Consider the following 55305-nt stretch of genomic DNA (forward strand, 5'->3'; position numbering starts at 1 on the left):
ACCAAGCGGATGGCTTCCGCTTTTTCCTCAGATGTAACAACCCGATATCCCATGATGCGTCCTTAAGTCGATGCTCCTACATCATGGTCCAAAAATGTTCGACCACTACACGGCAGCTCCTACAGGTGCACGAATTCCTCTGTAGGAGCTGCCGCAGGCTGCGATCTTTTAGGGGCAACCTAAAAGATAGCCAGACAACAATGCGTTCGATTATCGAACAGTTAGTCGATTATCGGATTGTTTGGTGTTTTGCACAGGCTTAACCTTCAGTCATTCCGGCGCTGCGCATCGGCGCCTTCTTCCACTGTCGGTTAACAACAAACGGGAGCCTGCCCCAATGGCTGAAATTCTTTCGCTGCACGACGCGGTGAAGCAATTCGTGAACGACGGCGATACGGTCGCGCTCGAAGGCTTCACCCACCTGATCCCGACTGCCGCCGGTCACGAAATCATTCGCCAGGGCAAGAAAGACCTGACCCTGGTGCGGATGACCCCTGACCTGATCTACGACCAGTTGATCGGTGCCGGTTGTGCCCGCAAGCTGATTTTCTCCTGGGGCGGCAACCCGGGTGTCGGCTCCCTGCATCGCCTGCGTGACGCCGTCGAGAAACAGTGGCCGCACCCGCTGGAAATCGAAGAGCACAGCCACGCCGACCTGGCCAATGCCTACGTCGCCGGCGCTTCCGGCCTGCCGTTCGCTGTGCTGCGAGCCTACGCCGGTTCCGACCTGCCGAAGGTCAACCCGCTGATCAAGTCCGTTACCTGCCCGTTCACCGGCGAAGTGCTGGCCGCCGTGCCTTCGGTGCGCCCGGACATCACCGTGATCCATGCGCAGAAAGCCGACCGCAAAGGCAACGTGCTGCTCTGGGGCATTCTCGGTGTGCAGAAGGAAGCCGCATTGGCCGCCAAGCGTTGCATCGTCACCGTTGAAGAGATTGTCGATGACCTGAATGCACCGATGAACGCCTGCGTGCTGCCAACCTGGGCCTTGAGCGCGGTCTGTCACGTGCCTGGCGGTGCGCATCCGTCCTACGCCCACGGTTACACCGAACGCGACAACCGCTTCTACCAGGCCTGGGACCCGATTGCCCGCGACCGTGAAACCTTCACCGCGTGGATCAACGAATACATCCACGGCAGCGCTGACTTCAGCGAGTTCCAGGCCAAACTGGCCGCCGCTTCGGAGGCGAAGTAATGACTTACACCACCAATGAAATGATGACCGTCGCCGCCGCTCGCCGCCTGAAGAACGGTTCTGTGTGCTTCGTTGGCATCGGCCTGCCGTCGAAAGCGGCCAACCTGGCGCGCCTGACGTCTTCGCCTGATGTGGTATTGATCTACGAGTCGGGTCCGATCGGTGCCAAGCCGAGCGTATTGCCGCTGTCGATCGGTGACGGTGAATTGGCGGAAACCGCCGACACCGTGGTCCCGACCGGCGAGATTTTCCGCTACTGGCTGCAGGGCGGGCGCATCGACGTCGGTTTCCTCGGCGCGGCGCAGGTCGATCGTTTCGGCAACATCAACACCACCGTGGTCGGCGATTACCACGCGCCGAAAGTGCGTCTACCAGGCGCCGGAGGCGCGCCGGAGATTGCCGGTTCCGCCAAGAGCGTGTTGATTATCCTCAAGCAGTCGGCGCGCTCCTTTGTCGACAAACTCGACTTCATTACCTCGGTCGGCCACGGCGAGGGCGGCGATTCGCGCAAGCGTCTCGGCCTGCCAGGCGCCGGTCCGGTCGGCATCATTACTGACCTGTGCATCATGGAGCCGGAAGACGGTACCCATGAGTTCGTGGTCACTGCGCTGCACCCGGGCGTGACCCGCGAGCAAGTGGTCGCCGCCACCGGTTGGGCAATCCGTTTTGCCGATAACGTTGAGCAAACCGCCGAGCCGACCGACGTCGAACTGACCGCGCTGCGCGATCTCGAAGCCCGTACCGCAGCGGCCCACGGCCAAGCCCCCGGAGAAGCGTGATGCGTGACGTTTATATCTGCGACGCGATTCGTACCCCCATCGGCCGTTTCGGCGGCGGTCTGTCGACGGTGCGTGCCGACGACCTGGCCGCCGTGCCGATCAAGGCCTTGATGGAGCGCAACCCGTCGGTGGACTGGAACGCGGTGGACGAGGTCTTCCTCGGCTGCGCCAACCAGGCCGGCGAAGACAACCGCAACGTCGCGCGCATGGCGCTGCTGTTGGCGGGGCTGCCGGAAACCATTCCCGGCGTGACCCTCAACCGCCTCTGCGCTTCGGGCATGGATGCCATCGGCACGGCGTTCCGCGCCATCGCCAGCGGTGAGATGGAGCTGGCGATTGCCGGCGGCGTCGAGTCGATGTCCCGTGCGCCGTTCGTGATGGGCAAGGCCGACGCGGCGTTCTCGCGCAACATGAAACTCGAAGACACCACCATCGGCTGGCGCTTCATCAACCCGCTGATGAAAGCCCAGTACGGCGTGGATGCGATGCCGCAGACCGCTGACAACGTCGCTGACGACTACAAAGTGTCCCGCGAAGATCAGGACGCCTTTGCCCTGCGCAGCCAGCAGCGCACTGCTGTCGCGCAAGCCGCCGGGTTCTTCGCCGAAGAAATCGTCGAAGTGCGGATTGCCCACAAGAAGGGTGAAACCGTGGTCAGCCAGGACGAGCATCCTCGCGCCGACACCACCCTGGAAGCCCTGACCAAACTGAAGCCGGTCAACGGCCCGGACAAAACCGTCACCGCCGGCAATGCCTCGGGTGTGAACGACGGTGCCGCCGCATTGATCCTGGCCTCGGCCGAAGCCGTGAAGAAACACGGCCTGATCGCCCGCGCCAAAGTGCTGGGCATGGCCAGCGCGGGTGTTGCACCGCGGGTGATGGGCATCGGCCCGGTGCCGGCGGTGCGCAAACTGACCGAGCGCCTCGGAGTGGCGGTCAGCGATTTCGATGTGATCGAACTCAACGAAGCCTTCGCCAGCCAGGGCTTGGCGGTGCTGCGTGAACTGGGGATTGCCGACGATGCCGCCCAGGTCAACCCGAACGGTGGCGCGATTGCCCTGGGCCATCCGTTGGGCATGAGCGGTGCGCGTCTGGTGCTGACGGCGTTGCATCAGCTGGAAAAAACCGGTGGCAAGAAAGGTCTGGCGACCATGTGCGTCGGTGTCGGCCAGGGTCTGGCTTTGGCAATCGAACGGGTCTGACACACCCTGTCGGCTAACAAGAACTGAGGAAAGAGTAATGACTGACAAGCCTGGTTACCGTCGCCCGCAGGAGGGTACTCAGCCGGAGTACCTGCATCCGACCTATCAATCCACCAACCTGCGCTCGCCGTCCAAGCCGTTGGTGTTTCTGCCCCATTCGTTGTCGGAAATCACCGGGCCAACCGTCGGCGCCGAGCGCATCAACGAGAAGGACAATGACCTCACCGCTCAGCACGAAGGTCAGCCACAGGGTGAGCGCATCATCATCCACGGCCGTGTGCTGGACGAAAACGGTCTGCCGGTTCCGGGGATTCTGGTGGAGATCTGGCAGGCCAACGCCGCCGGTCGCTACGCCCATGCCCGTGACCTGCACGACGCGCCGCTGGACCCGAACTTCACCGGCACCGGCCGTACCGTGACCGACGCCGATGGCTGGTACCAGTTCCAGACCATCAAGCCCGGCGCCTATCCGTGGGGCAACCACCACAACGCCTGGCGCCCGGCGCACATCCACTTCTCGCTGTTCGGGCCGAGCATCCTGACGCGCCTGGTGACGCAAATGTATTTCCCGGGCGACCCGCTGCTGGCGTACGACCCGATCTACAACTGCGTGCCCGATACCCGCGCCAAAGAGCGCTTGATCGCCTCGTTCGACCTGGAAAAAACCATCCCGTCCTATGCCCTCGGTTATCGCTGGGACATCGTTTTGCGCGGCCGCGACGCCACGCCGATGGAGAAATAAGATGACGCTGACTGCGACCACGTCCCACACCGTCGGGCCGTACTACCACATCGGCCTGACCTGGCTGAACCGCGAAGACCTGACCGTTGAACAAACCCTGGGCGAGCGCGTGGCGATCTCCGGGCAAGTGCTCGACGGCAATGGCGACATCGTCAACGACGCGATGCTGGAAGTCTGGCAGGCCAACGCCGCCGGTAAGTATGACCACCCGGAGGACGACCAGGAAAAACCCCTGGACCCGAATTTCGAAGGCTTTGGCCGGGTGCCGGTGGATGCCGAAGGGCGTTTTCGTTTCACGACCATCAAGCCGGGAACGGTCGAGGGACTCAAAGGCACGACTCAGGCACCGCACCTGGTGGTACTGGTGTTTGCCCGTGGTCTGGTGAAGCACCTGCTGACACGGATCTACTTTGAGGGTGATGCGGCCAACGTGAATGATCCGTTGCTGGAATGCGTGCCGGCCGAGCGTCGCGGTACCTTGCTGGCCCGGAAGGATGCGTCGGGTGTTTATCAGTGGAATGTGATTCTGCAAGGCACTGATGCGGAGACGGTGTTCTTCGATTATTAAGATCCAGATCAAAAGATCGCAGCCTGCATGCCATGCCTTTGTAGGCGCTGCCGCAGGCTGCGATCTTTTGTGTGGAACGGGACTGTTACAAAGTATGTCTAGACTCTCACAGTCCCCATTGAGTGAAAAACAATGACAACGACCACCGCTACACAACCGCTATACACCGGTGAGGAGCGCAGCAAGCGGATCTTCGCCATCGTCGGCGCCTCGTCCGGCAATCTGGTCGAATGGTTCGACTTCTACGTCTACGCCTTCTGTGCGATCTATTTCGCCCCGGCGTTTTTCCCGTCCGATAACCCCACCGTGCAGTTGGTCAATACCGCAGGCGTGTTCGCCGCCGGGTTCCTGATGCGCCCGATTGGCGGCTGGATTTTCGGTCGGTTGGCGGACAAGCACGGGCGCAAGAATTCGATGCTGATCTCGATTCTGATGATGTGCTTCGGCTCCTTGCTTATCGCCTGCCTGCCGACCTACAACAGCATCGGGGTCTGGGCACCGATCCTGTTGCTGTTCGCCCGTTTGCTGCAAGGCTTGTCGGTGGGTGGTGAGTACGGCACCACGGCGACCTACATGAGCGAAGTGGCGCTCAAGGGCCAGCGCGGCTTCTTCGCTTCATTCCAGTACGTGACCCTGATTGGCGGGCAACTGTTGGCAGTGTCGCTGGTGGTGATCCTGCAACAGTTCCTCAATGAAGACGAATTGCGTGCCTACGGCTGGCGGATTCCCTTTGTGGTCGGTGCCATGGCGGCGCTGGTTTCGCTGTATCTGCGTCGTTCGCTGAAAGAAACCACCAGCAAGGAAATGCGCGAAAACAAGGACGCCGGCAGCATCAGCGCGTTGTTTCGCGACCATAAGGCCGCGTTCATCACCGTACTCGGCTACACCGCCGGTGGCTCGCTGATTTTCTACACCTTCACCACGTACATGCAGAAGTACCTGGTGAACACCGCCGGCATGCCGGCCAAGACCGCCAGCTATATCATGACCGGCGCGCTGTTCCTCTACATGTGCATGCAACCGGTTTTCGGCATGCTCGCCGACAAGATCGGCCGGCGTAACTCGATGCTCTGGTTCGGTGCCCTCGGCACCCTGTTCACTGTGCCGATCCTGTTGAGCCTGAAAAGTGTCAGCAGTCCGTTCCTGGCCTTCGTGCTGATCACCCTGGCGCTGGCAATCGTCAGTTTCTACACCTCCATCAGCGGCCTGGTGAAAGCCGAGATGTTTCCGCCGGAGGTGCGTGCATTGGGTGTCGGCCTGGCGTATGCGGTGGCGAATGCGATCTTCGGTGGTTCGGCGGAGTATGTGGCCTTGAGCCTCAAGGCCGTGGGCATGGAAAACTCCTTCTACTGGTACGTGACGGTGATGATGGCGATAGCCTTCCTGTTCAGCCTGCGTCTGCCGAAACAGGCGAAGTATCTGCATCACGATCTTTGATCTTCACGCGTGGGCCGCAAAGGCCCGCGCCTTCAGGAACTGTTTATGAACCAGCGACCGGGCAATCAATTGTTCGATGCCTATTTCACCGCCCGCGATATGCGTGACGTGTTCTGCGATCAGGGCCGGGTCCAGGCCATGCTCGATTTCGAAGCGGCACTGGCCCGGGCGCAAGCGCGAGTCGGCTTGATACCATCGAGTGCAGTCGCGCCGATTGAGGCGGCCTGCAGCGCCGGGCTCTACGACTTTGCGGCGTTGGGTGAGGCGATTGCCACGGCGGGTAACTCGGCGATTCCGTTGGTCAAGGCGCTGGGCAAGCAGATCGCTGCGCAGAATGCCGAGGCCGAGCGTTACGTGCATCTGGGCGCGACCAGCCAGGATGTGATGGACAGCGGCCTGGTGCTGCAATTGCGTCGAGCGCTGGAGCTGATCGAAAGCGATCTGGCGCAACTGGGGCAAACCCTTGCGACGCAGGCCGAACGATATGTGGCCACGCCATTGGCCGGGCGCACCTGGTTGCAGCATGCAACGCCGGTGACCCTGGGCATGAAAATCGCCGGTTGGCTGGGCGCCGTGACCCGCAGTCGCCAACGCCTGGCCGAATTGAAGCCGCGTTTGCTGGTGCTGCAATTCGGCGGTGCGTCCGGCACCCTTGCGGCACTTGGCGAGCAGGCCATGCCGATTGCCCAGGCGCTGGCCGAAGAACTGCAACTGACCTTGCCCGAGCAACCGTGGCACACCCAGCGCGATCGTGTGGTGGAGTTCGGCGCGGTGCTCGGGTTGATTGCCGGCAGTCTCGGCAAACTCGGTCGCGACGTCAGCCTGCTGATGCAAACCGAAGCCGCCGAAGTGTTCGAACCTTCGGCGCCGGGCAAGGGCGGTTCCTCGACCATGCCGCACAAGCGCAATCCGGTGGGCGCGGCAGTGTTGATCGGCGCGGCGACGCGTGTACCCGGTTTGCTCTCGACACTGTTCAGCGCCATGCCCCAGGAACACGAGCGCAGTCTTGGCCTGTGGCATGCCGAGTGGGAAACCCTGCCGGAGATTTGCTGCCTGGTGTCGGGCAGCCTGCAGCAAGCTTTGCTGATCGCCCAAGGACTGGAAGTGGATGCCGGGCGCATGGCGCACAACCTCGATCTGACCCAGGGCCTGGTGCTCGCCGAAGCGGTGAGCATCGTCCTCGCTCAACGGGTCGGCCGCGATACCGCACACCATCTGCTCGAACGCTGCTGCAAACGTGCGGTGGCCGAACAACGTCACCTGCGAACTGTCCTCGGCGACGAACCGCAAGTGACCGCCGAGCTGTCGGCGGCTGAACTCGATCATCTGCTGGACCCTGCTCATTACCTCGGCCAGGCCAAAACCTGGGTCGAGCGGGCGGTGGCCGAACATTCTGCATTGACTGCCTGAAGGAGAATCGCTGTGGCTTTTGTACAACTCGCCGAGGGCGAACTGCATTATCAACTGGATGGACCGGTCGATGCGCCGGTGCTGGTGCTGTCCAACTCTTTGGGCACCGACCTGCACATGTGGGACGCGCAAATCCCGGCGTTCTCCGAGCATTTTCGCGTGTTGCGTTTTGACACCCGCGGCCATGGCCAGTCATTGGTGACACCGGGGCCTTACAGCATCGAGCAACTGGGCCACGACGTGCTCGCCTTGCTCGATGCCTTGCACATCGAGCGCGCACATTTTTGTGGTTTGTCCATGGGCGGGCTGATTGGCCAGTGGCTGGGGATCAATGCCGGCGAGCGCCTGAACAAGCTGATCGTGTGCAACACCGCGGCGAAAATCGGCGATCCGTCAGTGTGGAACCCGCGTATCGAAATGGTCCTGCGTGATGGTCAGGTGGCCATGGTTGCCTTGCGCGATGCCTCGATTGCCCGCTGGTTCACCCCGGACTTCTCCGCCGCCAACCCGGCGGCGGCCAAGCAGATTACCGACATGCTCGCGGCCACTTCGCCCGAAGGCTATGCGGCCAATTGCGCGGCGGTGCGAGATGCCGATTTCCGCGATCGGTTGTCCTCGATCAAGGCGCCGTTGCTGGTGATTGCCGGGACCGAAGATGCGGTGACGCCGCCATCCGGCGGGCATTTCATTCAGGAACATGTGCGCGGGGCCGAGTACGCCGAGTTCTACGCCGCGCATTTGTCCAACGTCCAGGCAGGCGATGCGTTCAGCGAGCGTGTGCTGGCGTTTCTGTCGGCTGATTGAGGAGATTTTCGTGGACGAAAAACAACGTTATGACGAGGGTATGAAGGTCCGTCGCGCGGTCCTTGGAGACGCGCATGTCGACCGCAGCCTGACGACCCTGACCGAGTTCAACTCGGAGTTTCAGGAGATGATCACCCGCCACGCCTGGGGCGACATCTGGACCCGCCCGGGCCTGCCGCGCCATACCCGCAGCCTGATCACCATCGCCATGCTGATCGGCATGAACCGCGAGGGCGAACTCAAACTGCACCTGCGCGCCGCCGCCAACAATGGCGTGAGCCGTGGCGAGATCAAGGAAGTGATCATGCAGAGCGCCATCTACTGCGGCATTCCGGCGGCCAATGCGACCTTCCACCTGGCCGAGTCGGTGTGGGATGAGTTGGGGGTCGAGTCGCGGGAGTAAGCGGTAAAACGGTGAACAACCTGTGGGAGCGAGCTTGCTCGCGATGGCGTCGGCACATTCACTATTGATGTCACCTGATACACCGCCATCGCGAGCAAGCTCGCTCCCACATTTGTTTTGTGTTTACAGCAGGCTGATCGGATAGCTGATGATCAACCGGTTCTCATCGAACTCGTTATTGCTGTAATCCCGGCGCATGGTCGAGTTGCGCCATTTCAGATTCAAGTCTTTCAGCACGCCGCTCTGCACGGTGTAGCCCAGTTCCGATTCACGTCCCCACTCCTTGCCGTCGGTGATGTTGCCGGTGTGCACATTATCGCCGCTGATGTAGCGGTTCATCAGGGTCAGGCCCGGTACGCCAAGGGCGACGAAGTTGTAGTCGTGGCGCACCTGCCAGGATTTCTCCCGGGCATTGTCGTAGCTGGAGTTGTAGCTGTCGTTGGCCAGGGTGCCGCCGCTGGTGCCGTTGACCCGCATCCAGGCGCTGTCGCCGGTGAGTTTCTGCAGGCCGACGTAGAAGGTGTGGCCGCCGTATTTGGCCGAGAACAACCCGTACAGGGTTTTGTTGTCCAGCTCGCCGGCCCGGGCGCTGCCGTCATCCTTGCCGTAGAAGAAACCCAGGTTGGCGCCCAGGGTCCAGTCGCCAAGCGGCTGGCTGTGGATCAGGTTGACGAATTGCTGGCTGTAGATGTCCTTGAGCTCGGCGTTCCACAGGCCAATCTGGGTGCGCTTGTCATTGAACACGTACTCGCCGCCCTCGAAGTTGAAACGATCGGAGGTGAACGCGGCTTTGCCGGTCATCGACATGTCGCTCATGCTGCTGTCGTCGCGCGGGCTGTTCTGGCGGAACTGGCCGCCGTAGAGCGTCAAGCCATCGATTTCCTTCGAGGTGATCTGGCCGCCACGGAAGGTTTGCGGCAGCGAACGACCGTCGTCGGAGCGCAGGATCGGCAGCACCGGCATCCATTCCCCAACCTTGACTTCGGTCTGCGACAGCTTCGCCTTTAGCGCCACGTTGGTGCGGCCGAAGTTGTCTGCAGGGCGGCCGTCATGGTCCAGCGGCAGCAGTTGCGTCCCGCCAGTGCCTTTGCCGCCATCGAGTTTTACCGAGTACAAACCCAGCACATCCATGCCGAACCCGACGGTGCCCTGGGTGAACCCGGACTTGGCGTCGAGGATGAAACTCTGCGTCCACTCCTCAGCCTTGCCCTGGGCCTTGGTCGGGTTGGTGAAGTTGCGATTGATGTAGAAGTTGCGCAGGTTCAGGTTGACCTTGGCGCCCTCGACAAAGCCCGACTCCTCGGCGCTGGCGGGCAGGGCCGCGCAGGTCAGGGCAATGGCGATCAGGCTGGGAACGAAGTACGGCGCGGGAGAAGGCGTCATGGGCTCGGGTCTCACTAATTCTTGGGGATGAAACGGGGTAATGCCGCAACCCGGAGGTTGCAGACGAACAGTCGAAATCATGAAAAGCGAAGCGGATCAGCCAGGGAGGGCAGGGCGCGGGGGCATGGTGTCGAACCTGTTGTTATTGGTTTTGTGGTTCGGATGGTGCGTGGAATGTACTGGATGGTTCAATCGTAAAAAGCGGGTTCTGGGCGATTATCGAACATTAGATTGACTGTGATTTTTGTGCTGTTCTTGCGCGCCTCATCGCTGGCAAGCCAGCTCCCACAGTGTCCGTGTCGTACACAAAATTTGTGGATCACAGTGACCCTGTGGGAGCGGGCTTGCTCGCGAAGAGGCCATACCTGACGACACACCTTTTCCCGCTGCCAACAAAAAGCCCACCAATCGGTGGGCTTTGTGTTTTCACAGCGCTATCAGAAATACTTCATCTTCGGCGCTTGTTCCTTCAACGGCTCGTTGTTCGCCGTCTGTTCGTTCCAGCCACCACCCAGTGCCTTGTACAGGTTGACCTGACTGATCAGCTGCGCCAGGCGATCGGTAATCAGATTCTGTTCGGAGTTGAACAGCTGACGCTGGGCATCGAGGAACGTCAGGTTGCTGTCGACACCGATGCGATAACGACGCTCGGCCAGGCGGTAGTAGTCCTGGTTGGCGCTGACCAGATTACGCTGTGCCTGTACCTGGTCGGTGTAGGTCCCGCGTGCGGCCAGGCCGTCGGCGACTTCCTGGAAGGCCGTTTGAATGGACTTCTCGTAGTTCGCCACACCAATGTCTTTCTGGATCTTCGAGTAATCCAGGCTGGCGCGCAGGCTGCCGGCGTTGAAGATCGGCAGGTTGATCTGCGGCTGGAACAGCCAGGTACCCGAGCCGCCCTTGAACAGGCCGGACAGGTCCGGGCTCAGGGTCCCGGCGTTGGCGGTCAGGCTGATGCTCGGGAAGAACGCTGCCCGTGCCGCGCCGATGTTGGCGTTGGCCGCCTTGAGGTTGTGCTCGGCCTGGAGGATGTCCGGACGACGTTGCAGCAGGTCCGACGGCAGGCCGGCCGGTACTTCGGCCAACAGATCGTCGTTCAACGGTTTGGCCGCTGGCAGGTTGGCCGGGACGCCGGTACCCAACAGCAGTACCAGGCTGTTTTCATCCTGGGCGACCTGACGGGTGTAACGGGCCAGTTGCGCACGGGCGTTTTCCACCGAGGTCCGCGACTGCGCCAGGTCCAGGGCCGAGGCGACCCCCACTTCGTTGCTGCGCGCGGTGAGCTTGTAGCTCTCTTCGAACGCGGCGAGGGTGTCCTGGGTGACTTTCAGCAGTTCCTTGTCGGCCTGCCAGGTCAGGTAAGCGTTGGCGACGCTGGCCACCAGGCTGAGCTGCGTGCTGCGCCGGCCTTCTTCGGTGGCGAAGTACTTCTGCAACGCTTCCTCGTTCAGGCTGCGAACCCGACCGAACAGGTCGAGTTCGTAGGCGTTGACGCCAACCGTTGCCGAGTAGGAACTGGTGATGCCGGCTTCGCCGGTCTGCGAAGCGTTAGCCGGAAGGCGCTGGCGGCTGCCGGTGCCATTGGCCGAAACGGCCGGGAACAAATCGGCGCGGGAGATGCGGTACTGAGCCGCAAAGGCGTCGATGTTCAGGGCCGCGACACGCAGGTCACGGTTGTTTTCCAGGGCGACCTGGATCAGCTGTTGCAGCGCCGGGTCGTGGAAAAACTGATTCCAGCCCTGCTCGGCAGCCGCTTGCGCCGGTGCCTGGGCCGGCGAATAAGCCGGGCCCTGCGGGTATTGCCCCGCCACCGGTGCTTCGGGCTGCTGATAATCAGGTATCAGCGAGCAGCCACCGAGCACGAAGGCGGCGACTGCCAGGGAGAGTAGCGACTTGCTCATTAGCCAGCCTCTTTAGGAGTTTCAGTAGCATCATCCGGGTTGGCAATCTTACGCTGGCCAATGGACGACACGGTGACGAAGAACAGCGGGACCCAGAAGATCGCCAGCACAGTGGCCGTGATCATACCGCCGATCACGCCGGTACCGATTGCATGCTGGCTGCCCGAACCTGCGCCCGTGGATATCGCCAGTGGTACCACACCCAGAACGAAGGCGAGGGAGGTCATGATGATCGGTCGCAGACGCATGCGGCAGGCTTCGATTGCCGCGTCGCGCAAGCTACGCCCCTGTTCGTGCAGTTCCTTGGCAAATTCGACAATCAGAATGGCGTTTTTCGCCGCCAGACCGATAGTCGTCAACAGGCCTACCTGGAAGTACACGTCGTTTGACAAACCGCGCAGGCTGGTGGCCATCAGTGCACCGATGATCCCCAGCGGTACCACCAACATCACCGCGATCGGAATCGACCAGCTTTCATACAACGCCGCCAGGCACAGGAACACCATCAGCAGCGACAAGGCGTACAGCGCCGGCGCTTGCGAACCGGACAGACGTTCCTCGTACGACAGGCCGGTCCAGGAAATACCGACACCGGCCGGCAGTTTCTTGGCAATGGCTTCGACTTCGAGCATGGCTTCACCGGTGGAGTAACCCGGTGCCGGGGCGCCGAGGATTTCCATCGCTTCCACGCCGTTGTAACGGGCCAGTTTCGGCGACCCGTAGATCCACTCGCCCTTGGCGAATGCCGAGAACGGCACCATGGTTCCCTGGGCGTTGCGCACGTACCACTTCTGCAAGTCTTCGGGGCCCATTCGAGAGCCTGGCTGGCCTTGCACGTAAACCTTCTTCACCCGACCACGGTCGATGAAGTCGTTGACGTAGCTACTGCCCAGGGCAATCGACAGGGTGTTGTTGATGTCGGCGATGGTAATGCCCAGGGCACTGGCCTTCTCGTCATCGATTTCCAGTTGGTATTGCGGTTCGTCGTTCAGGCCGTTCGGACGCACCTGAGACAGGATCTTGCTTTGTGCGGCCATGCCAAGGAACTGGTTGCGCGCCTCCATCAGTTTTTCGTGGCCGATACCGGCGCGGTCCTGCAGGAACACGTCGAAACCGGTGGCGTTACCCAACTCCAGTACCGCCGGTGGTGCAAAGGCGAACACCATGGCATCGCGGAAGGTGAAGAAGTGCTGCTGGGCACGGGCCGCCACCTTGAACACGTTGTTGTCGGCGTTACGTTCGTCCCACGGACGCAGCATGATGAACGCCATACCCGAACTCTGGCCTCGGCCGGCGAAGTTGAAACCGGTCACGGTAAACACCGAGTTCACCGCATCGCCTTCGCCGCCATCCTTGCCTGGGCGCAGCAGGAATTCACGCATTTCATCCACGACCACCTGGGTACGCTGGGCTGTGGAGCCGGCCGGGGTTTGCACCTGGGCGAACAGTACACCCTGGTCTTCTTCCGGCAGGAACGCCGTTGGAATGCGGGTGAACAGCCAGATCATGCCCACCACGATCAGCAGGTACGCCAGCAGATACGGGATCTTGCGCTGCAGGATATTGCCCACGCCACGTTCGTAGCCGCGAACGCCGCGGTCGAAATTGCGGTTGAACCAGCCAAAGAAACCGCGCTTGGGTACGCCGTGCTCGCCTTTCGGAATCGGCTTGAGCATGGTGGCGCAAAGCGCCGGGGTGAAGATCAGCGCAACCAGTACCGACAGGGCCATGGCCGAAACGATGGTGATCGAGAACTGCTTGTAGATCACACCGGTGGAACCGCTGAAGAACGCCATTGGCAGCAGAACCGCCGACAACACCAGGGCGATACCGACCAGTGCGCCCTGGATCTGGCCCATGGACTTCTTGGTGGCTTCCTTCGGTGACAGGCCTTCTTCGCTCATCACCCGTTCGACGTTTTCCACCACGACGATGGCGTCGTCCACCAGCAAGCCGATGGCCAGCACCATACCGAACATGGTCAGGGTGTTGATGCTGAAACCGGCGGCCGCGAGGATCCCGAATGTACCGAGCAATACCACCGGCACGGTCATCGTGGTGATCACGGTGGCGCGGAAGTTTTGCAGGAACAGGAACATCACCAGGAACACCAGCGCGATCGCTTCGACCAGGGTGTGAACCACACCTTTGATCGACTCGGTCACCACCGGCGTGGTGTCGTACGGGAACACCACTTCCATCCCTTGCGGGAAGAACGGCTTGAGGCTGTCGATGGTCGTGCGCAGGGCCTTGGCGGTATCGAGCGCGTTGGCACCGGTGGCCAGTTTCACCGCCAGGCCGGAAGCCGGGGCGCCGTTGAACTGGGCGTTGATGCTGTAGTTCTCACCCCCCAGGCCGACTTCGGCAACATCCTTGAGGCGAACCTGGGAGCCGTCCTTGTTGACCTTGAGCAGGATCTTGTCGAATTGCTCCGCGGTCTGCAGGCGGGTCTTGCCGATGATCGTCGCGTTCAACTGGGTGCCGGGCAGGGCAGGCAGGCCGCCGAGCTGACCGGACGACACCTGGACGTTTTGCGCCGCGATGGCGGTCTTGACGTCGATCGGGGTCAGGTTGTAGTTGTTCAACTTGGCCGGGTCGAGCCAGATACGCATGGCGTACTGCGAACCGAACACCTGGAAGTCACCGACACCGGCGGTCCGCGAGATCGGGTCTTGCATGTTCGACACGATGTAGTTGGACAAGTCGTCCTTGGTCATGCTGCCGTCACGCGACACCACGCCGATCACCAGCAGGAAGTTCTTCACCGCCTTGGTGACGCGGATACCTTGCTGTTGCACTTCCTGTGGCAGCAGCGGGGTGGCCAGGTTCAGCTTGTTCTGCACCTGAACCTGCGCGGTGTCGGAGTTGGTGCCTTGCTCGAAGGTCGCGGTGATGGTCATGGTGCCGTCGGAGTTACTTTCCGACGAGACATAACGCAGGTTGTCGATACCGTTGAGCTGTTGCTCGATCACCTGAACCACGGTGTCCTGTACCGTTTGTGCCGAAGCACCCGGGTAGGTCACGGAAATGGCGATCGCCGGAGGCGCAATGCTCGGGTACTGGTTGATCGGCAACCGCAGGATCGATAGTGCCCCGACCAACATGATCACCAGGGCAATTACCCAGGCGAAAATCGGACGGTCGATAAAAAATCTCGACATGGTTTACTCCCCTTTTCCGCCAGAGGCTTTATCAGCTGTCTGAGCGGGGGCCGGGTTCTTTACGGCTACGTTGGTCGCTTCACTGGCCTTGACTTCGATGCCGGGTTTGACGAATTGCAGACCTTCGGTGATCAGGCGATCGCCGGCCTTCAGACCGTCTTCGATCAGCCACTGGTTGCCGACGGTGCGGTTGGCCTTGAGTTGACGCAGTTCGACCTTGTTGTCCGGGCCGACAACCAGAGCGGTCGGGGTACCCTTGAGGTCGCGGGTCACGCCTTGCTGCGGGGCCAGGATCGCCGCGCTGTTCACACCGGCCAGCAACTTGGCGTGCACGAACATGCCAGGCAGAAGGGTGTGGTCAGGGTTCGGGAAAATGGCGCGCAGGGTGACGGAACCGGTGGTCTGGTCAACCGAGATTTCGGAGAATTCCAGTTTGCCGTCCAGCTTGTAATCGCTGCCGTCTTCCAGGGTCAGCTTGACCGAGGCCGCGTTGTCGCCGGCTTTTTGCAGGCGACCGCTTTCCAGCTCGCGGCGCAGTTGCAGCAGCTCGACCGAGGATTGCGTCACGTCGACGTAGATCGGGTCGATTTGCTGAATCACCGCCATCGCATCGACCTGGGCATTGCTGACCAGCGCGCCTTCGGTCACCGAGGAGCGGCCGATGCGGCCGGTCAGCGGGGCATAGACCTTGGTGTAGCGCACGTTGATCTGTGCGGTTTGCAGTGCGGCTTCCGATTGCAGGCGGTTGGCCACGGCGGTGTCGTATTCCTGCCGGCTTACAGCCTGCTCGTCGACCAGTTGCTTGTAGCGGTCGGAAATCGACTTGGTCGAGCGCAGGTTGGCTTCGGCGCTTTTCAATGTCGCTTCATAGACCGACGGATCGATCTGATAGAGCTGCTGGCCGGCCTTGACGTCGCTGCCTTCCTTGAACAGGCGCTTGAGAATGATGCCGTTGACCTGAGGACGGACTTCGGCAATGCGGAACGCACTGGTACGGCCGGGCAGATCGGAGGTCAGGGTGAACGCTTGCGGTTGCAGAGTCACGACGCCGACCTGAGGCGGTGGGGCGGCCGGTGCTGCCTCTTCCTTTTTGCATCCGCTGAGCAGCGATGCCAGGGCGACGGCGGCGACCAGAGCGGTAACAGCTGGCTTGAATTGCATGAAAATCCTCGGGTCAGGCGCGCAACGTGCGCACTAGAAAGGTGGAAGGTTGAAATATGGTTGCCGAGTGGATAAGTAGCTTGCTAAGTAATATACTTACGTACATGGCTGTTTGTAAATACCCAGGCTGCGTATCAGCGCCGTTACAAAAGCCATTACACAAGCCGTTGAAAGGCTGGAATTGTAGGCCGGGGACGACCCCCCAGAACGTTCGCCCCACTTTTATTCAGCTGATATTCAGACATCGCTGAAGCACCCTGATTGAGGTTGTACTGCCATGGTCCGTCGTACCAAAGAGGAAGCTCAGGAAACCCGCGCGCAAATTCTCGTGGCGGCCGAAAAGGCCTTTTACGAGCGAGGCGTGGCGCGTACGACCCTGGCGGATATCGCCACCCTGGCCGGCGTCACTCGTGGGGCCATTTACTGGCATTTCAGCAACAAGGCGGATCTGGTGCAGGCCATGCTCGACACCTTGCATGAGCCACTGGAAGAAATGGCCAAGGCCAGCGAGAGTGAAGACGAACTCGATCCCCTGGGCTGCATGCGCAAGTTGTTGATTCATTTGTTTCATCAAATTGCGCTGGACCCGAAAACCCGACGCATCAATGAGATTCTTTTTCATAAGTGCGAATTCACCGATGAAATGTGCGACCTGCGCCAACAGCGTGTGTCAGCCAGCCTCGAATGCAACGTGCGAATCGGTCTGGCCCTGAGCAATGCCGTGAATCGAGGGCAGTTGCCGGAAAACCTCGACACCGCTCGCGCCGCGATCAGCTTGCATGCCTACATTGACGGCATCCTGTACCAGTGGTTGCTGGCCCCCGACAGTTTTGAATTGCACACCGAAGCCGAACGATGGGTCGATACCGGGCTGGACATGCTGCGCTTGAGCCCCAGCCTGCGCAAATGAAAGAAAATGCACCTTTACGATCAGTTCCTGGTTCACCACGCTGATTGGCGTGTGATTGAGTCAGGGCGCATTTATATACGGTCACTTTCCACGTGGACAGCTCGATAGCTGCCTATTTTGTAGGAAAATTGTTTTGCGTCTGAAAAGCGCCTCGTTGCAAGGCGCTCGTTGAATGATGCTGTCAACTCACCCCAGAGTGATGGCGACAGCGTAGCTGTAAGGGCGCTCCGCCAGTTTCCGAGAAATCTGCGAGCTGCATTCCAGCGACTCGGCTCCGACAGAACGGATCGTATGTTCTCTGTAAGGTATGGTCGGCGGCGAGAAGGAGAAAAACTCGTATTGCTTCTTTAATCTGATAGAAGTCGAAAACTCAAAAGCGTGTGAAGCGCTTTTGAAAGAGAAGTTTTGATTGATGCTAGTGGGGTATTTGCTCGGTCTGTCCCTTTTTACTACTGGCGTTTGATGGCGCAATATAAAACACAGGTGTTGGAGAGGTTCGATATCGAAGTCGGAAACAGGGTGTTCGCTGTAATCCCAGCTGGCGTTATGTAGCGAAAAAACTTCATTCGTACTATTGAAGATAGTAATCAAAATACTGGTCGGTGAAGCGGCACGTGCAATGCTGTTCCATTCCTGTTGCTCCTCTTCCTTCGCCTCCCTCAGATAATTGAGATAAGTGGCTTCTATCTGCGATTGCTCTGCCAACTTCATGATTTCTTCGGCAGAAAGGCCCGCCATTGTTGCTTTTAGCGTAGCAGCAAGTATCGGGTTGAGATGGGCCAATAACCAGAATGAAGTCGAATTCAGCGAAACGAAGTCAGCCTCCGTAATGGTGTCGTACTCTTCAAAATCTTCATAATTTTCAATATCGATTTCAGTGTTCATGTTTTCTTCCATGAGATAACTTCCTGGGTTGGTTGAGGGCTACGACAGCGGTTTAACACGTTTTAATTTGATTGGTGGGCAAGTGTGTGTGGCTTTATTGCGTATCGCCTTCTTGACTAAATAAATGGCTGAGCTGTTAAACGTCCGGAAATAAAAAAGCCCCGGCTCTTTCGAGTCGGGGCTTTTGCGTTTCAATGGCTGCCACTTACAGCGTCGGGTAGTCGATGTAGCCGACCGGGCCCTTGGCGTAGAACAGTTCCGGGCGCGCTTCGTTCAGCGGCGCATCGGCCTTCAAACGTGCCGGCAGGTCAGGGTTGGCGATGAAGGGGACGCCGAAGGCGACCGCATCGGCCTTGCCGCTGGTGAGCAACGCGTTGGCGCTGTCCTTGGTGAAACGCTCGTTGGCAATGTAGGGGCCGCCGAAGGCTTCCTTGAGCTGTGGGCCGAGGCTGTCGGCACCTTCTTTCTCGCGTGAGCAGATGAAAGCGATGCCACGCTTGCCCAGTTCGCGAGCGACGTAGGTGAAGGTTTCGGCCAGGTTGTCGTCGCCCATGTCATGCAGGTCGGCGCGTGGCGACAGGTGCACACCTACACGGCCGGCGCCCCAGACTTCGATGGCGGCGTCAGTCACTTCCAGCAGCAGGCGGGCACGGTTTTCCAGGGAACCACCATAGTTGTCGGTGCGCTGGTTGGTGCTGCTTTGCAGGAACTGGTCGAGCAGGTAACCGTTGGCGGCGTGGATTTCCACACCGTCGAAGCCGGCGGCCTTGGCGTTCTCGGCACCGACGCGGTAAGCGTCGACGATGTCGGCGATTTCAGCGGTTTCCAGGGCGCGCGGAACAGGGAAGTCGGCCAGCGGACGAACCAGGCTGACGTGGCCCTTGGGCTGGATGGCACTCGGAGCGACCGGGGCTTCATCGTTCAGGTACAAGCCGTGGGAAATGCGACCCACGTGCCACAACTGCAGGAAGATCTTGCCGCCCGCGCCATGGATGGCCTTGGTCACGTTGGACCAGCCACGTACCTGATCGTTGGACCAGATGCCCGGGGTGTCGGGGTAGCCGACGCCCATGGGTGTCACCGAAGTGGCCTCGCTGAGGATCAGCCCGGCGGACGCACGCTGCACGTAGTACTCGGCCATCAGCGCGTTGGGTACGCGGCCTTCGTCGGCGCGGCAGCGGGTCAGGGGCGCCATGATGATGCGGTTGGCCAACTCGAGGTCGCCCAGTTTGATTGGATCGAAAATAGTCGTCATGAAATACAACCCTCGTGAGGTTTCAGGTGATTAGTGGGTAGCAGGAGCCAGATCGGGGTTGCCGCTCTGACGGAAAGTAATCAGGGTCACCAGCAGGGCGAGTACCGCCAGTACGGCTGCGGCGAGCGGCACGCTGGTCAGGCCGAAGCCGTGGGCGATCACACTGCCGCCGACCCAGGCACCGAGGGCGTTGCCGATGTTGAAAGCGCCGATGTTCAGGGTCGACACCAGGTTCGGTGCGGCTTTGCCGAACGTCACCACATTCACTTGCAGCGCCGGTACGGCGGCGAAGCACGCAGTGGCCCAGAGGAACAGGGTGATTTCGGTCGGGATCAAGGCGACGCTGGTCCAGGTCAGCACGGTGGACACCACGGCCATGGTCACGAACACACCGATCAGGGTCGCGGCCATGCCTTTATCGGCCAGCTTGCCGCCGATGATGTTGCCCACCGTCAGGCCCAGGCCGATGAGCATCAGGGTCCAGGTCACGCCACGGGGCGAGACGCCAGTGACTTCGCCCAGCAGCGGCGCGACGTAGGTGAACAGGGTGAACACCGAGGCGGCGAACAGTGCCGTCATGCTCAGGGACAGCCAGATGCCAGCGCCCTTGAGTGCGGCCAGTTCGGCGCGCATGTCGAGTTTTTCTTCATCGCGCTTGGCCGGCAGGAAGCGGATCAGACCGATCAGCGCAATCACACCGATCACGGTCACGGCCCAGAAGGTCGAACGCCAGCCGGCTTCCTGACCGAGGGCGGTGCCCAGCGGTACGCCCAGGACGTTGGCCAGGGTCAGGCCGGTGAACATCAGGGCGACGGCCGAGGCACGTTTGTTCGCAGGCACCAGGCCGGCAGCCACCACCGAACCGATGCCGAAGAAGGCACCGTGGCACAGCGCGGTGACCACCCGGGCAAACATCAGCACGTTGTAGTCGCCGGCCACTGCACAGAGCAGGTTGCCGATAATGAAGATGCCCATCAACGCCACCAGGGCGGCCTTGCGCGGCAGCCTGGCGGTGGCCAGCGCCATGAACGGCGCGCCGATGGCCACGCCCAGGGCGTAACCGGTCACCAGCCAGCCGGCACCGGGAATCGATACACCGAGGTCGGCCGCCACGTTGGGCAGCAGGCCCATGATGACGAACTCGGTGGTGCCGATGGCGAAGGCACTCAAGGCCAGGATGAGTAGCGAGAGGGGCATGTCTGATTCCTTTTCGGCTGACTGACTTTAAGGGTCAGAGCTCTTTACTGAAGGTTTTGAGGAACTCCTGAATGGTTTCCTCATTGCGTTTGAAAAAATGCCACTGGCCGACTTTGCGGCTGCTGATCAGGCCGGCGCGTTGCAGGGTCGCCAGGTGTGCCGACACCGTGGACTGCGACAGGCCGCAACGTTGATCGATCTGCCCGGCGCAAACGCCGTGCTCGTTGCTGTGGGACTGGTCGGGAAATTCGACGGTCGGGTCCTTGAGCCAGTGCAGGATTTCTCGCCGTACTGGGTGTGCCAGGGCTTTTATTATTTCGTCGAGGTTGATGGTCATGATGTGGGCTCGTGATGTTTAAAACGCTATATCGCGATGAGGCGAACTTTAAATCGGTATTTCGCGATATACAAATATGATTTGGCTCTGATCAGCTCACATTTCGGTATATCGAGTTATAACGATATGTTGAGTGTAACAAGACAAGGGGGCAGTGCTAAGCTGCGCCCATGAACTATCTCGCACATCTTCACCTCGGTGGCCAGCGCCCCGGCCAATTGCTCGGCAGCCTGTATGGCGATTTCGTCAAGGGACGCCTGCAAGGGCAGTTCGCTCCGGACATCGAAGGGGCTATCCAGTTGCACCGCAGCATCGACGTGTTCACCGATCGCCATCCTCTTGTGGATGTCGCGTTGTCGCGTTTCTCCCTGACCCGTCGTCGCTATGCGGGGATCGTGCTCGACGTGTTTTTCGACCATTGCCTGGCCCGGGACTGGAGGCTGTATGCCGACCGGCCGCTGGAGCTGTTCACTTCGGACGTGTACCGCGTGCTGTCCAGCGAGCGGCAACTGCCGGAGCGGCTGGCGAAGATTGCGCCGCACATGGTGGCCAATGACTGGTTGGGCTCGTATCAGGAATTCGAAGTGCTGGAGCAGGTGTTGCGCGGGATCTCGCGGCGCCTGACCCGGCCGGAGGAACTGGCGGCGGCGATGCAGGAGTTGCGACGGTTGTATGAACCGTTGAGCGAGGACTTTCGATTGTTCTATCCGCAGTTGCAGGATTTTGCGCGGAACTATCCAACAACATAAAACCAGTGTGGGAGCGAGCTTGCTCGCGATTGCGGTGGGTCAGTCAACATCATCGTTGAATGATTATCCGCTATCGCGAGCAAGCTCGCTCCCACAAGGGGTATGTGTTTACGCCGCAATGGCAGGGCGCATCGGTGCTCGCTGAGGTTCAACGACAGTCCCGAACAACGCCTTCTGCACCGCCTGCTGTGCCTCGAACGCCAGCGCTGCACGTTCCCGACCTTCGCAAGCAATTGGCTTGAGCAGATGAATCTCTACACCACCGCGGTCATTGGCGAACAGACGCATCAGGTGCGACAGCAGATCATCGTCGCCAATGAACGGCGCCAGCGCGCAAGGCTCGCCGTCACGCACATAACGGATCGCCACCGGCTGCAGCGCCACTTCGGAGTCGATGGCGGCGGACAGCAGGCGACCATGGAAGGTGCGCAGCGAACGGCCATCGGTGGTGGTGCCTTCCGGGAACATCAGCAGTGGGTAGGCCTGTTCCAGATGGCGGGTCATCTGCTTGCGGATCAACTGGCTGTCACCCGAGCCACGGCGGATGAACAGGCTGCCGGCCTTGGCCGCCAACCAGCCGGCCACCGGCCAGGTGCGCACTTCGGCCTTGGACAGGAACGACAGCGGCGTGAGCATGCCCAGCAGCGGAATGTCGGTCCAGGACACATGGTTGCTGACCCAGAGCATCGGTGTCTTCGGCAGCTCGCCGTGGACGGTCACGTCAAAGGGCAGGGCGTTGCCCAGGCGGGCCATGAAAAAGCGCGACCAGCGCTGACGACGCGCCATCGAATGGGCCAGGCCCAGGCGTTCGAACACGCCGAACACACTGGCCATGCCCAGGCCCAGCGTCACCACCATCAGCACTCGCGCGATTCGCGCGTACACCCGCAACCGGCTCATTACACAGCCGCCTTGAAGTGTTTGGCGTAGCGCGGGCAGAGTTCGTCGCGCTTGAGCAGGATGAACACGTCGGCGACCTGGAAATCTTCGTCCCAGCACGGCTCGCCGCAGATCTTCGCGCCCAGGCGCATGTAGGCCTTGAGCAGCGGTGGCATTTCGGCAATCACGTTGGACGGGATGTCCAGGCTTGGCAGCGGGTTTTTCGGCTCGGCGCGCAGGTGTTCGGTGCACAGGTAGCGTTCGCGCAGACGCTGCATGATCGCGTGGGCCTGCACGCCGCCATCCTGCATCGGAATGCTCGCGCAACCCATCAGGTAGCTGTAGCCGCCCTGGTTCAGGACTTCGGCCAGTTCGCCCCAGAGCACGGCGATGGTGCCGCCGTTGCGGTAGGCCGGGTCGACGCAGGTGCGACCGATTTCCAGGATCGGGCCTTGCAGGTGCACCAGGCCGTGGAGGCTGAATTCTTCTTCGCTGTAGAACTTGCCCAGGCTGCTGGCAGCCGTGTGGTCGAGCAAACGGGTGGTCGCCACCAGGCGCCCGGTGTTCAAGTCACGCACGCCGATGTGGGCGCAGTGAACGTCGTAGTCATCCATGTCCAGACCCAGTTCAGCGCCCTTGAGCTTGGCGTTGAATTCGCCGCTGAACACGTTGAAACGCAAGGCCTGGGCTTCCTGCAGCGCCTCGGCGCCTACCAGGCGTTCGGCTTGCAGGCGGCGTTCGTTGGCGGTGTCGCTGATGCGGGCGATCTGAGTCATGGCGAATCTCCGTGCGGGCTGCTCACCCGTCTTTGGGCTACAGCGAATCGACTTTCTTTGTCTAGCCGTGTTGTGCAAAGTCAGGCTATGTAGCCCCGGTGTCATCGCCATTAAGCTTTGGTGATGCTTATATGACAGCCCACGAGGAGCCTCTTATGCCCTGGCAAACCCTGTTGAACCGCCGTGATCGCTTGCCCGCCAACCCGGACCTGGCCGAAGGTTTCGCGACTTTGTTGCAGCAGTTGGGCACGGTCACGCCGTTTGAATTGGCCGTGCTGGGCGGGCGGCGGATGGCGACGCCGGGGCTGGCGTTTCTGGTGGGGTATCAAGCGGCATTGCGCATGCTCTGGCCGAGCGCGCCACTGAGCCTCGGCGCGCTGTGCGCCACCGAACAGCGCAGCTTGCGCCCGGCCGACATGCAAACCCGCCTGAGCGGTTTGCGTCTGAGCGGACGCAAGGATTTCGTCACCGCCGGCAATGCCGCCGACTGGCTGCTGGTGGCGGCACGCAGCGAGGAGCCCGGCACTGACCCGCGCTTGAGCCTGGCGGTTATCTATCGCGATGAGCCGGGCGTGCGGGTGGAAAAACTGGCGCCGATCCCGTTGATGCCGGACATCAGCCACGGCCGGTTGTTTCTGGATAATGCCTTGTGCGAATTGCTCGCCGGGGACGGCTGGGATGCGTACGTCAAACCGTTCCGCACGCTGGAAGACATCTATGTACTGAGTGCCATGACGGCGTGGCTGCATGGGGTCGGTCAGGACTGTGCCTGGCCGCAATCCTTGCAGTTGCGTCTGCTGGGGCTGTTGGCAGGGTGCGCGGAAACCAGCCGCCAGCCACCGACCAGTCTGGCCGGGCATGTGGTGCTTGGCGGGTTGTTCGCGCAGTTTGACGCGCTCAAGACTGAGGTGAACGAGGCATTGGCCGGTGGGCCGCCGGAGTGGGCGGCGATGTGGCAGCGCGATCAAGCGGTGATGGATCTGGCGGCGGGGGCCCGGGGGAAGAGGTTGGCCAAGGCACTTTCCGGATATTCACTGGATTGACCGGCCCCTTCGCGAGCAGGCTCGCTCCCACATTGGAAATGCATTCCCCTGTGGGAGCGAGCCTGCTCGCGAAGACAGCCTCAACAGCAACACAAATCCAGGAACTGTCATCAACCTCGACTAGGCTCGGCAAGTTCAATCTCCGAGCCCCCGCCATGCCCAAAGGTTTGTCCCTGATTGTCCTGCTGTTGCTCAGTTTCACGGCCCAGGCCGAGTACTGGCCCGCCGAGCAATGGCCGACCGCCCCGACGCCGGCCGGCCCGGCGCTTCAAGCGTTGGAGGCCTACACCTTTCCGTCCCGCGATGACAGCACTCGCCAGGGCATTCGCACCGATGCCTTGCTGGTGATCCGCGACGGCCAGTTGCTCTACGAACGCTATGCCGGCCCGACGACGGCCGAGACGCCGCACCTGACCTGGTCGATCAGCAAGAGCCTGATGGCCGCCGTCCTCGGCGTGGCCTATGGCGAAGGCTTGTTCAAACTCGGTGACCCGGTGGCGAAGTTTTATCCGCCCCTGCAAAAGCATCCCGACATGACCATGGCCGACCTGCTGCACTGGGCCTCAGGCCTGGACTGGCAAGAAGATTACGAGTACGCCCCGCTGAAATCTTCGGTGGTGGCCATGCTCTACACCCGCGGGCACCACGACATGGCCGCGTTCACTGCGGCCCATGCTGCGTACGCCGCGCCGGGGCAGGCGTTTCGCTACTCCAGCGGCGACAGCAACCTGTTGTCCGCCGCGCTGAAAACCATCGTCGGCCCCGACCGCTATCCCGACTATCCATGGACTGCTGTGTTCGAACCGCTGGGCATTCGCCACGCCGTGTGGGAAACCGATGCCGCCGGCACGTTCGTCGCGTCGTCCTATGCCTACCTGACGGCACGGGATCTGGCCCGGGTCGGACTGTTGATGGCCCGCGAGGGGCGCTGGGGAGACAGGCAGCTGCTGCCCAAGGACTGGGTGGCGTTCAACCGCGAGCCGTTCGCTCACTATCACGCCCGGCAAGACGATGCCGTCCCCGGCGGCCAGTGGTGGCTCAATCGAGCGGTTGAGGACGCGGCACAACCCTGGCCCGATGCCCCCGCCGATACTTTTGCTGCACTGGGGCATTGGGGGCAGGGGATGTATGTGATCCCCAGTGAACAGCTGGTGATCGTCCGCTACGGCGATGACCGCGACGGCAGTTACCGCCACAACGAATTGCTCAGGCTCGCGCTCAAGGCCTTTGCCGGGAGGGTGCAGCCATGAGCGGTTTCATTCGCCGTCGACCGGTCAGTTCGCTATTGCTGATTGCGCTGATCGCCCTGCTCGGCTGGATCTGGCACGAGCGTGAGGCGCTGTGGGCGTTCCCCGACATCATCAGCGCCTACACCGCCAAGGAATACTGTTCGTGCCGCTACGTGATGGGTAACGATACCCAGTACTGCCACGGCTATGTAAAGCAATGGCTGCCCACCAGTGGCTTTGTCGATGACCCGAGCGCCAAGCGCGTAACGGTCAGCGGCATGGGCCGCAGTAACAGCGCCGTGTGGATCGGCGAGCGCCAGGGCTGTCGCTTGCAGCCCTGATATCCCTTCAGGTTCCACTCTGTGGAACCACATTCGATTGTCCTGGCGCGCGACTCGCGGTTATCTGGCGGTGAGCGCGACCTGCCTTTGACGTGTCGCGAAATCACTGCGAACAACAAGAACGGGACTACACCCGGCCCGAGGACAATCGTCATGACCCGATATCAGCACATCCTTGCCTGGCTCAACGACGTGGCCAGCGATCTGCACGCCACCCGCCAGGACATCCACGCCCACCCGGAACTCGGCTTCGAGGAAAACCGCACCTCGGCGCTGGTGGCCAAATCCCTGGCGGATTGGGGCTACGAGGTGCACACCGGCATCGGCAAGACCGGTGTAGTCGGCGTGCTGCGTAATGGCAGTAGCCCGCGCAGCCTCGGTTTGCGGGCGGACATGGATGCGCTGCCGATCATCGAGAACACCGGCGTAACCTACAGCAGCCAGCATCAGGGTTGCATGCACGCCTGTGGGCATGACGGCCACACCACGATGTTGCTGGGCGCGGCGCGCTACCTGGCGGCGACACGCCAGTTCGACGGCACCCTGACGTTGATTTTCCAGCCTGCCGAAGAGGGCCAGGGCGGTGCCGAAGCGATGCTTGCCGATGGCCTGCTCGAACGTTTCCCCTGCGATGCGCTGTTCGGCATGCACAACATGCCGGGGCTACCCGCCGGCCATTTGGGTTTTCGTGAGGGGCCGATGATGGCCTCGCAGGATTTGCTTAACGTGACCATCGAAGGTGTCGGCGGCCACGGTTCGATGCCGCATCTGGCGGTCGATCCGCTGGTGGCGGCGGCCAGCGTGGTCATGGCCCTGCAGACCGTGGTCGCGCGCAACATCGATGCGCAACAGGCGGCGGTGGTCACGGTGGGCGCGTTGCAGGCGGGGGAGGCGGCCAACGTCATTCCACAACAGGCGATCCTGCGCCTGAGCTTGCGGGCACTGAATGCCCAAGTGCGCGAGCAGACCCTCGAACGCGTGCGCGCAATCATCGAATCCCAGGCCCGGAGTTTCGGTTGCAGTTCGCGCATCGAACATCGTCCGGCCTACCCGGTGCTGGTCAACCATGCAGCCGAAACCGAATTCGCCAGGCAAGTCGGCGTTGATCTGGTCGGTGCCAATGCGGTCGATGGCAATACCCCCAAACTCATGGGCAGCGAAGACTTCGCCTGGATGCTGCAACGTTGCCCCGGCGCCTACCTGTTCATCGGCAATGGCGTGTCGCGGCCGATGGTCCACAACCCCGCGTATGACTTCAACGACGACATCCTGCTGACCGGTGCCGCGTACTGGGGCGCACTGACCGAGAGCTGGCTCAAACCGGCCTGATTTCCTCACTTTCTACTGCCGCCGGACCGGGTGCGCGCTGGCGTGCCCGCCGTTACCCAACAGGTTTTTGGAGAGTTCCCCCATGCAGACTTCGAGCACCGGCGTTTCGCGCACCCGGCAGGTGGTCGCCGCGGTTATCGGCAACGCGCTGGAATGGTATGACTTCATCGTTTACGGCTTTCTGGCCAGCATCATCGCCCGGCAGTTTTTCCCCTCTGACGACGAATACGCCTCCTTGCTGATGGCCCTGGCGACTTTCGGCGTCGGCTTCTTCATGCGTCCGGTGGGCGGCATCCTGCTGGGGATGTATTCGGACCGCAAAGGGCGCAAGGCGGCGATGCAGATGATCATTCGCCTGATGACTGTCTCCATCGCACTGATTGCGTTTGCACCGAACTACGCCGCTATCGGCATGGGTGCGCCACTGTTGATCGTGGTTGCGCGGATGCTGCAAGGCTTCGCCACAGGCGGCGAATACGCCAGCGCCACGGCGTTCCTGGTGGAAAGCGCACCGGCGCACCGCAAGGGCTTGTACGGCTCGTGGCAATTGGTCGGGCAATGCCTGGCGGTGTTCTCCGGGGCGGCGATGGTCGCATTGTTCACCCACCTGCTGTCCCCTGAGGCACTGGAGAGCTGGGGCTGGCGGATTCCGTTTGTGCTGGGTTTGCTGATCGGCCCGGTCGGGCTGTGGATTCGCAAGCACATGGAGGAACCGGAGGAGTTTCTCGAAGCACGCAAACAGGCCAAAGGCGCGAGCCCAAGCCTGATGCAAGTGCTCCGCGAACACAGGCGCAGCATTCTGGTGTCCATGGGCCTGGCCTGTGGCGCGACCGTGTCGTTCTACGTGGTGCTGGTGAACATGCCAACCTTTGCCCACAAGAATCTCGGCCTGCCGCTGGATCAGGTGTTGCTGGTGCAAATGCTCGCGGTGGCGCTGATGACCGTGATCATTCCGTTGTCTGGCGCACTGTCGGACCGACTCGGCCGGCGCCCGGTGTTGATGGCCTTCACCCTGGCGTTTTTCCTGATGGTTTATCCCTTGTACGTGTGGGTGGCGGCGGCGCCATCGGTGGAGCGTTTGCTGGTGATGCAACTGTTGCTGTGCAGTGCGATCGGCGGTTTCTTCGGCCCGGCTCCGACCGCGCTGGCCGAGCAGTTCCCCATCGAAGTGCGTTCCACCGGTGTGTCGGTGGCTTACAACGTCGCCGTCATGGTCTTCGGCGGGTTCGCGCCGCTGATCGTCACTTGGCTGAGCAAGGTCCTGGCGACTCCGGTGGCGCCATCGTTCTACGTGTTGTTCGCCTGCTTGCTGACGTTGCTCGGCACCTACTGCATGCAAGAAGCACCACGGGCAAAAAGATCCGTTGAACTCAATCTTGGGGTGAAACCTTGAGCAGCAATCCGATTGTTGAAATGGACGCCGATGCGCTGTCCCGGGCCATTCATGGGCGGCAGGTGTCCTGTCGCGAGGTGATGCAGGCGTATCTGGCGCAGATCGAACGCTTCAATCCACAGGTCAATGCGCTGGTGTCCCTGCGCCCGGCCGAGGCATTACTGGCAGAGGCCGACGAGTGTGATCGCCAACTCGACCGGGGCCAGTCCCGAGGCTGGATGCACGGCATGCCGCAGGCGGTCAAAGACCTGGCGGCCACCGCCGGTTTGCGCACCACGATGGGCTCACCGCTGTTCGCCGAGCAGGTTCCGCAATACGACGCCATCAGCGTGGCGCGGGTGCGCGACTGCGGGGCGATCATCATCGGCAAGAGCAACGTCCCGGAATTCGGCCTCGGCTCGCAAACCTACAACAGCGTGTTCGGCACCACCACCAACGCCTACGATCCGACCTTGATTGCCGGTGGCAGCAGTGGCGGGGCGGCGGTGGCGCTGGCGTTGCGCATGCTGCCGGTGGCCGACGGCAGCGACATGATGGGGTCGCTGCGCAATCCGGCGGCGTTCAACAACGTCTATGGATTGCGTCCGTCCCAGGGGCGTGTGCCGTTCGGGCCCGGACCTGAGATGTTCGTCCAGCAACTGGCCACCGAAGGACCGATGGGCCGCACGGTCACCGATGTTGCCCGTTTGCTTAGCACCCAGGCCGGGTACGATCCGCGCGTGCCGTTGTCGCTGACTGAAGGTCCGGGGATATTTCACCAGTCGTTGCAGCAGGATTTCAGGGACGTGCGGCTCGGCTGGCTGGGGGACTACAACGGCTACCTGCCGATGGAGCCCGGCGTCATGAGCCTGTGTGAATCGGCGTTGCAGGACTTCGCCGCACTGGGTTGCAAGGTCGAGGCCTGCCAGCCGGATTTCTCAATGGAGCGCCTGTGGCAAACCTGGCTGGTGCATCGCCACTGGCTGGTGCAAGGCAGCCTCGGCGGGTTGTATGCCGATGCGCAAAAACGCGAACACCTCAAACCCGAAGCCCGATGGGAAGTCGAGGGCGGGTTGCGTCTGACGGCGGCGGATGTCTATCAGGCCTCGGTCAGTCGCAGCGAGTGGTATCGAGCGCTGAACGAATTGTTCGATCGTTACGACTTCCTGTTGTTGCCCACCGCCCAAGTGTTTCCTTTTGATGCACAAACCCCTTGGCCGCGCGTTGTTGGCGGGCACGCCATGGACACCTACCACCGCTGGATGGAAGTGGTGATCGGGCCGACCCTGGCCGGGTTGCCGAGCATGAGTGTGCCGGTGGGATTCAACCCCGCCGGACTGCCGATGGGCCTGCAAATCATGGGGCGGGCCCAGGCTGACCTTGCGGTTTTACAACTGGCGTATGCCCATGAGCAGTTGACTCAATGGGTCAAGCGCTGCCCGCCCGGTTGTCTGCAAAATGCATGAGCCCAGCGGACAGGCCCGCATTTTGCTGCGCAAAGTGATCATCCATCTGCGCTTAGGGAGATCGAACCTATGGAGAGCAAGGCAGAAACCGGTAGCGTGCGTTCCGTCGAGCGCGCCCTGGCGATTGTCGAGTTGCTGGGTGAGCATCAGGCTTTGGGGCTGGAGGAGTTGCACTACCTGACGAGCCTGCCCAAGGCCACGGTGTCGCGCATGTTGCTGACCTTGCAGGAGCAGGGCTGGATCTATCGCGGCCTGAGCGACCGGCGTTATCGCTTGTGCGCCAAGCGCCTGTTTGGTGACAGTCAGCAGCGCTTCAAGCGGCGTCTGGTGGAAAACGCCGCGCCGCTGTTGCTGGCGTTGAGTGAGCGCACCGGGTTGGTGGCGGACCTGTCGTGCTTTGACGGCGAGCGAATCGAAGTCATGGAAAGCGCGATCCCCACGGTGCTGCGCAAGCGATACCCGAACAACTGCCAGATCGTCGGCCAGCACGCCAGCCTGTTCCATTCGGCCATGGGGCGGGCCTGCCTTGGCGAGCTGGACAGCCATGAAGTGGAGCGTCTGGCCAGCCGTGAGCGAATGACGGACGAGTCCCTGTTCAGCACCACTGAGCAGGCATTGCATCAAGGCTTCGGCCAGCGCACCGAGGGTTACTGGGAGTATCCGGTGCGCCTGCCGTTCCTGATTCGCGCGGTGGCCCTGCCGATCCGCACCGATGGCCGCCTGGTCGGCAGCATGGCGCTGCACTGGCCGATGGATCAGGCGCCGGTGGAGCGAGTACTCAACCTGCACCTCAACAGCCTGGCCACGACCATTGGCGATGTGCAGCAGGCGATGGCCTGATTTGGAACTTGTGGTGGTTTAGAGACTCAAGGCAACACATTTCTTGCAACCTGTGGCAGGCCGGTTAAGGTTCAGCACAGGTTTCTCTGCCTTACGAGTCTCTATGTTCAAGCGCTCCGCCCTCCGATCCCTCGTTTTTCTGCTGCTGACCGGTGCTGCATTGTCGGCCCGCGCCGACTGGTACCTCGATGGCGAATCTTCACGCCTGTCATTTGTCAGCACCAAAAACGCCAATGTTTCCGAAGTGCAGCGCTTTCTGGTGTTGCACGGCAAGGTCGATCCCCAGGGGCTGGCGCAGGTGGAAGTCGAACTGGAGTCGATCAACAGCGGCGTCCCGTTGCGCGATGAGCGCATGCGCAAGGAGCTGTTCCAGGTCGAGCGGTTCCCCGACGCCTTGATCACCACGAAAATCGATCTGCGCCCGATCAACGACCTCGCCCCCGGCGCACAGCTGGAATTGCGCCTGCCACTGACCGTCGACCTGCATGGCAAGCAACACGAATACAACGCACAGTTGCTGGCGACCCGTCTCGATGACCGGCGCTTCCAGGTGGTGACCCTCGAACCGCTGGTGATCAACGCCGAGGATTTCGATCTGGCACCTGGCCTGGAAACGTTGCGCAAAATGGCCGGCCTCTCGGCCATCAGTCTTTCGGTGCCGGTGGGTGCGGTGCTGATTTTCACGGCGCGTTGACATGGCCGGAGCGATTTTTCCCTGGCGTGAAGGCAACCACTTCGAACTGCTGATCGATGGCCCGCAGTTTTTTCCGCGCATGCTGGTGGCGATTGCCCGGGCGGAAGAACAGGTGGAGCTGGAGCTGTATCTGGTGGAGGCGGGTGCTTGCGCCGAAGCCATGGTCCAGGCCTTGGTGCAGGCCGCCGAGCGCGGTGTGCGGGTGCGCTGCCTGTTCGATGATTACGGCAGCCTCGCCTTCACCCTGGCCTTGCGCCAGCGACTGATGGCCGCCGGGGTGGAGCTGCGTTTCTACAATCGCCTGAGCTGGCGGCGCTGGGTCGGCAACTTCTACCGCGACCACCGTAAATTGTTGCTGGTGGACCAGAGCCTGGCCGTGGTCGGCGGCACAGGCGTCACCGATGAGTTCTGGACGCCGGGCGAAGACGTCAGCGAATGGCACGAAGTGATGGTGGAAATCACCGGCCCGCTGGTGCTCGATTGGCAGCTGCTGTTCGATCGTCAGTGGATCGCCAACCGCCATCGTCGCGCCTGGCGGCCGGCCTCGCATTTCGGCTTGCCGCGGTTACCCCGTGTACCGTCCAGTGGCGAGGGCATGGGCCGGGTGGCCTATGCCGACGCCCGTCAACACCGGGACATTCTGCAATCGCTGGTGCGCGCCCTGAACAGCGGTCAACGACGGATCTGGCTGGCCACGCCGTACTTTCTGCCGACCTGGAAAGTCCGTCGTTCCCTGCGCCGGGCGGCTGCCCGCGGCGTGGATGTGCGCTTGCTGCTCACCGGCCCGCGTACCGATCACCCCTCCGTGCGCTATGCCGGGCATCGCTACTACCCGCGACTGCTCAAGGCCGGGGTGAAAATCTACGAATACCAGCCGTGTTTCCTGCACCTGAAAATGGTCCTGATCGATGATTGGGTGAGCATCGGTTCGTGCAACTTCGATCACTGGAACCTGCGCTTCAACCTGGAAGCCAACCTGGAAGCACTGGACCCCGGATTGACCCGAGCGGTAGCGGCGAGTTTCGAACGGGACTTCGGGTTGAGCGAGCAAGTCAGCCTGGAAGAATGGAAGCGCCGACCACTGTGGAAACGGGTCAAGCAGCGGGTGTGGGGATGGGTGGATCGGGTGGTGGTGAATCTGCTGGATCGGCGCGGTTGATCCCAAACTTTCAAACACCCTGAAACCACTGTGGGAGCGAGCTTGCTCGCGATGGCGGCCTGACAGTCAACAATGATGTTGAATGTTATGGCCTCATCGCGAGCAAGCTCGCTCCCACAGGGTTATGCGGTGTTTGATTAATTACAACAACTCAAAACTCTGCTGCGTCACGTCCTCTGAATCCAGGCCGATCTGCACGTTGAACTTGCCCGGCTCCGCCGCGTACTTGAGTTGGGTGTTGTAGAACTTCAGGTCATCCTCGGTGATGGTGAAGTGCACGACCTTCTGCTCGCCGGCCTTGATCATCACCTTCTGGAAGTTCTTCAGTTCCTTGATCGGGCGGATCATCGAGCCTGCCACGTCCTGGATGTACAACTGCACCACGGTTTCGCCGTCGCGCTTGCCGGTGTTTTTCACCGTGACACTGGCGTCGAGCTTGCCGGTCTTGTTCAGCGTGGTCGACGACAGCGCCATGTCGCTCAGGCTGAACTCGGTGTAGCTCAGGCCATAGCCGAACGGGTACAGGGGACCTGTGGTGTCATCGAAGTACTGCGAGGTGTAGTTGCCCGGCTTGCCCGGGGTGAACGGCCGGCCAATGGTCAGGTGGTTGTAGTAGGTCGGAATCTGGCCGACCGAACGCGGGATGCTGATCGGCAGTTTGCCCGACGGGTTGTAGTCGCCGAACAGCACGTCGGCGATGGCGTTGCCGCCTTCGGTGCCGGTGAACCAGGTTTCGAGGATCGCGTCAGCCTGTTCTTTCTCCTCGAGGATCGTCAGCGGGCGGCCGTTCATCAACACCAGCACCAGCGGTTTACCGGTAGCTTTCAGGGCACGGATCAGCTCGCGCTGGTTTTCCGGGATGTTCAGGTCGGTGCGGCTCGACGATTCGTGGGACATGCCACGGGATTCGCCAACGGCGGCAACGACGACATCCGCATCCTTGGCCGCTTTCACCGCTTCGTCGATCAGCACATTCGCCGGGCGCGGGTCATCCACCACTTCCGGGGCGTCGAAGTTGAGGAAGTTCAGGTAGCCGAGGATTTTCGGGTCGCTGGTGATGTTGGCGCCACGGGCGTAGATCAGCGTCGATTTATCGCCCAGGGCGTTGGTCATGCCGTCGAACAGGGTGACGGACTGCGCAGGCCTGCCCGCGGCGGCCCAGCTGCCCATCATGTCGATGGGCGCCTTGGCCAGCGGACCGACCAGCGCGATTTTCGCGGTCTTCTTCAGTGGCAAGGTGTCATTCTGGTTTTTCAGCAGTACCTGGCTGCGGCGTGCCACGTCACGGGCCTCGGCGCGGTGCAGGCGGCTGTCGGCGTAGGTGTCGGCCGGATCGTCCTCGGCCTTGCCGATGCGCAGGTACGGGTCCTTGAACAGGCCCATGTCGTACTTGGCGTCGAGCACCGCACGCACGGCGTTGTCGATGTCGCTCTGCTGGATCTCGCCGGACTTCAGCAGCCCTGGCAGCTCTTTGCCGTACAGGGTGTCGTTCATGCTCATGTGGATGCCGGCCTTGATCGCCAGCTTCGCCGCTTCGCGACCGTCGGCGGCAACGCCGTGCTTGATCAGCTCGAAAATCGCCCCGTGGTCGCTCACGGCCAGGCCCTTGAAGCCCCACTCCTTGCGCAGCAGGTCGTTCATCAGCCAGGTGTTGGCGGTGGCCGGCACGCCGTTGACTGAGTTCAGCGCGACCATGACCCCGCCAGCGCCGGCATCGATGGCGGCGCGGTACGGTGGCAGGTAGTCCTGGTACATCTTGACCGGGCTCATGTCGACGATGTTGTAGTCGCGGCCACCCTCGACCGCGCCGTACAGGGCGAAGTGCTTGACGCTGGCCATGATGCTATCGGCCGCGTTCGCGCCAGTACCCTGGAACGCCTTGACCATCACGCCGGCAATGCGCGACACCAGGTAGGTGTCTTCGCCGAAGCCTTCGGAGGTGCGGCCCCAGCGCGGGTCGCGGGAGATGTCGACCATCGGCGCGAAGGTGATGTCGAGGCTGTCAGCCGCGGCTTCCTTGGCGGCGATGCGCCCGGACAGGCCGATGGCATCCATGTCCCAGCTCGAAGCCAGGGCCAGCGGGATCGGGAAAATGGTGCGGTGGCCGTGGATCACGTCGTAGGCGAAGAACATCGGGATCTTCAGGCGGCTGCGCATGGCGGCGTCCTGCATCGGCCGGTTTTCCGGACGGGTGATCGAGTTGAACGTACCGCCGATGTTGCCTGCCGCGATTTCCTTGCGGATCATTTCGCGAGGCATTTCCGGACCGATGCTGATCAGGCGCAACTGGCCGATTTTTTCATCGAGGGTCATTTGCTTCATCAGGTTGCTGACGAAGGCTTCCTTGTTCTCCAGGGGTGCGGGCGTCGTGGCGGCCAATACGTTATGACTGGCCAGGCTGACGAACAGGCCCAGCAAACACAGCTTCTTCATGAATAGTTTTCTCAAGGGCCCAAACGGCGATATGCACGCCGGCCAGCCAAAATTTAGGGAGCGTCTATTGTTGTTCGGGTGCCGGCTCAAAAAACCAGAGCCAAAAAACGACAGCCAGGTGGCGGATGCGTTTTTGCGCAGGGCCTCTTTTTAGCCCATCGGCCCGTTGCAATCCAGAGGCGCGGGCGATTATGCCCCAAGAGCCGGCCCAGAAGGTTTCACGGTCGGTTTTTTCATGAATGTACAAGGGAGCGACATCCTGATGAATGCAAGTCCAACCTACCGCTCGCGTTTGCAGGTCGTCACGCTGCTCATGCTGGCCACGTTGCTGACCGCCTGCGGCATCAACAACATCCCGACCCTCGACGAACAGGCCAAGGCCGCCTGGGGCCAGGTGCAGAACCAGTATCAGCGGCGCGCCGACCTGATTCCCAACCTGGTGGAAACGGTCAAGGGCTACGCGAAACATGAAGAAGAGACACTGACCGCGGTCATTGAGGCCCGGGCCAAGGCCACGTCGATCCAGGTGGATGCCTCGACCCTCGACAACCCGGAAAAACTCAAGCAGTACCAACAGGCCCAGGATCAGCTCAGCGGCGCCTTGAGCCGTTTGATGGTGGTCTCCGAGCGTTATCCGGACCTCAAGGCCAACCAGAATTTCCTCGCCCTGCAATCGCAGCTCGAAGGCACCGAGAACCGCATCAGCGTGGCCCGGCGCGATTTCATCCTCGCGGTGCAGAAATACAACACCGAGATCCGCACCTTCCCCGGTCGCCTGTGGCACACGGTGATGTACAGCGACCTGCCGGTGCGTGAGACCTTCGAAGCCACGCCGGGCTCGGAAAAGGCCCCGGAAGTCAAATTCTGAAGCAGCCTGTAGGAGCTGCCGAAGGCTGCGATCTTTTGCCGTTGATTTTTTCGCGAGCGCCAAAGGTCAAAGATCGCAGCCTGCGGCAGCTCCTACAGACCAGGTTTGGAATGGAAGAGGTAGCCAATGCGCGTGTTGAAAGCGGGCCTGATGCTGTTGTTGTGGGTGGTGGCGATCACGGCCCGGGCCGAACTGAGTTTTCCGGCGCTGACCGGGCGCGTGGTCGACAACGCGCAGATGATCGAGCCTGTGGTGCGCGAGCAGCTCAACCAACAGCTTCAGGCCCATGAACAGGCCACCGGCGAGCAGCTTGTGGTCGTGACGTTGCCGGACCTGCAGGGCACCGACATCGCCGACTTCGGTTACCAGCTCGGCCGCCACTGGGGGATCGGGCAGAAAGACAAGAACAACGGCGCCCTGTTGATCATCGCCCGGAACGAGCGCCGGTTGCGTATCGAAGTCGGCTATGGCCTGGAGGATCGCCTGACCGATGCCCAGAGTTCAGTGATCATCAACCAGGTCATCACCCCGGCATTCAAGACCGGCAACTTCAGTAAAGGCATCAGTGACGGCGTGGCGGCGATGCTGGTGGTGCTGGGCGGCAACCCCTTGGACGAACCCTCCACGGCGTATGAATCCAGAGGCGATCCGGGGGACGATTTCGTCTCGCGGCATCCCGGGTTGCTGGTGTTTTTGGTGATGCTGTTCATCCTGACTGTTTTTGTGTGTCAGATGCTCGGTATCCTTCCCGCCGGCCGGGGTGGCTCCGGAGGATCCGGGGGCGGCTTTGGCGGTGGTGGATTTGGCGGCGGCGGTGGAGGTGGAGGCTTCAGCGGCGGTGGAGGCAGTTTCGGCGGGGGCGGTTCGTCCGGCGGCTGGTGATAATAAAAATGAGCAGGCAATTCACGACATGGCATTACTGACTGAACACGAACAACGCAAAGTCGCCGAGGCAATCGCCCGGGTCGAGCGCGACACCGACGCAGAACTGGTGACCGTGCTCGCGGCCCGCGCCGACGACTATGCGTACATCCCGTTACTGTGGGCCAGCCTGCTGGCGCTGCTGGGGCCGGGCATCGTGCATTACCTCACCGGTTGGCTGACCCTGCACAGCCTGCTGCTGGTGCAATGGGCCATCTTCATCGTCCTGTGCCTGGTGTTTCGTCTGCCGAAAGTCACTACCCATCTGGTCCCGCGCTCGGTGCGTCACTGGCGCGCCTCGAACCTGGCGCGCCGGCAGTTCCTGGAGCAGAACCTGCACCACACCGAAGGCAGCACCGGTGTACTGATTTTCGTCTCCGAAGCCGAGCGTTATGTGGAGATTCTGGTGGATGAAGGCATCTCCAGTCGCCTGGACAACAAGAACTGGGATGCCATCGTCGCCACCTTCACCCAACAGGTGAAGCAGGGGCAGACGTTGCAGGGTTTTGTCAGCTGCATCGAAGCCTGCGGCGAGCTGCTCAAGGTGCACGTGCCCGTGACCCATGTACGCAATGAACTGCCGAACCGCTTGGTGGTACTCGGCTAACTCCTCCCTGGCATTGTGTAGCGCTCGCCGCTACAACTCCCGTCAATTGTCCGGGTTCGGCCTTGTCGTCAGTATTTCTCTCCAACAGTGGACGCCCAGTGACGGGCGTTCCCGCGAAGAGGGATTCTTATGGCAACCCGACAATCGATTGACTCTTTGGCACGTGCAGCCAATGGCGCTGGGGGAAGCAAGCCCAAGGCGAAACTGACGGCGAAAGAAACGCAAATCCTGATGTGGTGTTTCAAGGGCAAAACTTCCTGGGAAATCGCCCGGATCGAGAATTGCACGGAATCAACGGTCAATTTTCACTTCGCCAATATTCGCCGAAAGTTCGACGTCAGCTCTCGCACTTGCGCATTGCTCAAAGCGATCGAGTCGGGCGCGATCATCGTGGACTCGGTCGTTGCGCGAGGTGCGCATGAGCCTGACTGATTCGGCCTACAACGGCATCAATGGCCTCATGTTGGGAATGGGGATTGCAACGCTGCCAGTGGTCAATGGCGAGGTACTGTTCGGTGCGATGCTCGGCGCGTGGCTGGTCACCACCACTCGCACCAGCTTCAAGGCCTGGCAGCGCATCGCTTCCTGGTTACTGTCCGCGGGTGTCGGTTACCTCTTTACGCCTGTCGCACATCCGCTGGCGCCATTTCTGACAGAAGGTGTAACGGCCTTTCTTTGCGCACTGATCGTTATTCCCATCAGCATCAAACTCATGCAATGGATCGATGGTGCCGGTATCGGCGACATCATTCGACACCTGAGAGGGCGAAGATGAGAGGCCGTGAATGGGGTTGCATTGATATCCGGGACGGGCGTTTTTTGAAGCCACAGTTCATCAGGTTTCATTCGAAGGTTTGAGTGTTGCCAGGATGGTGGCCATTTCGGAAAGCCTGAGTTCCATATCACGCAGTCGTTGCTTTTCCTCGAGTGCGTTTTGTATGGCGCCGCGGTCTTTTTCGTCGAGCAACCGCCAGAGCGCGAGAATGGTGTTTTCCCGTGTTGTGTTTTCCTGAGCAGTCTCCGAAGTATCAGTAATTGTTTGCCTCAAAATCGGCCCTTCGCCCAGTAACAGCCAGTCAAGGGATATTCCCCGGGCTTGCGCGATTTCTACGCATAATGAGTAAGGTGTGCTGTCGCGGCCTCGCCAGCTACTAAGGGTTTGCGGACTGATCTGTAGCGCGGAAGATAAAGAAGCATCGGTTTTTGTACCGGTAACTTGCTTTAGACGAGCCAGAACAGCTTGTGATTTTTTGCTACGCAATTTGAGCCGCTTCCTTTTGACATATGCTTTTTGAGTGCCTAATTTATGCGTAATGAGTACTTTTTTTCTTGTAAGTAATCAATCATCAAAGATGAGTCAGAAGAATACGATGTCGAAACTTCCTAATGGTATCAGGGGGATTTCCTACGAGCATGGCTCGACCCCATTACGCGTCTGCCCGATGCAGTTCCTTATGCCTGGCAGACACTGTTCGCAAGCCCGGAACGCCGCGATGAACGCCTCAAGCAGTATTGCGTTTGATCAGGTTGATTGCCACCCAATGACCCTCGGGATTCAAGTATGAGTACTTATAAAATGGTGTGCCCGCACTGCTTGAGCCGGATGCGCATCCGCACCAGCGAAGGCCGTCATATTTTCCTGCGGGTGGCGTATCTGCAATGCACGTCCGAAGCTTGTGGTTGGTCCGTACGTGCCGAATTTGAAATGACCCATGAGCTTTCGCCCAGCGGCATGCCCAATCCGGCCGTACGCCTGCCTTGCGCCGGACCCGATTTGCGCCGTGCCTCCCGGCCTGTTGCCGTCAGTCCTGACACGACACAAGTGCCGCAGGAGACTTGAGCATGAAGGTTACCGATGAAAATGCAGGTCTGAATGAGGAGTTATTGGCTATTGCCCAGGCGTTTCTGCGGCGTCATGAAAGTGAAGGGGGGATCGATGATCAAGTCCAGTTTTGTCGCGCGGTGAAGCATCTGCAGAATATGGATGTACCGATGTTCCTGGCCGAAAGGCTGGTCAGCCGTGCCTATGGCGTACTCAAGTCGTGCAACGACCGTCGGCGCCTGGACATCGATGCAAGTTCCGAAACGGTCGCCGTGGTGACTGACCCTGTCAATGGCCTGACCTGGGCGGTGCCAGTGGGACTGATCGTCAAACACATCATTAATTCACCGGGCAATCGCAAGCTTCGCCTGGTGGAACCCTGAGGCTTCAACGGTTTATCGAGGTCCTGGGCTGCGTGACTGGGACCTGCCACAAAATAACCCCGTGCCCAAAGTCCTCGTCCCCCTTAAAATACCGGCATTCTCCGATTTGCATCGCCTGAGGCCGTTTTTCCATGTCCGTCACCGCCACTCCCGCCAGCCTCGCGCCGGATCATCACGCCCAGTTCATCGAGCTGCTGCAAGCCAGCCTCGAGCACAATGCGTTCATCAAACTGGTGCTGGCCAAGTACGCGGGCGATGAAACGGATCTGCAGCGGATCATCATCAAGCCGGTGACGGTCAAGGCGCAGCCTTGCCTGTCTTTCGTCTATCGCTACAAGACCCGCGATATCACCAAGAACCTGCCGCTGGCCGAAGGCGTGGCGAGCATTGCCGGGTTGCTGCCGGCGTCGTTCAAAAATGCGCATTTGTTGTCGTTGACCGACGAAGCCCAGCTCGAATACAGCAAAAAGGGCAAGTCATCGCTGTTCAAGAGCAAACCTCAACAATTGCGCGAAGTGCCATCGGCCGAGCACAACCGTGAGAAAAACCGCTTTCTTGACCTGAGCCGGCCGTTTCTCGCCGACCTGGGGGTGACCAACAAGCAGCATGAACTGATCCCGGCGATGTCGCGCAAGTGGAAGCAGATCAACAAGTTCATCGAAGTGTTCAGCCATGCACTGACCTCGTCACCCCTGGCCCTGGACAAACCGGTGCGTGTGGCGGATTTCGGTTCGGGCAAGGGTTACCTGACCTTCGCCATCCACGATTACCTGCGAAATACCTTGAAAGCTGAAGGCGAAGTGACCGGTGTCGAGCTGCGTGAAGACATGGTCACCCTGTGCAACACCGCAGCCGCCAGGCTTGAGCACCCCGGCCTGGTGTTCAAGTGCGGAGACGTGCGCAGCGTGGCGCCGAGCGAGCTGGACGTGATGATCGCCCTGCATGCCTGCGATATCGCCACAGACTATGCGATCCACACCGGTATCCGTTCCGGCGCGTCGATCATCATGTGCTCGCCGTGCTGCCACAAACAGATCCGCCTGCAAATCCAGAGCCCGGCGCTGCTCAAGCCGATGCTGCAATACGGCTTGCACCTGGGTCAGCAGGCGGAGATGGTCACCGACAGTTTGCGCGCGTTGTTCCTGGAGGCCTGCGGCTACGAGACCAAGGTGTTCGAGTTCATCTCGCTGGACCACACCAACAAGAACAAGATGATCCTGGCGGTCAAGCGCGCCGAGCCGGTGGAACCGGCCCAGCTATTGGCGAAGATTCAGGAGCTGAAGGAGTTCTACCACATCAGCGAGCATTGCCTGGAAACGTTGCTGCGCGCTGACGGTTACCTTTGATCCTGTGGGAGCGAGCTTGCTCGCGATGGCGGATTTACAGTCGACAAATGTGTTGAATGTGATGTCCCCATCGCGAGCAAGCTCGCTCCCACATTATTGGGTCTGACCGCTGTCTTGCGCCCCAGCATCACCGTCACAATGACCCCGGCGGCAAACAGCCAGGTAATCGGCTCCACTTGTTCACCGAAGAACAACGCCGAAAAGGCGATGGTGAAGAAGATCTGCAGCAGCTGAATCTGGCTGACCCGGGCAATGCCGCCCATGGCCAGCCCGGCGTACCAGGCGAAGAAGCCGATGAACTGCGAAAACAGCGAGACATAACCGAAGGCCCACCAGGTCTTGGCGGAAATTCCGCCCTGGTGTTGCAGCGCCAGATACACCACCGGGCCGATCAATAGCGGCGTCGACAGCACCAGCGCCCAGCAGATCACCTGCCAGCCGCCCATCTCCCTGGCCAGTCGGCCTCCCTCGGCGTAGCCCAGTCCGCCCGCGGCAATGGCGCCAAGCATCAGCAGGTCACCGGCCTGAATGCTGCCGGCACCGCTGATCAGCGCATAACCGAGCACCAGCGCACTGCCCAATGCGGCGCAGGCCCAGAACGCTTTCGAAGGCCGTTCATGGGACAGCCACGCGGCGTACAGCGCCACGCACAGCGGCTGCAAACCATTGACCAGCGCGCCGTGGGACGCCGGCAAGGTTTGCATGGCCCAGGCCGACAGCACCGGGAAACCGAGGATCACCCCGGCCATCACCAGCGTCAGGCCTTTGACCTGTTTCCAGGTCGGCCATTTTTCCCGGTGCCACAGCAACAGCAACGCCGCCGGAACGGCCGCAAACAGCGCCCGGCCCAGGCCGTTGAGCAGCGGGTGGAGTTCCTGCACGACGATCCGCGTGAAGGGCAGGGTGAGGCTGAAGATCACAACGCCGAGCAGGCCCAAGGCCATGCCGGTGTTTTCGCGCGAGGACATGATGGCAACCAGAATATGGGGTGATGGGGTAAGGCTCCATAAAGCCATAAACCATGGGTTTCCGCTGTTACAGCTAGGCACAGACTTATCCGTACAGTTTGCGGGCTTGCTCGCGAAGAACGATAACGCGGTCCATCAGGTAGTAGCCGGTTGTTACCCGCCCCTCCGGATAAGGACTACCTTGAATACTCCTGCACGCCCACTTCCAGAGGAGTCCTCCCCATGGCTGCGAAAAAAATTCTGATGCTGGTTGGTGATTACGTCGAAGACTATGAGGTGATGGTGCCGTTCCAGGCGCTGCTGATGGTCGGCCACACGGTGCACGCCGTTTGCCCGGACAAAACCGCCGGCCAGACCGTGCGCACGGCGATCCATGACTTTGAAGGCGACCAGACCTATAGCGAAAAGCCCGGTCACCTGTTTGCCCTCAACTTCGATTTCGCCAAGGTCAACGCCGCCGATTATGACGCCGTGCTGATTCCGGGCGGCCGTGCGCCGGAGTACCTGCGCCTGAACGAAAAGGTCCTGGAACTGGTGCGGGCATTCGACAAGGCCGGCAAACCGATCGCCGCCGTGTGCCATGGCGCGCAGTTGCTGGCGGCAGCGGGTATTCTCGAAGGCCGCGAATGCAGCGCTTATCCGGCCTGCGCTCCGGAAGTGCGCCTGGCGGGCGGTACCTATATCGACATTCCGGTGACGGACGGCCATGTTCAAGGCAATCTGGCTACGGCGCCGGCCTGGCCTGCGCACCCGAGCTGGCTGGCCGGTTTCCTGGGGTTGCTGGGTACCAAAATCACGCTGTAACGAGGGACATGTCCATGTGCGAGCTGTACGTCAAAGCCGACCCGATTCTCTACGAATCGCGCTCCCGCTCGCTGCGCATCTGCGGGGTGGTCACCACCCTGCGGCTGGAGAATCAGTTTTGGGACATCCTCAGCGAAATCGCCGAGGTCGACGGCATGACCACCAATCAGTTGATCGCCAAGCTGTATGAAGAGGTGATGGACTATCGCGGCGAGGTGGTCAATTTCGCTTCGTTCCTGCGGGTCAGTTGTACGCGGTATCTGAGCCAGCGGCGGACGCAGTCTCCGGAGTTGTCGGTGGTGCGGGCAGTGGTGAAGTAGTCAAAACTGCGTCGACTCCTTCGCGAGCAAGCCCGCTCCCACAGGTTCAATGTGATCCCTGTGGGAGCGGGCTTGCTCGCGAAGGGGCCGGTACAGGCGACAGAAACACCTGGCTGGTCTTTACTGTGAAGCGCACAACCTCTCAATCGCCAAGGAGAAACAGCATGTCCGGATGGTATGAAGTGAGCAAAAGCAGCAATGGCCAGTTCAGGTTTGTCCTCAAGGCGGCCAACGCCGAGACCATTCTGACCAGCGAGCTGTACACCACCCACGCCGCCGCCGACAAAGGCATCGCCTCGGTCCAGGCCAACAGCCCGCTGGATGAGCGCTACGAGAAAAAAACCACCAAGGATGGCCATCCGTATTTCAATCTCAAGGCGGGTAACCACGAGGTCATCGGCAGCAGTGAGACCTATTCCTCCGATGCCGCCATGGAGAAAGGCATCGCCAGCGTGAAGGCCAACGGCCCGAGCAAGGTGGTCAAGGACAAGACGTTGCCGGTGCTTTGATCACTACTTTCAAATCCAGTACAAATCCTGTGGGAGCGAGCTTGCTCGCGATGGCGGTCTGACAGTCAACATCTGTGTTGAATGTAATGGCCTCATCGCGAGCAAGCTCGCTCCCACAGGGGGGGTGTTTAACCTGAATTCAGCGTAAGGCTTTGAGTAGGCCTTGAAGCTGACTAATCCCCGCCTCACTCAACGGGAACACCGGCAACCGCGGATCCCCCACCTCCAGACCTGTCGCCCGCAAACCCGCCTTGATCGTCGCCGGCAAGCCACCCTTGAGGATGAAATCCAGCAGCGGCAACTGGCGGTAGAACAGCTCCCGGGCCTTGGCCAAATCATTGGCCAGCACCGCTTCATACAAATCCAGGTTGAGCTGCGGGATCAGGTTCGGCGCAGCGGTACACCAGCCTTTTGCGCCAGCGGCAAAGGCCTCCAGGGCCAACGGATTGCAGCCGTTGTAGAACGGCACCTGGCCGTCGCCGAGTCGTTGCAGTTGATGCATGCGCTGGATGTCGCCGGTGCTCTCCTTGACCATGGTCACGTTTTCCACGGCCTTGACGATGCGCAGGATCAGGTCCACCGACATGTCGGTGCCGCTGGTGGCCGGATTGTTGTAGAGCATGATCGGCACGCCGATGCTGTCGCCGATGGCGCGGTAATGGGCAAGAATTTCCGCTTCACTGAGTTTCCAGTAGGACGCGGGCAGCACCATCACCACATCGGCGCCATGGGCTTCGGCGAAGCGCGCGCGACGTACCGCTTTAGCGGTGGTCAGGTCGGACACGCTGACGACGGTCGGCACGCGTTTGGCCACGTGCTTGATACTGAATTCGCTGACCTGATCCCACTCCGCGTCGCTCAGGTAGGCACCTTCACCGGTGCTGCCCAGAGGTGCGATGGCGTGCACGCCGCCCTCGATCAGGCGGTCGATGGAGCGCCCGAGGGCGTCCAGGTCAACGCCTTCGCCATGGGCGGTGAAAGGGGTGATGGTGTAGCCGATGATGCCGTGAATGCTTGCGGTGGACATGGTGTCTCTCCGTTCAAAAGGGTCTGGGGTCAGTTCAGGCAATCGGCGTGTTGGCGCAGGCTCTGCCGGGCGTAGTAGTTGAAAGCGGCGGCGTGACGTTTCGGCCGGGCAATCCAGTCATGGGCTTCACGGCCCAGCGCGGGGATGATCGGCTTGATGGTCCCGGCGCTCATCGCCAACAGTTGCAGCTTCGCGGCACGTTCGATCAGTTGCGCGATGACACAGGCTTCCTCGATGGTGTTGCCGGTGGACAATTGGCCGTGGTGGGAAAGCAGGATCGCCCGTTTGTCGCCCAGTGCCCCGGCAATCAACTCGCCTTCCTCGTTGCCCACCGGCACACCCGGCCAGCCTTCAAGAAACGCGCAGTCGTCATAGAGCGGGCAGAGGTCCATGTGGGAAATCTGCAACGGTACTTCCAGCATCGACAAGGCGGCAACGTGGGTCGGATGGGTGTGGATGATGCAGTTCACATCCGGGCGGGCGCGGTATACCCAACTATGAAAACGATTGGCCGGGTTGGGCATGCCGTGGCCTTCGAGCACCTCCAGGTCTTCGTTGACCAGCAGCAGGTTGCCTGCGGTGATTTCGTCGAAACCCAGGCCCAATTGTTGAGTGTAGTAAGTGCCGGGCTGCGGGCCACGGGCGGTGATTTGCCCGGCAAGGCCGGAATCGTGCCCGTGCTCGAACAGGATGCGGCAGGTCAGGGCCAGCTTTTGCCGGGCGGTCCACGTATTATCCGCCAGGGTATTTTGCATTTGGCTCAGCGCGTGCTTGACCAGTTGCTCTTTGGGCAGTGCTAATGTCTTGGCCATATCGGTGTCCTTTGGGTGATTCAATGGACGTCGGGTTTGCCGCTCACCGGTTCCTCGCAAAGTCGTCGGTGAGCGCAAATGACACTAAAGAGGCTATATGACACATTGTGTCATTGGCAAGGACAAATCGTTGCCTCCTTGATGGATTAATTGCTCTACATGTCTATCCGTTTGAAATTACTAAGAAAAAAACTTGGCGTGACCTTGGAAGCGCTGGCCGAACAATCCGGCATGACCAAGAGTTACCTGTCGAAAGTCGAGCGCGGGTTGAACACGCCATCGATTGCGGCGGCGTTGAAACTGGCCAAGGCGCTGAACGTGAAGGTCGAGGAATTGTTCTCTGAAGACAACGCCGGCCTCGACAGCTACAGCCTGGTGCGCAGCCACGAGCGGCAACCTCTGGGGGCCAGTGGCAACAATCCGGGTTACGCGGTGCTGGCCCATCAGGTCAGTGAACGCAGCCTGCTGCCGTTCATCATTTACCCGCCGGCGGAGTTCACCGACAAGACCTTCAAGGAGCATCTGGGTGAGGAGTTTCTGTTCGTCCACGAGGGGCGGGTGGAAGTGGACTTCATGAACGAGCGCGTGCTGCTCGATCGTGGCGATGCGCTGCACTTCAATGCGCAAAAACCGCACCGGATTCGTTCGGTGGGTGAGGTACAGGCGCAGTTGCTGGTGGTGGTGCATAGCACCGAGGAATGAGTTGACTGCAAAAGCTTCGCGAGCAAGCCCGCTCCCACAGGGGATTTGTGAACGACACAGATCCCATGTGGGAGCGGGCTTGCTCGCGAAAGCGTCAGATCGGCCAGTACTAAACTTCTACTGGAACCGATAACTTGGGGCCACCCAACGCATGGCTCTTCGAATCAAAAAACCGCAACTCAACCCCCGTCCCCTCAAACACCTTCGCGTAATGCCGCTTCTGGTGCTGGATGAAGGCCTTGCTGCGCGGGTAAATCGAGATCGCCAGCACCTGCGGTTTTGCCAGGCGCAAAGCGTGGATGATATGGCTGTCCTGCTCCCCCAGCGCATGGCCGAAGATGCACAGCGCCTGGCCGTGACCGAGCAATTGCTCGTAGCAGAACGACAGATAGTCCGAACTGCGAATGGTCTTGAGCTTGTCCGCACTCGGCCCTTCGTTGACGAACAGCGGCACGTCGTCGAGGGTCTTGATCGTGTTGTTGATCGCGAAGTTGCCCAGCAACGTGCCCTCGGTCGACATCAGCTTGCGCGCCGTGCCGTCCTGGTTGCGCACCAGGTGCAGACCGCCGTGCAGGTACAGCAAACGGGTTTTGTCGGTGGCCGTGTCGCTCAGGTCGAAAGCGGGTTCGGCCCCCTGGAACAGATCGGTGATCGCCTCGGGCTGGTATTGCACCGCCCAGTAGTTGATCAGGTCGTAATTGGTGGTGAACACCGTGCGGTAGCTGGCCAGTTCCTGATTGATGGTCGCCAATGTCGAAGGCACCACCAGGCGCCACGGGATATGCACCGCATGCACGGTGTTGATCAGCGCTTCCTTGATCGCGTAATAGCGATTGCGCGGGGCGGCGGAGCTGACGGCCAGGGCCTTGTTGACCCGGCTGGTGGTTTTCAACGCGCTCAGTACCTGCTCGAAACTGCGGGTCTGCATCGCGTCGAACACGCTCAGCTCGGACGGGCTCAGGGGTTTTTCTTCAACGGTGCGGGCATTTTCGAACAGCGACTCGTAGCCGAAATCGTTCCATACCGCGCGACTGGCACCGTTGCCCACCAGCAAGCCACTGAACGAAGCGGTGCTGCGCAAGGCGTTCCAGTCTTCAAGTTGGGCGTCGACATCCTGGAAATCGGTCATTGCGGTCTTCGTCTCACGGCAAAAGGTCATTGGGCGGCGACTTTATCACGACCGGCTGCCAGACCACGGCACGACGCGGTCGAAGAACGTTATGCTGCGGTTTCGCCCGAGCCGACTTCGCCGAGTACCCGATGCTGCAAAAAAGCCTGATCCGCCGTCTCGACCTGATCACTCTGCAACTGTTCGTCGCCGTCCATGAGGAGGGCACGCTGACCCGTGCCGCCTCGCGCGAAGCGATTGCCGTCTCGGCGGCGAGCAAGCGCTTGATGGAGCTGGAGGAGGCGCTGGGCATCAGCCTGTTCGTGCGCCAGGCCAAGGGCATGTCCCTGACACCGGCCGGGGAAACCCTGCTGCACCATGCCCGGCAGATGCTGTTCAACGTCGAGAAAATGGGCCTCGAACTGGGCGAGCACAGCCACGGCGTGCGCGGCTATGTGCGGATGCTCGCCAACCTGTCGGCGATCATTCAGTTTTTGCCAGAGGACCTGCGGGACTTTTCCGAGCGTCACCCACAGGTCAAGACCGACCTCGAAGAACGCCCCAGCGCCGGGGTGATTCAGGGCGTGCTCGACGGGGTGGCCGACCTCGGTATCTGTTCCATCGACAGTGACATCAAGGGCCTGCACAGCGTGCTGTATCGCCAGGACAAACTGGTGGTGTTGATGCCGCCGCACCATCCCTTGGCGAACCGGTCGAGCGTGGCGTTCGCCGATACGCTGGGCAGCGATTACGTTGGGTTGCATGCCGCCAGTTCGATCAACATGCGTACCCATGCAGCGGCCCGCGAAGCCGGCAAGGTGTTGCGGGTGCGCATTCATGTGCCGGGGTTCGATGCCATGTGCCGCATGGTCCAAGCCAACATGGGGATCGGCATCCTTCCGCAGCGGGCCTATGAATTGTTTGGCCGGGCGCTGGGTTTGCACGCGGTGCCATTGACGGACGAATGGTCCGATCGGGCGCTGATTCTGGTGGTGCGCGATGAGGCGCTGCTGTCGCCGGTGAGCCGGATGTTGTTTGAGCATTTGCGGGGCTCAGTCTGAAAGTTCTTGGCTGACTGGGCCGGCCTCTTCGCGAGCAAGCCCGCTCCCACAGGGGATGTGTGAGTGCCGAAGATCGAGTGTGGGAGCGAGCTTGCTCGCGATGGCGGACTACAGCTCACGATAATCTCCCCGGGCGTTCGCATTTCGCGAACGCCCGTTGCCAACTGAAGGTTGGATTCATCAGGCATCAGTCCTCTAGCCTTGGCTCATATTCCAAGAACAAGAGGTACCCCGCGATGACTGCCCCCCTGAGTGCAATCAAGGTGATCGAGATCGGCACGCTGATCGCCGCACCGTTTGCCGCGCGCATGCTGGCCGAGTTCGGCGCCGAGGTGATCAAGATCGAAGCCATGGGCCAGGGCGATCCCCTGCGCAAATGGCGCAAGCTGCACGAAGGCACCTCGCTGTGGTGGTACCTGCAATCGCGCAACAAGAAGTCCCTGGCGCTGAACCTCAAATCCCCCGAAGGCATCGAACTGGTCAAGCAATTGGCAACCAGCGCCGATGTGCTGATCGAAAACCTGCGCCCCGGTGCCCTGGAGAAACTCGGCCTTGGCTGGGACGTGTTGCACGCCCTCAACCCCAACCTGACCCTGGTGCGGATTTCCGGTTACGGCCAGACCGGCCCGTACCGCGATCGTCCGGGTTTCGGTGCCATAGGCGAGGCCATGGGCGGGATTCGCTACACCACCGGCACCCCCGGTTCGCCGCCGGCGCGGGTCGGCGTGAGCCTCGGCGATTCCCTGGCTTCGCTGCATGCGGTGATTGGTGCGCTGATGTCATTGCTGCGGGTCAAGACCGGGCAGGGCGGCGGGCAGATCGTCGATGTGTCCCTGGCCGAAAGCGTGTTCAACGTCATGGAAAGCCTGGTGCCGGAATACGACATGCTCGGCCATGTGCGTGAACGCAGCGGCGGCGCCTTGCCGGGGATCGCGCCGTCCAACACCTATTTGACCGCCGATGGCGCCTACGTGGTGATTGCCGGTAACAGCGATCCGATCTACAAGCGCCTGATGCACACCATCGGCCGCCCGGATCTGGCCGAGGCACCGGAATTCGCCCACAACGACGGGCGTGCCGCCAAAAGCAACCTGCTCGACGCCGCCATCACCCACTGGACCAGCAGCCTGCCCATCGACGAGGTGCTGGCCGCGCTGGAAGCCGCCGAAGTCCCGGCCGGACGCATCTACTCAGTGGCTGACATCGTCGCCGATCCGCACTATCAGGCGCGGGACATGCTGCTCAATGCCGAGCTGCCCGGTGGCGCCACGGTGAAGATGCCGGGCATCGTGCCGAAACTCTCCGAGACACCCGGCGGCGTGAACTGGTCCGGCCCCGGGCTGGGCCAGCACACCGACGGCATCCTCGCGCAATTGGGCCTCACCGCGATGGACATCGAACGCCTGAAAGTCGAAGGAGTGGTGCAATGATCACCGATTATTCCGACAGCCTGATCGTGCAGGAAGTGTCCCCGCGCGACGGTTTGCAAATCGAGCCGACCTGGGTTGAAACCCACGACAAGATTGCCTTGATCGATCAATTGTCGCAGGCCGGATTCAGCCGCATCGAAGCCGGTTCGTTCGTGTCGCCCAAGGCCATTCCTGCGCTGCGCGATGGCGAGCTGGTGTTCAAGGGCATTACCCGGCAGCCGGGGGTGATCTACGTCGCCTTGATCCCCAACCTCAAGGGGGCGCAACGGGCGTTGGCGTGCAGTGCCGATGAGCTGAACCTGGTGATGTCCGCCAGCCAGACCCACAACCTGGCGAACATGCGCATGCGTTGTGAAGATTCATTGGCAGCGTTCGGCGAGATCGTGCGGTTCGTTGGCGAAAGCCCGGTGCGTCTCAATGGCAGCATCGCCACCACCTTCGGCTGCCCGTTCGAGGGCAAGATCGATGAGGACCGCGTCCTGCAAATCGTCGAGGCCTATCAGGAACTCGGCATCCAGGGCATCACCCTCGCCGACACCACGGGCATGGCCAATCCGCGCCAGGTCGAGCGACTGGTGCGCCGGGTACTGCAGCGGGTGTCCCCGGCGGATTTGACCCTGCATTTCCACAACACCCGTGGTCTCGGCCTGTGCAATGTGCTGGCCGCCTACGAGGCCGGTGCCCGACGTTTCGACGCCGCATTGGGCGGCCTCGGCGGCTGCCCCTTTGCACCGGGAGCGTCGGGCAACATCTGTACAGAAGACCTGGTGAACCTGTGCGATGAAGTCGGCATTCACACCGGTATCGATTTGCCGCTGCTGCTGAAACTGTCCCGAGGACTGCCGGCGCTGCTCGGCCACGAAGTACCGGGACAACTGGCCAAGGCCGGGCGCAATTGTGACTTGCACCCGATCCCGACCTGACACTACACGCCCCTGTGGGAGCGAGCTTGCTCGCGATGACTGAGTCACAGTCAACATCAATGTTGGCTGACCCGACGCAATCGCGAGCAAGCTCGCTCCCACAGTAAAAGCACTTTCGCTGAGCTACTCAACCAGACAACAAAAACAATCGGACACCCACGGGAAGTCCGCCTGGAGAACCGCAATGAGCCTGAATGCACTGGAGGCGGGTGTGAGCCCGTCCGTTAGCCACGACACCGAAAAAGCCCTGGTCAGCAAAGTCGCCTGGCGCCTGATGCCGCTGATCATGGTCTGCTACCTGTTCGCCTTTTTCGACCGTATCAACATCAGCTTCGCCAAGTTTCAACTGCAGGCCGACCTGAGCCTGAGCGACACCGCTTACGGCCTGGGTGCCGGGTTGTTCGTGGTCGGTTACGTGATTTTCGAAGTGCCGAGCAACATGATGCTGTACAAGGTCGGCGCCCGGCGCTGGATCGCCCGGATCATGATGTCCTGGGGCCTGGCCACGGCGGCCATGGTGTTCGTCAACAGCGAATGGCAGTTCTACGTGCTGCGCTTCGTGATCGGCGCGATGGAGGCGGGATTCGCCCCGGGCGTGCTGTATTACCTGACCCTGTGGTTCCCGCAGCACTATCGTGGACGCATCACCTCGATGCTGTTCCTGTCGTCGGCGTTCGCCGGCCTTGTGGGCGCGCCGTTCTCGGGCCTGGTGCTGCAACACCTTGACGGTGTGCTGCAAATGCGCGGCTGGCACTGGTTGTTCCTGCTTGGTGGCGTGCCGTGCATCGGCCTCGGTTTGCTGGTGCTGACCCTGCTCAAGGACCGCATCGAAGACGCCCATTGGCTGACCTCTTCGGAGAAGACCTTGCTGGCCAGCCGCATCGCCCAGCATGAGCCGCACAAAAGCGGTGGCTCGCTGCTCGCCGCGCTGCGGATTCCGGGTTTCCTGACATTGGGGCTGATCTACTTCCTGATCCAGGTGGCGTCCTACGGCCTGAATTTCTGGGCGCCGCAACTGATCCGCAGCGCCGGCACCGAAAGTCCGGTGATGATCGGCCTGCTGACCGCCATCCCGTACATCTGCGGCGCCATCAGCATGGTGGTGATCGGACGCCTGTCCGATGCTTCCGGTGAGCGACGCAAGTTTGTCGCCGGTCTGGTGGCCGTCGGTGCAGTCGGGTTCTTCTGTGCGGGGATCTTTGCCAGCCACACGACCTTCCTGATCGTCGCGCTGGGCCTGCTCGGCGCCGGGATCATCGCCTCCATCCCGAGTTTCTGGACCTTGCCGCCGAAACTGCTGGCCGGTGCCGGCGCAGGCGCAGCGGGCGGGATTGCGGTGATCAACACCTTGGGCCAGTTCGGTGGCATCGTCAGCCCGGTGATGGTCGGCCGGATCAAGGACCTGACCGGCAGCACCACGCCAGCGCTGTATGTCATTGGTGTCTGTGCACTGATCGCGGTGGCGCTGTTGCTGTGGGGGTTGCCGCAGAAGTTGCGCACACTCGACAAGTTTTAAAAGATCGCAGCCTTCGGCAGCTCCTGCCCGGACCACGCATCCCCGTAGGCGCTGCCGGAGGCTGCGATCTTTTGATCTTCAAGACGTCGCTGTCATCGCTTTTTGCGCAGCGTCACTGAACTGAATCAACACCACCCCGCCCATCAACAGCACCACCCCAAACACCTTGGGCAAGGTGACCTGCCGCTCCACCAGGCCAAACCAGCCGAAGTGATCCAGCAGCAGCGACGCCACCACTTGCCCCGCCAGCGCCAATGCCATGAACCCCGCGGCACCGAGCCTGGGCAGCAGCACCAATGCCAGGGAAATGAAGCACACCCCAAAAGCGCCACCGGCCCACATCCAAAGCGGCGCCTTGCTGATGAATGACAGTGAAGGCAACGGCAAGCGCATCACAACGATGATCGGCAACAGCACGATAACGCTCACCAGCAACGAGGCGAGCGTCGCCCACAACGGATGTCCCAACCCGCGCCCGAGGTTGACGTTGATCGCGCTCTGAAACGGCACCACCGCCCCGGCAATCATTGCCAGCACCACCAGGCCAGCCCAATGCAACGTACTCATGATCGTTCTCCCACAGGTTTTGCTGGACTCTAGGGTATTCGTCGCGCAGATTTAAATTCCGTTTTGTTATCCAGAACATGCAGCAAATGAATGATCTTCGACGTATCGACCTCAACCTGCTGGTGATCCTCGACGCCTTGCTCACCGAGCAACACGTCACCCGGGCGGCCGAGCGTTTGCACTTGAGCCAGCCTGCGGTCAGTCATGCGCTGGCGCGATTGCGCGACCTGCTCGGCGATCCGCTGCTGGTACGCGCCGGAGCCGGCCTTGTTCCGACCCCGCGAGCGCTGGAGCTGGTGGCACCGCTGGCCGAAATCCTGGCCCAGGTGCAAGCGCTGCTGGCGCCGAACGCGTTTGATCCGGCTACCGCCAGGCGCACCTTTCGCTTGGCGATGTCCGACTATGGCGCCGCCATTGTCCTGCCGGGACTGATCCGGACGTTGCGCCGCGATGCGCCGGGCATCGACCTGCAAATCAGCCATGGCAGCCGCGAAAGCATGCTCGACGGCGTGCTCAACGGTGATATTGATGTCGCCATCGGTGTGTTCCCGGAAATGCCCAACGAATTGCGCAGCACCCTGCTGTTCGAAGAGCACTACGCCTGCCTGGTGGACCGCAGAAGCCTGCCCGCCGACGGTGTGCTCGACCTGCCCACCTACCTGGCTCGACCCCATGTGCTGCTGGAAATGCGCGGCAGCGGCACCCCGGAAATCGAACGGGCGCTGACGGCATTGCGTGAACGTCGTCGTGTGGCAGTCAGCCTGCCGCACTGGAGCGTGGCCCCGGAATGCATCAGCGGTACTGATCTTATTCTGACGGTGGCCTCGCGTGGTCTGCGCGATATTGATGAACAGTCGTTGATCGTCGTGCCGCCACCGTTTGATATTCCTTCGTTCACCTTTGTGTTGGCGTGGCATAAACGGCGGGGCGCAGACCAAGCGTTGAACTGGCTGAATGAGCGGATTGGTGCAGGTGCAGACGGGGTTTGTTTTCGGGGGGATGATTCGCTGTAATCACCAATGGATGGGGGGAAGGCGACGAGTGTGGAAGACCCTGAGCACTTGCAGACGACTTTGGCGAACTCGATACGGAATCAGATAGGGGCGGTCGGGCAAAATCCATTCACGAGTACCGGGCAATCGACCTTCCCGGCCTGTCGCCGGAAAGCGCGCAAGATGATCGACACTGGCGAGAATGGCTTGTACGAAATCTGCTGCTGCCTTTGGATTCTCTATCGCAATGTAAGCGGCTTCTTCATCAAGGTTCTTGAGTGCAGTACGCAGCCACTCAACGCGCATTGCTTACCCACTTATCAGCAATCGCACTGACCTCGTCTGACGAGGCGAAGTCGCCGGCATCGGCTTCTTTCAGCGCTTTCTGAATTTCTTCGATTTGCCATGCTTCCCTCGCGAGATACTCGCGCAAGGCATCGACTGCGAGGAACGACTTGCTGCGGCCAGTGGCCTTGGAAAGACTGGCGAGGGTATTGGCGATTTCGTCTGGCAGGCGCAAGGACATGGTGGACATGGCGGTCTCGATGTAGTGGTTTGTAATACAACATACTACAGTGTCATGCAGGGGGGAGGCCGCCCCGTTCGTCTGTCGTAACAAATGGTCTTGCGGTGGTGTTGAATCTTTCCATCTGTCGCGTGCAGATTCAGGCGTTTTCGCTGCCAACCTCATAGGTGAAACCTGCGTCGCACCTGAAAACCTCAAAGGTCTTTAACCCCATGCTCACAGGCCTCAACCACCTGACCTTCGCCGTCACCGACCTGAACCGCAGCGTGGCGTTCTACCGGAACCTCCTGCAACTGCACCTCGAGACCACCTGGGATACCGGCGCCTACCTGTCGCTGCCGGGGTTGTGGTTGTGCCTCTCCCTCGACCCGCAACGCGATCCCGAGCCCGCCGCCGAGTACACCCATTACGCTTTCAGCCTCGATGCGGCGGATTTTCCGCGTTTCGTCGAGCGCCTGCGATCCGCCGGGGTGCAGGAATGGCGCGACAATCGCAGCGAGGGCGCATCGTTCTACTTCCTCGACCCGGATGGCCACAAGCTGGAAGCCCACGTGGGTGATCTGGCATCGCGCCTGAGGGCCTGCCGGCAGCGGCCGTATGCGGGGATGAAGTTCTTCGACGATCTGTAAGTCGATGTTGCGGGACCTGATATAGACTGGCCACCATTCACCCAGCAGTACAAAGGACTCCCCATGACCCCATCGTTGCTAATGGCCGTGCTTGCCTCGGGTTTTATCTACGGCATCACCCCGGGACCGGGCGTGCTGGCGGTGTTTGGCATTGGCGCGGCCCATGGGCGACGGGCCGGGGCGGGGTTTCTGTGCGGGCATTTGCTCGGCGATGTGGTGTGGTGCAGCACCGCGTTGATCGCGATTGTCGGTGCGCGGGAGATCGGCAGTACCGCGTTCGACGTGCTGGGTGTGCTCAGCGGCCTGTACCTGTTCTGGCTCGGTTGGCGTGCGGTGCGCGCCCGGCGCAGCAATGGCGATACGCCACAGGGGCCGGCGCGGCAGCCGTTCTGGCATGGCATTCTGTTCGGCCTGACCAATCCCAAGG

58 protein-coding genes (1 of these 58 only partly in view) are annotated in these 55305 nt (G+C 61.1%); 39 read left to right on the top strand and 19 right to left on the bottom strand.

What is annotated here, in order from left to right:
* The first annotated feature begins 337 nt into the window (after positions 1-337).
* From KW838_RS15595 to pcaC, 9 genes are all read left to right on the top strand, one after another.
* A complete protein-coding gene (locus KW838_RS15595) occupies positions 338-1195 on the top strand; it encodes a CoA transferase subunit A (RefSeq protein ID WP_007976681.1) in 858 nt (285 codons plus the stop codon).
* Entirely contained in the window at positions 1195-1974 is a 780-nt protein-coding gene (locus KW838_RS15600) for a CoA-transferase subunit beta (RefSeq protein ID WP_218501551.1), read from the top strand. Before KW838_RS15595 ends, KW838_RS15600 begins: the two co-directional genes overlap by 1 nt.
* On the top strand, positions 1971-3176 hold the full coding sequence (pcaF, locus tag KW838_RS15605) for a 3-oxoadipyl-CoA thiolase (protein ID WP_218501552.1): 1206 nt from the start codon (positions 1971-1973) through the stop codon (positions 3174-3176). The genes KW838_RS15600 and pcaF overlap by 4 nt, the downstream gene beginning before the upstream one ends.
* Positions 3177-3213: 37 nt before the next feature.
* A complete protein-coding gene (pcaH, locus tag KW838_RS15610) occupies positions 3214-3918 on the top strand; it encodes a protocatechuate 3,4-dioxygenase subunit beta (RefSeq protein ID WP_102701027.1) in 705 nt (234 codons plus the stop codon).
* Between the two features lies 1 nt (position 3919).
* A complete protein-coding gene (gene pcaG / locus KW838_RS15615; RefSeq protein WP_218501553.1) occupies positions 3920-4486 on the top strand; it encodes a protocatechuate 3,4-dioxygenase subunit alpha in 567 nt (188 codons plus the stop codon).
* A gap of 132 nt (positions 4487-4618) precedes the next feature.
* Positions 4619-5923, top strand: a complete 1305-nt coding sequence (locus KW838_RS15620; protein ID WP_102701029.1) for an MFS family transporter — start codon at positions 4619-4621, stop codon at positions 5921-5923.
* Between the two features lie 45 nt (positions 5924-5968).
* Positions 5969-7333 carry a 3-carboxy-cis,cis-muconate cycloisomerase gene (locus KW838_RS15625; protein ID WP_218501554.1) on the top strand — a complete coding sequence of 455 codons (1365 nt, stop codon included), beginning with the start codon at positions 5969-5971 and terminating at the stop codon, positions 7331-7333.
* A 12-nt stretch (positions 7334-7345) separates the two neighbouring features.
* Positions 7346-8137: a 3-oxoadipate enol-lactonase gene (pcaD, locus tag KW838_RS15630; protein WP_218501560.1), complete on the top strand. Its 792-nt coding sequence runs from the start codon at positions 7346-7348 to the stop codon at positions 8135-8137.
* Between the two features lie 10 nt (positions 8138-8147).
* A complete protein-coding gene (gene pcaC, locus KW838_RS15635; protein ID WP_007976697.1) occupies positions 8148-8540 on the top strand; it encodes a 4-carboxymuconolactone decarboxylase in 393 nt (130 codons plus the stop codon).
* 123 nt (positions 8541-8663) lie between these two features.
* On the opposite strand, the gene KW838_RS15640 is transcribed toward pcaC, so the two are convergent.
* The 4 genes from KW838_RS15640 to emhA all read right to left on the bottom strand — a co-directional run bounded on the left by KW838_RS15640 (position 8664) and on the right by emhA (position 16143).
* The gene (locus KW838_RS15640; protein WP_218501562.1) at positions 8664-9923 is read right to left on the bottom strand and encodes an OprD family porin; all 1260 of its coding nucleotides are present in this window, start codon (positions 9921-9923) and stop codon (positions 8664-8666) included.
* Between the two features lie 437 nt (positions 9924-10360).
* Positions 10361-11821 carry an efflux RND transporter outer membrane subunit EmhC gene (gene emhC, locus KW838_RS15645; RefSeq protein WP_218501564.1) on the bottom strand — a complete coding sequence of 487 codons (1461 nt, stop codon included), beginning with the start codon at positions 11819-11821 and terminating at the stop codon, positions 10361-10363.
* Complete coding sequence (emhB, locus tag KW838_RS15650) at positions 11821-14982, bottom strand: efflux RND transporter permease subunit EmhB (RefSeq protein ID WP_102701034.1); 3162 nt, start codon at positions 14980-14982, stop codon at positions 11821-11823. The genes emhC and emhB overlap by 1 nt, the downstream gene beginning before the upstream one ends.
* Before the next feature lie 3 nt (positions 14983-14985).
* Positions 14986-16143 (bottom strand): efflux RND transporter periplasmic adaptor subunit EmhA, encoded by a 1158-nt coding sequence (gene emhA, locus KW838_RS15655; RefSeq protein WP_102701035.1) that lies wholly within the window; start codon positions 16141-16143, stop codon positions 14986-14988.
* A gap of 277 nt (positions 16144-16420) precedes the next feature.
* Here emhA and emhR point away from each other — a divergent pair, with 277 nt between their 5' ends.
* On the top strand, positions 16421-17053 hold the full coding sequence (emhR, locus tag KW838_RS15660) for an efflux system transcriptional repressor EmhR (RefSeq protein ID WP_015093857.1): 633 nt from the start codon (positions 16421-16423) through the stop codon (positions 17051-17053).
* Positions 17054-17239: 186 nt separating this feature from the next.
* Here emhR and KW838_RS15665 read toward each other — a convergent pair whose 3' ends face one another.
* The 4 genes from KW838_RS15665 to KW838_RS15680 all read right to left on the bottom strand — a co-directional run bounded on the left by KW838_RS15665 (position 17240) and on the right by KW838_RS15680 (position 20727).
* Entirely contained in the window at positions 17240-17938 is a 699-nt protein-coding gene (locus tag KW838_RS15665) for a hypothetical protein (protein ID WP_218501569.1), read from the bottom strand.
* 205 nt (positions 17939-18143) lie between these two features.
* A complete protein-coding gene (locus KW838_RS15670; protein ID WP_102701037.1) occupies positions 18144-19193 on the bottom strand; it encodes an alkene reductase in 1050 nt (349 codons plus the stop codon).
* 30 nt (positions 19194-19223) lie between these two features.
* On the bottom strand, positions 19224-20390 hold the full coding sequence (locus tag KW838_RS15675) for an MFS transporter (RefSeq protein ID WP_007976713.1): 1167 nt from the start codon (positions 20388-20390) through the stop codon (positions 19224-19226).
* 34 nt (positions 20391-20424) lie between these two features.
* Positions 20425-20727, bottom strand: coding sequence for a helix-turn-helix transcriptional regulator (locus KW838_RS15680; protein ID WP_007983055.1), 303 nt, complete (start codon positions 20725-20727; stop codon positions 20425-20427).
* Positions 20728-20897: 170 nt separating this feature from the next.
* Between KW838_RS15680 and KW838_RS15685 the strand changes: the two genes are divergently transcribed.
* The gene (locus KW838_RS15685; RefSeq protein WP_218501579.1) at positions 20898-21476 is read left to right on the top strand and encodes an ACP phosphodiesterase; all 579 of its coding nucleotides are present in this window, start codon (positions 20898-20900) and stop codon (positions 21474-21476) included.
* A gap of 108 nt (positions 21477-21584) precedes the next feature.
* Here the strand turns inward: KW838_RS15685 and KW838_RS15690 are convergent, their stop codons facing one another.
* Positions 21585-22376 carry a lysophospholipid acyltransferase family protein gene (locus KW838_RS15690; protein WP_007976719.1) on the bottom strand — a complete coding sequence of 264 codons (792 nt, stop codon included), beginning with the start codon at positions 22374-22376 and terminating at the stop codon, positions 21585-21587.
* The gene (gene olsB / locus KW838_RS15695; protein WP_007976720.1) at positions 22376-23131 is read right to left on the bottom strand and encodes an L-ornithine N(alpha)-acyltransferase; all 756 of its coding nucleotides are present in this window, start codon (positions 23129-23131) and stop codon (positions 22376-22378) included. Before olsB ends, KW838_RS15690 begins: the two co-directional genes overlap by 1 nt.
* Positions 23132-23286: 155 nt before the next feature.
* Between olsB and KW838_RS15700 the strand changes: the two genes are divergently transcribed.
* From KW838_RS15700 to KW838_RS15740, 9 genes are all read left to right on the top strand, one after another.
* Entirely contained in the window at positions 23287-24174 is an 888-nt protein-coding gene (locus KW838_RS15700; protein ID WP_218501581.1) for an acyl-CoA dehydrogenase family protein, read from the top strand.
* Between the two features lie 155 nt (positions 24175-24329).
* Positions 24330-25424, top strand: coding sequence for a serine hydrolase (locus KW838_RS15705; RefSeq protein WP_218501583.1), 1095 nt, complete (start codon positions 24330-24332; stop codon positions 25422-25424).
* Positions 25421-25744 (top strand): hypothetical protein, encoded by a 324-nt coding sequence (locus KW838_RS15710; protein WP_007996069.1) that lies wholly within the window; start codon positions 25421-25423, stop codon positions 25742-25744. Before KW838_RS15705 ends, KW838_RS15710 begins: the two co-directional genes overlap by 4 nt.
* Before the next feature lie 153 nt (positions 25745-25897).
* A complete protein-coding gene (locus KW838_RS15715) occupies positions 25898-27073 on the top strand; it encodes a M20 aminoacylase family protein (protein WP_218501588.1) in 1176 nt (391 codons plus the stop codon).
* An 82-nt stretch (positions 27074-27155) separates the two neighbouring features.
* The gene (locus tag KW838_RS15720; RefSeq protein WP_218501590.1) at positions 27156-28466 is read left to right on the top strand and encodes a citrate-proton symporter; all 1311 of its coding nucleotides are present in this window, start codon (positions 27156-27158) and stop codon (positions 28464-28466) included.
* Positions 28463-29911, top strand: coding sequence for an amidase (locus KW838_RS15725; RefSeq protein ID WP_256358866.1), 1449 nt, complete (start codon positions 28463-28465; stop codon positions 29909-29911). The genes KW838_RS15720 and KW838_RS15725 overlap by 4 nt, the downstream gene beginning before the upstream one ends.
* A gap of 69 nt (positions 29912-29980) precedes the next feature.
* Positions 29981-30751, top strand: coding sequence for an IclR family transcriptional regulator (locus KW838_RS15730; RefSeq protein WP_008000154.1), 771 nt, complete (start codon positions 29981-29983; stop codon positions 30749-30751).
* 103 nt (positions 30752-30854) lie between these two features.
* Entirely contained in the window at positions 30855-31445 is a 591-nt protein-coding gene (locus KW838_RS15735; RefSeq protein ID WP_102701047.1) for a YceI family protein, read from the top strand.
* Position 31446: 1 nt separating this feature from the next.
* Positions 31447-32604, top strand: a complete 1158-nt coding sequence (locus tag KW838_RS15740) for a phosphatidylserine/phosphatidylglycerophosphate/cardiolipin synthase family protein (protein ID WP_116580190.1) — start codon at positions 31447-31449, stop codon at positions 32602-32604.
* Between the two features lie 141 nt (positions 32605-32745).
* Here the strand turns inward: KW838_RS15740 and bglX are convergent, their stop codons facing one another.
* The gene (bglX, locus tag KW838_RS15745; RefSeq protein ID WP_218501592.1) at positions 32746-35037 is read right to left on the bottom strand and encodes a beta-glucosidase BglX; all 2292 of its coding nucleotides are present in this window, start codon (positions 35035-35037) and stop codon (positions 32746-32748) included.
* A 262-nt stretch (positions 35038-35299) separates the two neighbouring features.
* Here bglX and KW838_RS15750 point away from each other — a divergent pair, with 262 nt between their 5' ends.
* From KW838_RS15750 to KW838_RS15770, 5 genes are all read left to right on the top strand, one after another.
* A complete protein-coding gene (locus KW838_RS15750) occupies positions 35300-35905 on the top strand; it encodes a LemA family protein (protein WP_007976733.1) in 606 nt (201 codons plus the stop codon).
* 126 nt (positions 35906-36031) lie between these two features.
* A complete protein-coding gene (locus KW838_RS15755; protein WP_218501595.1) occupies positions 36032-36787 on the top strand; it encodes a YgcG family protein in 756 nt (251 codons plus the stop codon).
* 28 nt (positions 36788-36815) lie between these two features.
* Positions 36816-37433 (top strand): TPM domain-containing protein, encoded by a 618-nt coding sequence (locus tag KW838_RS15760; protein ID WP_102702800.1) that lies wholly within the window; start codon positions 36816-36818, stop codon positions 37431-37433.
* A 129-nt stretch (positions 37434-37562) separates the two neighbouring features.
* Entirely contained in the window at positions 37563-37865 is a 303-nt protein-coding gene (locus KW838_RS15765) for a helix-turn-helix domain-containing protein (RefSeq protein WP_102702801.1), read from the top strand.
* Positions 37852-38208 carry a putative holin gene (locus KW838_RS15770; RefSeq protein ID WP_218501596.1) on the top strand — a complete coding sequence of 119 codons (357 nt, stop codon included), beginning with the start codon at positions 37852-37854 and terminating at the stop codon, positions 38206-38208. The genes KW838_RS15765 and KW838_RS15770 overlap by 14 nt, the downstream gene beginning before the upstream one ends.
* Positions 38209-38268: 60 nt before the next feature.
* Here the strand turns inward: KW838_RS15770 and KW838_RS15775 are convergent, their stop codons facing one another.
* Positions 38269-38694, bottom strand: a complete 426-nt coding sequence (locus KW838_RS15775; RefSeq protein WP_218501598.1) for a helix-turn-helix domain-containing protein — start codon at positions 38692-38694, stop codon at positions 38269-38271.
* Positions 38695-38994: 300 nt separating this feature from the next.
* Here KW838_RS15775 and KW838_RS15780 point away from each other — a divergent pair, with 300 nt between their 5' ends.
* The 3 genes from KW838_RS15780 (at position 38995) to KW838_RS15790 (ending at position 40984) form a co-directional block, all read left to right on the top strand.
* Entirely contained in the window at positions 38995-39273 is a 279-nt protein-coding gene (locus KW838_RS15780; RefSeq protein ID WP_102702803.1) for an ogr/Delta-like zinc finger family protein, read from the top strand.
* A 2-nt stretch (positions 39274-39275) separates the two neighbouring features.
* Positions 39276-39638, top strand: coding sequence for a hypothetical protein (locus tag KW838_RS15785; RefSeq protein WP_218501599.1), 363 nt, complete (start codon positions 39276-39278; stop codon positions 39636-39638).
* A 131-nt stretch (positions 39639-39769) separates the two neighbouring features.
* Positions 39770-40984 carry an SAM-dependent methyltransferase gene (locus KW838_RS15790; RefSeq protein ID WP_218501600.1) on the top strand — a complete coding sequence of 405 codons (1215 nt, stop codon included), beginning with the start codon at positions 39770-39772 and terminating at the stop codon, positions 40982-40984.
* Here KW838_RS15790 and KW838_RS15795 read toward each other — a convergent pair.
* Positions 40975-41952, bottom strand: a complete 978-nt coding sequence (locus KW838_RS15795) for a DMT family transporter (RefSeq protein ID WP_218501601.1) — start codon at positions 41950-41952, stop codon at positions 40975-40977. The genes KW838_RS15790 and KW838_RS15795 overlap by 10 nt on opposite strands.
* A gap of 222 nt (positions 41953-42174) precedes the next feature.
* On the opposite strand from KW838_RS15795, the gene KW838_RS15800 reads away from it, so the two are divergent.
* The 3 genes from KW838_RS15800 to KW838_RS15810 all read left to right on the top strand — a co-directional run bounded on the left by KW838_RS15800 (position 42175) and on the right by KW838_RS15810 (position 43585).
* Complete coding sequence (locus tag KW838_RS15800) at positions 42175-42756, top strand: DJ-1/PfpI family protein (protein WP_102699034.1); 582 nt, start codon at positions 42175-42177, stop codon at positions 42754-42756.
* A 14-nt stretch (positions 42757-42770) separates the two neighbouring features.
* Positions 42771-43076: a ribbon-helix-helix domain-containing protein gene (locus tag KW838_RS15805; RefSeq protein ID WP_095966236.1), complete on the top strand. Its 306-nt coding sequence runs from the start codon at positions 42771-42773 to the stop codon at positions 43074-43076.
* Between the two features lie 164 nt (positions 43077-43240).
* Positions 43241-43585 (top strand): YegP family protein, encoded by a 345-nt coding sequence (locus tag KW838_RS15810; protein ID WP_218501603.1) that lies wholly within the window; start codon positions 43241-43243, stop codon positions 43583-43585.
* A gap of 139 nt (positions 43586-43724) precedes the next feature.
* On the opposite strand, the gene KW838_RS15815 is transcribed toward KW838_RS15810, so the two are convergent.
* Both KW838_RS15815 and KW838_RS15820 read right to left on the bottom strand, forming a co-directional pair.
* A complete protein-coding gene (locus tag KW838_RS15815; protein ID WP_218501605.1) occupies positions 43725-44612 on the bottom strand; it encodes a dihydrodipicolinate synthase family protein in 888 nt (295 codons plus the stop codon).
* Positions 44613-44641: 29 nt separating this feature from the next.
* A complete protein-coding gene (locus KW838_RS15820; RefSeq protein WP_007976758.1) occupies positions 44642-45424 on the bottom strand; it encodes an aldolase in 783 nt (260 codons plus the stop codon).
* 159 nt (positions 45425-45583) lie between these two features.
* Between KW838_RS15820 and KW838_RS15825 the strand changes: the two genes are divergently transcribed.
* A complete protein-coding gene (locus KW838_RS15825; RefSeq protein ID WP_007976760.1) occupies positions 45584-46126 on the top strand; it encodes a helix-turn-helix domain-containing protein in 543 nt (180 codons plus the stop codon).
* A 109-nt stretch (positions 46127-46235) separates the two neighbouring features.
* On the opposite strand, the gene KW838_RS15830 is transcribed toward KW838_RS15825, so the two are convergent.
* On the bottom strand, positions 46236-47255 hold the full coding sequence (locus KW838_RS15830) for a DUF4917 family protein (protein ID WP_218501607.1): 1020 nt from the start codon (positions 47253-47255) through the stop codon (positions 46236-46238).
* Positions 47256-47386: 131 nt separating this feature from the next.
* On the opposite strand from KW838_RS15830, the gene KW838_RS15835 reads away from it, so the two are divergent.
* From KW838_RS15835 to KW838_RS15850, 4 genes are all read left to right on the top strand, one after another.
* Positions 47387-48295 (top strand): LysR family transcriptional regulator, encoded by a 909-nt coding sequence (locus tag KW838_RS15835; RefSeq protein WP_218501609.1) that lies wholly within the window; start codon positions 47387-47389, stop codon positions 48293-48295.
* A 236-nt stretch (positions 48296-48531) separates the two neighbouring features.
* A complete protein-coding gene (locus KW838_RS15840; protein ID WP_218501612.1) occupies positions 48532-49725 on the top strand; it encodes a CaiB/BaiF CoA-transferase family protein in 1194 nt (397 codons plus the stop codon).
* A complete protein-coding gene (locus KW838_RS15845; protein WP_218501613.1) occupies positions 49722-50648 on the top strand; it encodes a hydroxymethylglutaryl-CoA lyase in 927 nt (308 codons plus the stop codon). Before KW838_RS15840 ends, KW838_RS15845 begins: the two co-directional genes overlap by 4 nt.
* Before the next feature lie 184 nt (positions 50649-50832).
* Positions 50833-52164: an MFS transporter gene (locus KW838_RS15850; protein ID WP_218501616.1), complete on the top strand. Its 1332-nt coding sequence runs from the start codon at positions 50833-50835 to the stop codon at positions 52162-52164.
* Between the two features lie 78 nt (positions 52165-52242).
* On the opposite strand, the gene KW838_RS15855 is transcribed toward KW838_RS15850, so the two are convergent.
* Entirely contained in the window at positions 52243-52731 is a 489-nt protein-coding gene (locus KW838_RS15855; protein WP_218501619.1) for a DMT family transporter, read from the bottom strand.
* 77 nt (positions 52732-52808) lie between these two features.
* Between KW838_RS15855 and KW838_RS15860 the strand changes: the two genes are divergently transcribed.
* Positions 52809-53744 (top strand): LysR family transcriptional regulator, encoded by a 936-nt coding sequence (locus tag KW838_RS15860; RefSeq protein ID WP_218501621.1) that lies wholly within the window; start codon positions 52809-52811, stop codon positions 53742-53744.
* Here the strand turns inward: KW838_RS15860 and KW838_RS15865 are convergent, their stop codons facing one another.
* Positions 53745-54029: a type II toxin-antitoxin system RelE/ParE family toxin gene (locus KW838_RS15865; RefSeq protein WP_218501623.1), complete on the bottom strand. Its 285-nt coding sequence runs from the start codon at positions 54027-54029 to the stop codon at positions 53745-53747.
* Complete coding sequence (locus KW838_RS15870; protein ID WP_218501625.1) at positions 54019-54258, bottom strand: CopG family ribbon-helix-helix protein; 240 nt, start codon at positions 54256-54258, stop codon at positions 54019-54021. Before KW838_RS15870 ends, KW838_RS15865 begins: the two co-directional genes overlap by 11 nt.
* A gap of 203 nt (positions 54259-54461) precedes the next feature.
* Here KW838_RS15870 and fos point away from each other — a divergent pair, with 203 nt between their 5' ends.
* Together fos and KW838_RS15880 are read left to right on the top strand one after the other, a co-directional pair.
* The gene (gene fos, locus KW838_RS15875; RefSeq protein WP_218501627.1) at positions 54462-54878 is read left to right on the top strand and encodes a fosfomycin resistance glutathione transferase; all 417 of its coding nucleotides are present in this window, start codon (positions 54462-54464) and stop codon (positions 54876-54878) included.
* Between the two features lie 63 nt (positions 54879-54941).
* Positions 54942-55305 carry the 5' portion of a LysE family translocator gene (locus KW838_RS15880; protein ID WP_007976782.1) on the top strand. Its footprint extends 275 nt past the window's final position, so the window shows 364 of its 639 coding nt (coding positions 1-364); the start codon lies at positions 54942-54944; its stop codon lies off the right edge, out of view.

The organism is Pseudomonas sp. PDM27, assembly GCF_019219205.1.
In the GTDB taxonomy this organism is placed as follows: Bacteria; Pseudomonadota; Gammaproteobacteria; order Pseudomonadales; family Pseudomonadaceae; genus Aquipseudomonas; species Aquipseudomonas laurylsulfatiphila.

Excerpts from the sequence above, each read along its gene's own strand:
- KW838_RS15595 (WP_007976681.1), top strand. The coding sequence starts at position 338 with ATGGCTGAAATTCTTTCGCTGCACGACGCGGTGAAGCAATTCGTGAAC.
- KW838_RS15600 (WP_218501551.1), top strand. The coding sequence starts at position 1,195 with ATGACTTACACCACCAATGAAATGATGACCGTCGCCGCCGCTCGCCGC.
- pcaH (WP_102701027.1), top strand. The coding sequence starts at position 3,214 with ATGACTGACAAGCCTGGTTACCGTCGCCCGCAGGAGGGTACTCAGCCG.
- pcaG (WP_218501553.1), top strand. The coding sequence starts at position 3,920 with ATGACGCTGACTGCGACCACGTCCCACACCGTCGGGCCGTACTACCAC.
- KW838_RS15620 (WP_102701029.1), top strand. The coding sequence starts at position 4,619 with ATGACAACGACCACCGCTACACAACCGCTATACACCGGTGAGGAGCGC.
- KW838_RS15625 (WP_218501554.1), top strand. The coding sequence starts at position 5,969 with ATGAACCAGCGACCGGGCAATCAATTGTTCGATGCCTATTTCACCGCC.
- KW838_RS15640 (WP_218501562.1), bottom strand. The coding sequence starts at position 9,923 with ATGACGCCTTCTCCCGCGCCGTACTTCGTTCCCAGCCTGATCGCCATT.
- emhC (WP_218501564.1), bottom strand. The coding sequence starts at position 11,821 with ATGAGCAAGTCGCTACTCTCCCTGGCAGTCGCCGCCTTCGTGCTCGGT.
- emhB (WP_102701034.1), bottom strand. The coding sequence starts at position 14,982 with ATGTCGAGATTTTTTATCGACCGTCCGATTTTCGCCTGGGTAATTGCC.
- emhA (WP_102701035.1), bottom strand. The coding sequence starts at position 16,143 with ATGCAATTCAAGCCAGCTGTTACCGCTCTGGTCGCCGCCGTCGCCCTG.
- emhR (WP_015093857.1), top strand. The coding sequence starts at position 16,421 with ATGGTCCGTCGTACCAAAGAGGAAGCTCAGGAAACCCGCGCGCAAATT.
- KW838_RS15665 (WP_218501569.1), bottom strand. The coding sequence starts at position 17,938 with ATGAACACTGAAATCGATATTGAAAATTATGAAGATTTTGAAGAGTAC.
- KW838_RS15670 (WP_102701037.1), bottom strand. The coding sequence starts at position 19,193 with ATGACGACTATTTTCGATCCAATCAAACTGGGCGACCTCGAGTTGGCC.
- KW838_RS15675 (WP_007976713.1), bottom strand. The coding sequence starts at position 20,390 with ATGCCCCTCTCGCTACTCATCCTGGCCTTGAGTGCCTTCGCCATCGGC.
- KW838_RS15680 (WP_007983055.1), bottom strand. The coding sequence starts at position 20,727 with ATGACCATCAACCTCGACGAAATAATAAAAGCCCTGGCACACCCAGTA.
- KW838_RS15685 (WP_218501579.1), top strand. The coding sequence starts at position 20,898 with ATGAACTATCTCGCACATCTTCACCTCGGTGGCCAGCGCCCCGGCCAA.
- KW838_RS15690 (WP_007976719.1), bottom strand. The coding sequence starts at position 22,376 with ATGAGCCGGTTGCGGGTGTACGCGCGAATCGCGCGAGTGCTGATGGTG.
- olsB (WP_007976720.1), bottom strand. The coding sequence starts at position 23,131 with ATGACTCAGATCGCCCGCATCAGCGACACCGCCAACGAACGCCGCCTG.
- KW838_RS15700 (WP_218501581.1), top strand. The coding sequence starts at position 23,287 with ATGCCCTGGCAAACCCTGTTGAACCGCCGTGATCGCTTGCCCGCCAAC.
- KW838_RS15705 (WP_218501583.1), top strand. The coding sequence starts at position 24,330 with ATGCCCAAAGGTTTGTCCCTGATTGTCCTGCTGTTGCTCAGTTTCACG.
- KW838_RS15710 (WP_007996069.1), top strand. The coding sequence starts at position 25,421 with ATGAGCGGTTTCATTCGCCGTCGACCGGTCAGTTCGCTATTGCTGATT.
- KW838_RS15715 (WP_218501588.1), top strand. The coding sequence starts at position 25,898 with ATGACCCGATATCAGCACATCCTTGCCTGGCTCAACGACGTGGCCAGC.
- KW838_RS15720 (WP_218501590.1), top strand. The coding sequence starts at position 27,156 with ATGCAGACTTCGAGCACCGGCGTTTCGCGCACCCGGCAGGTGGTCGCC.
- KW838_RS15730 (WP_008000154.1), top strand. The coding sequence starts at position 29,981 with ATGGAGAGCAAGGCAGAAACCGGTAGCGTGCGTTCCGTCGAGCGCGCC.
- KW838_RS15735 (WP_102701047.1), top strand. The coding sequence starts at position 30,855 with ATGTTCAAGCGCTCCGCCCTCCGATCCCTCGTTTTTCTGCTGCTGACC.
- KW838_RS15740 (WP_116580190.1), top strand. The coding sequence starts at position 31,447 with ATGGCCGGAGCGATTTTTCCCTGGCGTGAAGGCAACCACTTCGAACTG.
- bglX (WP_218501592.1), bottom strand. The coding sequence starts at position 35,037 with ATGAAGAAGCTGTGTTTGCTGGGCCTGTTCGTCAGCCTGGCCAGTCAT.
- KW838_RS15750 (WP_007976733.1), top strand. The coding sequence starts at position 35,300 with ATGAATGCAAGTCCAACCTACCGCTCGCGTTTGCAGGTCGTCACGCTG.
- KW838_RS15755 (WP_218501595.1), top strand. The coding sequence starts at position 36,032 with ATGCGCGTGTTGAAAGCGGGCCTGATGCTGTTGTTGTGGGTGGTGGCG.
- KW838_RS15760 (WP_102702800.1), top strand. The coding sequence starts at position 36,816 with ATGGCATTACTGACTGAACACGAACAACGCAAAGTCGCCGAGGCAATC.
- KW838_RS15765 (WP_102702801.1), top strand. The coding sequence starts at position 37,563 with ATGGCAACCCGACAATCGATTGACTCTTTGGCACGTGCAGCCAATGGC.
- KW838_RS15770 (WP_218501596.1), top strand. The coding sequence starts at position 37,852 with ATGAGCCTGACTGATTCGGCCTACAACGGCATCAATGGCCTCATGTTG.
- KW838_RS15780 (WP_102702803.1), top strand. The coding sequence starts at position 38,995 with ATGAGTACTTATAAAATGGTGTGCCCGCACTGCTTGAGCCGGATGCGC.
- KW838_RS15785 (WP_218501599.1), top strand. The coding sequence starts at position 39,276 with ATGAAGGTTACCGATGAAAATGCAGGTCTGAATGAGGAGTTATTGGCT.
- KW838_RS15790 (WP_218501600.1), top strand. The coding sequence starts at position 39,770 with ATGTCCGTCACCGCCACTCCCGCCAGCCTCGCGCCGGATCATCACGCC.
- KW838_RS15795 (WP_218501601.1), bottom strand. The coding sequence starts at position 41,952 with ATGTCCTCGCGCGAAAACACCGGCATGGCCTTGGGCCTGCTCGGCGTT.
- KW838_RS15800 (WP_102699034.1), top strand. The coding sequence starts at position 42,175 with ATGGCTGCGAAAAAAATTCTGATGCTGGTTGGTGATTACGTCGAAGAC.
- KW838_RS15805 (WP_095966236.1), top strand. The coding sequence starts at position 42,771 with ATGTGCGAGCTGTACGTCAAAGCCGACCCGATTCTCTACGAATCGCGC.
- KW838_RS15810 (WP_218501603.1), top strand. The coding sequence starts at position 43,241 with ATGTCCGGATGGTATGAAGTGAGCAAAAGCAGCAATGGCCAGTTCAGG.
- KW838_RS15815 (WP_218501605.1), bottom strand. The coding sequence starts at position 44,612 with ATGTCCACCGCAAGCATTCACGGCATCATCGGCTACACCATCACCCCT.
- KW838_RS15820 (WP_007976758.1), bottom strand. The coding sequence starts at position 45,424 with ATGGCCAAGACATTAGCACTGCCCAAAGAGCAACTGGTCAAGCACGCG.
- KW838_RS15825 (WP_007976760.1), top strand. The coding sequence starts at position 45,584 with ATGTCTATCCGTTTGAAATTACTAAGAAAAAAACTTGGCGTGACCTTG.
- KW838_RS15830 (WP_218501607.1), bottom strand. The coding sequence starts at position 47,255 with ATGACCGATTTCCAGGATGTCGACGCCCAACTTGAAGACTGGAACGCC.
- KW838_RS15835 (WP_218501609.1), top strand. The coding sequence starts at position 47,387 with ATGCTGCAAAAAAGCCTGATCCGCCGTCTCGACCTGATCACTCTGCAA.
- KW838_RS15840 (WP_218501612.1), top strand. The coding sequence starts at position 48,532 with ATGACTGCCCCCCTGAGTGCAATCAAGGTGATCGAGATCGGCACGCTG.
- KW838_RS15845 (WP_218501613.1), top strand. The coding sequence starts at position 49,722 with ATGATCACCGATTATTCCGACAGCCTGATCGTGCAGGAAGTGTCCCCG.
- KW838_RS15850 (WP_218501616.1), top strand. The coding sequence starts at position 50,833 with ATGAGCCTGAATGCACTGGAGGCGGGTGTGAGCCCGTCCGTTAGCCAC.
- KW838_RS15855 (WP_218501619.1), bottom strand. The coding sequence starts at position 52,731 with ATGAGTACGTTGCATTGGGCTGGCCTGGTGGTGCTGGCAATGATTGCC.
- KW838_RS15860 (WP_218501621.1), top strand. The coding sequence starts at position 52,809 with ATGCAGCAAATGAATGATCTTCGACGTATCGACCTCAACCTGCTGGTG.
- KW838_RS15865 (WP_218501623.1), bottom strand. The coding sequence starts at position 54,029 with ATGCGCGTTGAGTGGCTGCGTACTGCACTCAAGAACCTTGATGAAGAA.
- KW838_RS15870 (WP_218501625.1), bottom strand. The coding sequence starts at position 54,258 with ATGTCCACCATGTCCTTGCGCCTGCCAGACGAAATCGCCAATACCCTC.
- fos (WP_218501627.1), top strand. The coding sequence starts at position 54,462 with ATGCTCACAGGCCTCAACCACCTGACCTTCGCCGTCACCGACCTGAAC.